45 protein-coding genes and 2 pseudogenes (1 of these 47 running past the window's edge) are annotated in these 57,671 nt (G+C 62.7%); 18 read left to right on the top strand and 29 right to left on the bottom strand.

Annotation, left to right across the window (positions count from 1 at the left end; translation table 11 throughout):
* From SxD43FB_RS13905 to SxD43FB_RS13885, 5 genes and pseudogenes are all read left to right on the top strand, one after another.
* Positions 1 to 212, top strand: the end of a protein-coding gene (locus tag SxD43FB_RS13905) for a hypothetical protein (RefSeq protein WP_217988798.1). It extends 499 nt beyond the left edge of the window; 212 of the gene's 711 nt are visible here — the last part of the coding sequence; its start codon lies beyond the left edge, outside the window; the stop codon is at positions 210 to 212.
* Positions 213 to 377: 165 nt separating this feature from the next.
* Positions 378 to 1,283, top strand: coding sequence for a universal stress protein (locus SxD43FB_RS13900; protein WP_343228848.1), 906 nt, complete (start codon positions 378 to 380; stop codon positions 1,281 to 1,283).
* A gap of 292 nt (positions 1,284 to 1,575) precedes the next feature.
* Positions 1,576 to 2,154 carry a hypothetical protein gene (locus SxD43FB_RS13895; RefSeq protein ID WP_176482784.1) on the top strand — a complete coding sequence of 193 codons (579 nt, stop codon included), beginning with the start codon at positions 1,576 to 1,578 and terminating at the stop codon, positions 2,152 to 2,154.
* Positions 2,155 to 2,217: 63 nt separating this feature from the next.
* A pseudogene (locus SxD43FB_RS13890) lies at positions 2,218 to 2,559 on the top strand (aminotransferase class I/II-fold pyridoxal phosphate-dependent enzyme); the annotation flags it as partial.
* A 108-nt stretch (positions 2,560 to 2,667) separates the two neighbouring features.
* Positions 2,668 to 3,318, top strand: coding sequence for an NAD(P)H-dependent oxidoreductase (locus SxD43FB_RS13885; RefSeq protein ID WP_096062690.1), 651 nt, complete (start codon positions 2,668 to 2,670; stop codon positions 3,316 to 3,318).
* A gap of 31 nt (positions 3,319 to 3,349) precedes the next feature.
* On the opposite strand, the gene SxD43FB_RS13880 is transcribed toward SxD43FB_RS13885, so the two are convergent.
* The 9 genes from SxD43FB_RS13880 to ccoN form a co-directional block, all read right to left on the bottom strand.
* The gene (locus SxD43FB_RS13880) at positions 3,350 to 3,793 is read right to left on the bottom strand and encodes an Rrf2 family transcriptional regulator (RefSeq protein WP_096062689.1); all 444 of its coding nucleotides are present in this window, start codon (positions 3,791 to 3,793) and stop codon (positions 3,350 to 3,352) included.
* Positions 3,794 to 4,143: 350 nt separating this feature from the next.
* Positions 4,144 to 4,293 carry a cbb3-type cytochrome oxidase assembly protein CcoS gene (gene ccoS, locus SxD43FB_RS13875; protein ID WP_096062688.1) on the bottom strand — a complete coding sequence of 50 codons (150 nt, stop codon included), beginning with the start codon at positions 4,291 to 4,293 and terminating at the stop codon, positions 4,144 to 4,146.
* Positions 4,290 to 6,527, bottom strand: a complete 2,238-nt coding sequence (locus SxD43FB_RS13870; protein ID WP_176482783.1) for a cation-translocating P-type ATPase — start codon at positions 6,525 to 6,527, stop codon at positions 4,290 to 4,292. The genes ccoS and SxD43FB_RS13870 overlap by 4 nt, the downstream gene beginning before the upstream one ends.
* The gene (locus tag SxD43FB_RS13865; RefSeq protein ID WP_255245728.1) at positions 6,493 to 7,278 is read right to left on the bottom strand and encodes a DUF2189 domain-containing protein; all 786 of its coding nucleotides are present in this window, start codon (positions 7,276 to 7,278) and stop codon (positions 6,493 to 6,495) included. Before SxD43FB_RS13865 ends, SxD43FB_RS13870 begins: the two co-directional genes overlap by 35 nt.
* 15 nt (positions 7,279 to 7,293) lie before the next feature.
* Positions 7,294 to 7,482 (bottom strand): hypothetical protein, encoded by a 189-nt coding sequence (locus tag SxD43FB_RS13860; protein WP_096062687.1) that lies wholly within the window; start codon positions 7,480 to 7,482, stop codon positions 7,294 to 7,296.
* Positions 7,479 to 8,357 (bottom strand): cytochrome-c oxidase, cbb3-type subunit III, encoded by an 879-nt coding sequence (gene ccoP, locus SxD43FB_RS13855; RefSeq protein ID WP_096062686.1) that lies wholly within the window; start codon positions 8,355 to 8,357, stop codon positions 7,479 to 7,481. Before ccoP ends, SxD43FB_RS13860 begins: the two co-directional genes overlap by 4 nt.
* Complete coding sequence (locus tag SxD43FB_RS13850) at positions 8,348 to 8,518, bottom strand: cbb3-type cytochrome c oxidase subunit 3 (RefSeq protein ID WP_096062685.1); 171 nt, start codon at positions 8,516 to 8,518, stop codon at positions 8,348 to 8,350. The genes ccoP and SxD43FB_RS13850 overlap by 10 nt, the downstream gene beginning before the upstream one ends.
* Positions 8,519 to 8,525: 7 nt before the next feature.
* Positions 8,526 to 9,251 carry a cytochrome-c oxidase, cbb3-type subunit II gene (gene ccoO, locus SxD43FB_RS13845; protein WP_096062684.1) on the bottom strand — a complete coding sequence of 242 codons (726 nt, stop codon included), beginning with the start codon at positions 9,249 to 9,251 and terminating at the stop codon, positions 8,526 to 8,528.
* A gap of 6 nt (positions 9,252 to 9,257) precedes the next feature.
* Positions 9,258 to 10,865, bottom strand: coding sequence for a cytochrome-c oxidase, cbb3-type subunit I (gene ccoN, locus SxD43FB_RS13840; protein ID WP_096062683.1), 1,608 nt, complete (start codon positions 10,863 to 10,865; stop codon positions 9,258 to 9,260).
* 432 nt (positions 10,866 to 11,297) lie between these two features.
* On the opposite strand from ccoN, the gene SxD43FB_RS13835 reads away from it, so the two are divergent.
* From SxD43FB_RS13835 to SxD43FB_RS13820, 4 genes are read left to right on the top strand one after another with little or no spacing between them, the layout of a single operon-like run.
* Entirely contained in the window at positions 11,298 to 13,988 is a 2,691-nt protein-coding gene (locus SxD43FB_RS13835) for an HAD-IC family P-type ATPase (protein WP_096062682.1), read from the top strand.
* A 13-nt stretch (positions 13,989 to 14,001) separates the two neighbouring features.
* The gene (locus tag SxD43FB_RS13830) at positions 14,002 to 14,901 is read left to right on the top strand and encodes a universal stress protein (protein WP_096062681.1); all 900 of its coding nucleotides are present in this window, start codon (positions 14,002 to 14,004) and stop codon (positions 14,899 to 14,901) included.
* A gap of 6 nt (positions 14,902 to 14,907) precedes the next feature.
* Positions 14,908 to 15,876 carry a calcium/sodium antiporter gene (locus SxD43FB_RS13825; RefSeq protein WP_096062680.1) on the top strand — a complete coding sequence of 323 codons (969 nt, stop codon included), beginning with the start codon at positions 14,908 to 14,910 and terminating at the stop codon, positions 15,874 to 15,876.
* Between the two features lie 53 nt (positions 15,877 to 15,929).
* A complete protein-coding gene (locus SxD43FB_RS13820; RefSeq protein ID WP_176482781.1) occupies positions 15,930 to 16,757 on the top strand; it encodes a universal stress protein in 828 nt (275 codons plus the stop codon).
* A 203-nt stretch (positions 16,758 to 16,960) separates the two neighbouring features.
* Here the strand turns inward: SxD43FB_RS13820 and SxD43FB_RS13815 are convergent, their stop codons facing one another.
* On the bottom strand, positions 16,961 to 17,203 hold the full coding sequence (locus tag SxD43FB_RS13815) for a DUF465 domain-containing protein (RefSeq protein WP_096062678.1): 243 nt from the start codon (positions 17,201 to 17,203) through the stop codon (positions 16,961 to 16,963).
* A 123-nt stretch (positions 17,204 to 17,326) separates the two neighbouring features.
* Positions 17,327 to 18,970 carry an MBL fold metallo-hydrolase gene (locus SxD43FB_RS13810; protein ID WP_255245727.1) on the bottom strand — a complete coding sequence of 548 codons (1,644 nt, stop codon included), beginning with the start codon at positions 18,968 to 18,970 and terminating at the stop codon, positions 17,327 to 17,329.
* A gap of 171 nt (positions 18,971 to 19,141) precedes the next feature.
* On the opposite strand from SxD43FB_RS13810, the gene SxD43FB_RS13805 reads away from it, so the two are divergent.
* Positions 19,142 to 20,065, top strand: coding sequence for a 1-phosphofructokinase family hexose kinase (locus SxD43FB_RS13805; RefSeq protein ID WP_096062676.1), 924 nt, complete (start codon positions 19,142 to 19,144; stop codon positions 20,063 to 20,065).
* Between the two features lie 17 nt (positions 20,066 to 20,082).
* Here SxD43FB_RS13805 and SxD43FB_RS24815 read toward each other — a convergent pair whose 3' ends face one another.
* Both SxD43FB_RS24815 and SxD43FB_RS13800 read right to left on the bottom strand, forming a co-directional pair.
* The gene (locus SxD43FB_RS24815; RefSeq protein WP_255245726.1) at positions 20,083 to 20,211 is read right to left on the bottom strand and encodes a hypothetical protein; all 129 of its coding nucleotides are present in this window, start codon (positions 20,209 to 20,211) and stop codon (positions 20,083 to 20,085) included.
* 31 nt (positions 20,212 to 20,242) lie between these two features.
* Positions 20,243 to 20,692, bottom strand: coding sequence for a universal stress protein (locus SxD43FB_RS13800; protein WP_096062675.1), 450 nt, complete (start codon positions 20,690 to 20,692; stop codon positions 20,243 to 20,245).
* Positions 20,693 to 21,275: 583 nt separating this feature from the next.
* Between SxD43FB_RS13800 and SxD43FB_RS13795 the strand changes: the two genes are divergently transcribed.
* A complete protein-coding gene (locus SxD43FB_RS13795; protein ID WP_096062674.1) occupies positions 21,276 to 21,611 on the top strand; it encodes a cupin in 336 nt (111 codons plus the stop codon).
* Here SxD43FB_RS13795 and SxD43FB_RS13790 read toward each other — a convergent pair whose 3' ends face one another.
* From SxD43FB_RS13790 to SxD43FB_RS25930, 10 genes are all read right to left on the bottom strand, one after another.
* Positions 21,612 to 22,808 (bottom strand): NnrS family protein, encoded by a 1,197-nt coding sequence (locus SxD43FB_RS13790; protein ID WP_096062673.1) that lies wholly within the window; start codon positions 22,806 to 22,808, stop codon positions 21,612 to 21,614.
* 12 nt (positions 22,809 to 22,820) lie between these two features.
* Positions 22,821 to 23,837: a site-specific integrase gene (locus SxD43FB_RS13785; RefSeq protein WP_096062672.1), complete on the bottom strand. Its 1,017-nt coding sequence runs from the start codon at positions 23,835 to 23,837 to the stop codon at positions 22,821 to 22,823.
* A 2-nt stretch (positions 23,838 to 23,839) separates the two neighbouring features.
* Positions 23,840 to 24,211 carry a type II toxin-antitoxin system VapC family toxin gene (locus SxD43FB_RS13780; RefSeq protein WP_217988797.1) on the bottom strand — a complete coding sequence of 124 codons (372 nt, stop codon included), beginning with the start codon at positions 24,209 to 24,211 and terminating at the stop codon, positions 23,840 to 23,842.
* A 4-nt stretch (positions 24,212 to 24,215) separates the two neighbouring features.
* Positions 24,216 to 24,464 (bottom strand): AbrB/MazE/SpoVT family DNA-binding domain-containing protein, encoded by a 249-nt coding sequence (locus tag SxD43FB_RS13775; protein ID WP_096062670.1) that lies wholly within the window; start codon positions 24,462 to 24,464, stop codon positions 24,216 to 24,218.
* Positions 24,465 to 24,664: 200 nt separating this feature from the next.
* Positions 24,665 to 27,754, bottom strand: coding sequence for a TrlF family AAA-like ATPase (locus SxD43FB_RS13770; RefSeq protein WP_176482780.1), 3,090 nt, complete (start codon positions 27,752 to 27,754; stop codon positions 24,665 to 24,667).
* 97 nt (positions 27,755 to 27,851) lie between these two features.
* Positions 27,852 to 30,479 (bottom strand): ATP-binding protein, encoded by a 2,628-nt coding sequence (locus SxD43FB_RS13765; RefSeq protein ID WP_096062669.1) that lies wholly within the window; start codon positions 30,477 to 30,479, stop codon positions 27,852 to 27,854.
* Complete coding sequence (locus SxD43FB_RS13760) at positions 30,476 to 31,585, bottom strand: metallophosphoesterase (RefSeq protein ID WP_096062668.1); 1,110 nt, start codon at positions 31,583 to 31,585, stop codon at positions 30,476 to 30,478. The genes SxD43FB_RS13765 and SxD43FB_RS13760 overlap by 4 nt, the downstream gene beginning before the upstream one ends.
* A gap of 78 nt (positions 31,586 to 31,663) precedes the next feature.
* A complete protein-coding gene (locus SxD43FB_RS13755) occupies positions 31,664 to 32,524 on the bottom strand; it encodes a nucleotidyl transferase AbiEii/AbiGii toxin family protein (RefSeq protein WP_096062667.1) in 861 nt (286 codons plus the stop codon).
* Positions 32,517 to 33,203: a hypothetical protein gene (locus SxD43FB_RS13750; protein ID WP_096062666.1), complete on the bottom strand. Its 687-nt coding sequence runs from the start codon at positions 33,201 to 33,203 to the stop codon at positions 32,517 to 32,519. The genes SxD43FB_RS13755 and SxD43FB_RS13750 overlap by 8 nt, the downstream gene beginning before the upstream one ends.
* 138 nt (positions 33,204 to 33,341) lie before the next feature.
* Entirely contained in the window at positions 33,342 to 33,470 is a 129-nt protein-coding gene (locus SxD43FB_RS25930; protein ID WP_255245725.1) for a hypothetical protein, read from the bottom strand.
* 72 nt (positions 33,471 to 33,542) lie between these two features.
* On the opposite strand from SxD43FB_RS25930, the gene SxD43FB_RS13745 reads away from it, so the two are divergent.
* A complete protein-coding gene (locus SxD43FB_RS13745; RefSeq protein WP_096062665.1) occupies positions 33,543 to 33,725 on the top strand; it encodes a hypothetical protein in 183 nt (60 codons plus the stop codon).
* A gap of 859 nt (positions 33,726 to 34,584) precedes the next feature.
* On the opposite strand, the gene SxD43FB_RS13735 is transcribed toward SxD43FB_RS13745, so the two are convergent.
* Entirely contained in the window at positions 34,585 to 35,136 is a 552-nt protein-coding gene (locus tag SxD43FB_RS13735) for a cytochrome b (RefSeq protein ID WP_096062664.1), read from the bottom strand.
* Between the two features lie 408 nt (positions 35,137 to 35,544).
* Between SxD43FB_RS13735 and ppsA the strand changes: the two genes are divergently transcribed.
* The 5 genes from ppsA (at position 35,545) to SxD43FB_RS13710 (ending at position 49,257) form a co-directional block, all read left to right on the top strand.
* Positions 35,545 to 37,929 carry a phosphoenolpyruvate synthase gene (ppsA, locus tag SxD43FB_RS13730; protein ID WP_096062663.1) on the top strand — a complete coding sequence of 795 codons (2,385 nt, stop codon included), beginning with the start codon at positions 35,545 to 35,547 and terminating at the stop codon, positions 37,927 to 37,929.
* A gap of 257 nt (positions 37,930 to 38,186) precedes the next feature.
* Positions 38,187 to 39,200, top strand: coding sequence for a universal stress protein (locus SxD43FB_RS25925; protein ID WP_096062753.1), 1,014 nt, complete (start codon positions 38,187 to 38,189; stop codon positions 39,198 to 39,200).
* A 2-nt stretch (positions 39,201 to 39,202) separates the two neighbouring features.
* Positions 39,203 to 47,632 (top strand): glucoamylase family protein, encoded by an 8,430-nt coding sequence (locus tag SxD43FB_RS13720; protein ID WP_096062662.1) that lies wholly within the window; start codon positions 39,203 to 39,205, stop codon positions 47,630 to 47,632.
* A gap of 117 nt (positions 47,633 to 47,749) precedes the next feature.
* On the top strand, positions 47,750 to 48,004 hold the full coding sequence (locus SxD43FB_RS13715) for a hypothetical protein (RefSeq protein WP_096062661.1): 255 nt from the start codon (positions 47,750 to 47,752) through the stop codon (positions 48,002 to 48,004).
* Between the two features lie 134 nt (positions 48,005 to 48,138).
* A complete protein-coding gene (locus tag SxD43FB_RS13710; protein WP_255245724.1) occupies positions 48,139 to 49,257 on the top strand; it encodes a L,D-transpeptidase in 1,119 nt (372 codons plus the stop codon).
* 96 nt (positions 49,258 to 49,353) lie between these two features.
* Here the strand turns inward: SxD43FB_RS13710 and SxD43FB_RS13705 are convergent, their stop codons facing one another.
* The gene (locus tag SxD43FB_RS13705; protein WP_096062751.1) at positions 49,354 to 50,190 is read right to left on the bottom strand and encodes a universal stress protein; all 837 of its coding nucleotides are present in this window, start codon (positions 50,188 to 50,190) and stop codon (positions 49,354 to 49,356) included.
* A 958-nt stretch (positions 50,191 to 51,148) separates the two neighbouring features.
* On the opposite strand from SxD43FB_RS13705, the gene SxD43FB_RS13700 reads away from it, so the two are divergent.
* Positions 51,149 to 51,358, top strand: a complete 210-nt coding sequence (locus SxD43FB_RS13700) for a hypothetical protein (RefSeq protein ID WP_096062750.1) — start codon at positions 51,149 to 51,151, stop codon at positions 51,356 to 51,358.
* 1 nt (position 51,359) lies between these two features.
* On the opposite strand, the gene SxD43FB_RS13695 is transcribed toward SxD43FB_RS13700, so the two are convergent.
* The 4 genes and pseudogenes from SxD43FB_RS13695 to SxD43FB_RS13680 all read right to left on the bottom strand — a co-directional run.
* Complete coding sequence (locus SxD43FB_RS13695; RefSeq protein WP_096062660.1) at positions 51,360 to 54,164, bottom strand: conjugal transfer protein TraG N-terminal domain-containing protein; 2,805 nt, start codon at positions 54,162 to 54,164, stop codon at positions 51,360 to 51,362.
* Between the two features lie 16 nt (positions 54,165 to 54,180).
* Entirely contained in the window at positions 54,181 to 55,581 is a 1,401-nt protein-coding gene (locus SxD43FB_RS13690) for a conjugal transfer protein TraH (RefSeq protein WP_096062659.1), read from the bottom strand.
* Between the two features lie 65 nt (positions 55,582 to 55,646).
* A complete protein-coding gene (locus SxD43FB_RS13685) occupies positions 55,647 to 56,414 on the bottom strand; it encodes a conjugal transfer protein TraF (RefSeq protein ID WP_096062749.1) in 768 nt (255 codons plus the stop codon).
* A gap of 214 nt (positions 56,415 to 56,628) precedes the next feature.
* Positions 56,629 to 57,546 (bottom strand): annotated as a pseudogene (locus SxD43FB_RS13680) (conjugal transfer protein TraN); the annotation flags it as partial.
* Positions 57,547 to 57,671 lie beyond the last annotated feature (125 nt).

Below are 57,671 nucleotides of genomic sequence, written 5' to 3'. Positions count from 1 at the left end.
ACATGCAAAAGCCCATGCTCGGCGATCCATCCGGATTGACCGACACCATGTGGGATCTGATCGTCAACCTGATCGGTGCCGCTATCGTCAGCCTCGCAGGGTGGCGCTATATGAGCCAGGAGCCGAAAGGCTACGTCGACAGCTGGGCAAGGCGCTTCATAGAGCGCAACCCACAGCTCTTTGAACCGAACAAGAGACGCGGTGATGACTAGTGGCCTGGGACTGCCCGGCCCTAGCCGTGAGAAGCCCTGGGTTTACCGCCGACTCCTCGAAAGCCAGACCGAGACCGACGCTCGCTCCGCCGTCCGTGTGCCTGTCATCGGCAACGGAAGCGAACGGATTGCCGCCGCGCGCTTCAAACCATCGCGGGGAGCCCAATGTTGGTGGATCGTCTTGGTCTGGCCGCAACCGCGGCTATAATGACCTGCATGACCGTGCCCCAAACCATATTGTTTCCGACCGATTTTAGCGGTCGTTGCGACCGGCCGCGTGACCGTGCCATTCAGTTGGCGCGCGTCTGGGGCGCGAAGCTTATCCTTCTTCATGTTTTAGGGGATGACGCTGCAACGACAGTTGACGTCCAGGAAGACATCGCGCGGGCTGAGACGCGGCTACGCGCAGAGGTACAGGACGACGCCATAGCGGTCTCTACTCGTCTCGCTTTCGGAGACGTGGCGCAGGCGATCATCGAAACCTCCGCCGAGTTCGGGGTCGACCTTATCGTCGCCGGCATCTCGCGTCATGACGAGATTGGCGACTTCATCGTCGGGACGACTGTGGAGCGCCTCGCACAACGGGGCGGTCTGCCTGTGCTCATCGTCAAGGAACGGGCTCAACAGCAGTATCGCCAGCTCATGGTAGCGACGGATTTTTCAGCATGCTCGGCGACGGCACTGCGTCTCGCCGTTGCGATCTTCCCAGCGGCCGACCTAACACTTCTACACGCCTATCACGTGCGATTGGAAACGCTGCGGGGCCGCGAAGGACACGCGGGAGATCGACAGGCAGACATCGCGCGGGATTTGGAAGCCTTCCTGGAAGAAGTCGACCTGCCCGCCGGTGTTCGCGACCGGCTCGACATCAACGTCGACTATGGCGAAATCTGCGCCGTCGCGCGCGACCATGTGCGATCAAACAATACCGATTTGGCGGTCGTTGGAACGCATGGGCGATCCGGCCTGATCGCGGCGATGCTGGGCAGCACGGCGCGCGCCCTTCTTGCCTGTCTCGATTGTGACGTCCTGCTCGTCCCCCAGGACAAAGACTCCGCCGACCGCACATGACGCGGTCTGAGCAGAGATGCTCCTGACAGGCCACGGAAGAGCGAGCGATGACTCGTGTTTTCATCATTCCGGGCTGCTTTCGCCTCTCTTCATCCGGCCTGGGGGTCTAGCCGCAGGAAGGAAACGGGCTCTTCGCTGGCGCGCCGATTGGGGCGGAGAGCGTGCCGCCGCCATGCACCCTAAACGAGCGCCTATGACACTTTGCCCGAGGATAAAGTGTCATAGCTGACAAATGTCATCCGGACTGGAATGGAGGGATTCACTTTTCGTTCTACCTGTGCATGATTCTTCCATGCTCCAGACCAGCCTCAAAGCCGATCTTGATGCCGGGCCGCTTGATATGCCCGGTCTCGTAGAACTGCTCGCGCAATGCTCGACGCGGCCTCGCTACGCCTACATGATCCTCGACCTAATTGCGAAGGCCGCGGGTCCCAATGGCAGCGCAGGCCCCCTGGTCATTCACGACGGTTCCGCGATCCCGATCCGGGAATGGCTTTGTGACGCGCTCGCCCCGATGGGAAGCGGCTACCCTCGCAGGATGGCGCTTGCCGTCCGGGTCCGCGAGGAAATGGCCGACGCGGGGATATTGCCGGCAGACCCCCAGGAGGCGGCGCGGGAGATCGACAGCGAGGTCCGCGCCCGGGTTCGTGCCTCGGGCAAGACCAATGTCAGCCGCGCGGTGTCCGACCTCGTCCGCGCCGGCATGCTCCACCGTCATTATCAGGGCTACTGCGTCGATCATCACAATCGAGGTGGTCAACGCCAGGCCGTCTACACGCTATCGCCGATCGCACGAAAGCTGCTTCAGGCCGGTCGATCCTTGCCAGCCGCCGTCAAGCTACCGCAGCAAGGCGCGCTGGCCTTCGGCTGATTGATCCTACGGGCGGCCAGGGCCTGCGACTGGGCGGGTCACGCCGGCCGAGGGCTCGGGATGCGCCTGCCGGTTATCGAGAGAACACTCGCCAAGGCGATCGGCGTCATGGGCAGCGATATCGCCGCCGATCAGCGGATCGTTGACGTGATCCGCAGCTATGCACCGGGTTTTATCTTCACGACGTCATTGTCTCCGGTGCCGGTGAAGGCAAAACGCATCGGCGATGCCCTGCTGGCCGAATATGGGGTCCATGTGCAGCCGATCAATTATCCCACCGCCCAGCATGGCACCGAGCGCCTGCGCTTCACTCAGGGTGCTGCGCACACGCGCGAGATGATGCGCGAACTTACCGGCCCCTTGGTCGAGATCTGGAATCGGTTGGATATGCATTTGGCAGCCTGATCTGAAGTATCCCCTGCGGTCGCTCTCTCGCAACGCAATGTAAGCATTTTGAGAACCCATTGCCTCGCCGGGAGTTTGATCCTCAATACGATCTGTTGGAGCCGAACGATGGGTTCTCCTCTGCCCGTCCACCATCTTGTGGTTCTCTCGCACCCACAGCCGGACAGCTTCTGCGGCGCGATCGCCCGCTGCTGGCAGGAGCGCGCCCAGCATCACCATCAAAGCTGCGATTTGCGTGATCTTTACCGTGAGAATTTTGACCCGGTGTTGCGGGCCAATGAGCAGCCGGGAAAGGAGGGCTATACCCCCCTGCCTCAGAACATCGCGGAGCGGGAGCGTCTTGAGCAACTGGACGTTCTCACCTTCGTTTATCCGGTATGGTTCGGCACGCCCCCGGCGATGCTCAAAGGTTACCTTGAGCGTGTCGTTGGGAGCGGGATCGGCTTTGGACCCGAGGCTGACGATCCGAAGCCGTTGGCAAATGTCCGCCTGGTGCAGATCTCCACGTCCTCTTCAAGCACGCCCTGGCTGAATGAGAAGGGGGTGCCGAGCGCACTTCACACTCTCTTCGACACCTACATTGCGGAGGTATTCGGGGCGCACGCCACCTATCGTCTTCATCTCGACGCGATCACCCAGAACATGGGCGAGCAACGAGCTGCCGCCCGCTTCCGCGAAGTCCAGGATTTCGCGGACCGGGTCTGCGCTGAAGCAAACGCGGATCGATGGGATCGTGTAAGAGCGAAGTCGGAAAGCTGACCGCTCGAGATCGGGTGACTGATGGATACCTTCAGTGCATCCCGATACCGAGCGGGGACTCGCGATTGATCAACCGCCGCATTGTATCCTTGTCGGTCAGCAGGTCGGCGATCGAATAAGAGTCGAATACAGCCATCATCGCCTGCATTCCCCGGGCAAGGACGCCCGTCAAGCCACACGCCGGCGACAGCGCGCAACCAGAGCAATCCGCAAGCTGGAATCCTTCCTCGGTCCTGCGGACGACCTCGCCGACGGTGATAGCATCCGCCGGCCGGGCAAGGCGCATGCCGCCTGCGCGGCCTCGCACGGTCTCAATAAAGCCATCATGCGCCAGTGCGTTCACGACCTTCATCAGGTGGTTGTGGGACACGTCATAAGTGCGCGAAATCTCTCCGATCGAACATAGGCGATCGTCGTTGAGCGCCAGGTGGATCAAGACCCTGAGCGAATAATCCGTGTAGCGGGTGAGCCGCACACATCTCTCCTGAGAGGAACATCAATAACGTCTATACCGGTATGCCGAAGACATGTTAAGTGCTCGATCCTGCCCCGGTGGACCGAGCGCCACGCCGGTGAGATTGCGCGCTAGCCGGGCCGTCCGTCTATTCGAGGTGATGTGTAGATCCGCGCAGTCCAAAGGATCCAGGGAAGGAAGGAAGGAAGGAAGGAAGGAAGGAAGGCAATAAGCCATCCGGCTGTTCCACCGCTCGCCATCCAAGCCAATCGTCCATCAACTCGGCTGCAATCCGCACGATGCACACGAGCTGGACTGCGACGAACACATGGTTCGCGCGCCTCCTTCGCGTTGCTATCCGCATGTCGCAGTCAAAGCGGCCGATCCTCATCGTTCAGGATGCGCTCCGCTGCGCCGGCGACGTCTTCATATTGCCCGCTCTTGAGCGCCCAAAAGAACAGGGCGAGGCCCAGCGCGCCGAGAGCGAGCGAGATCGGGATCAAGTACCAAAGGACGTTCATATGCTGTCGCCCGTTCGCCCCCCGCGTGCCAGGCGCGGGTTGAGGCGCAAGGCATTCGCGACGACGAGGATTGACGATCCTGACATCGCCAGGGCGGCGACCAGCGGCGTGACATAGCCGGCGATGGCGGCCGGCAGCGCGACGACATTGTAGAGAGCTGCAAATGCGAAATTCTGGCGGATCAACAGGTCTGCTTTCCGCGCGATCCCGATGGTGAAGGGGACGCTTTCGAGATCGGACCGGAGAAAGACGAAGTCGGCGGCCTGCCTGCCGACATCGGCCGCGCTTCCGGGAGCGATCGAGACATGGGCGGCGACCAGTGCAGGCGCATCGTTCAGGCCGTCACCGACCATCAAGGCCTTATGTCCGGTCTTGGCCAGCGTTTGCAAGTGAGCGGTTTTCTCATGAGGCAGGAGGCCTGCCTGGACCCGCTCGATCCCGAGCTCTTCTGCAACCGGCATCACGGCGGCCGGCGTGTCGCCCGACATGATCTCGAGGGCGTAACCACCGCTGCGAAGCGCGGAGATCGTCGCAGCTGCGCCGGCGCGTAGCTCGTCCTCGAATGCGAAGGATTGCGCGAGCTTGCCGTTGCAGGCCAGCACGGTGCCGGCACAGCTCTGGACGGTAGTCTGGCCGAGCGCCCATTCACCGCGTCCCAACCGCCAGACATCCTCGCCGATCCGGGCTTCAAGCCCGAGCCCGGCATGTTCGGCGACGGCATCGAACGCAATGTCGGCAGGGGTGGCTGCCGCGGCCAGCGCCTTTGCGTAAGGATGATGGGAGTGCGCGCCGATTTGCGCCGCGATTGCGAGATGGGCGTCATCGACGGTACTATCCCGGCGAAGGCCGGGACGCCCAAGAGTCAGCGTTCCCGTCTTGTCGAATATCACCGTATCGATCTCGACCAGGCGTTCCATCGCCGAGCCATCCTTCACCATGATGCCATGCTCGAACAGCGCGCGCGCAGCCACGACCTGGACCATCGGGACCGCCAGCCCCAGGGCGCAGGGGCATGTGATGATCAGGACCGCAACCGCGATGGTCACCGCGTGATGCCAATCGCCCGCCGCCAGCATCCATCCCAGGAAGCTGAGAAGCGCCGCGCTGTGGACCACGGGTGCGTAGAGGCGCGCCGCACGGTCCGCGACACGGCGGAAATGGGAGCGGCCGCCTTCTGCCGCCTCCATGAGCCGCACCATCTCGGCGAGGAAGCTGTCCCTCGATGCAGCGGCGGCGCGAATTGTGAGCGGCCCGGTCAGGTTGAGCGTTCCCGCGCGCAGGCTGGCGCCAGGAGTGACGGGTTGCGGCACGCTCTCGCCTGTCGCCAGCGATGCATCGATGTCGGATCGGCCTTCGAGCACGACGGCATCGACGGGGATGCGGTCGCCGGCCCGAAGGAGGATCGTCATACCCGGTTCAAGCTCTGCCGTCGGCAGATAGGTTCGCCTGCCGTCAGGGGTTACAACGGTGGCCCCGTAGGCCGCGAGGCGGCCTAGCCCTTTTACCGCGGTTCGCGTCTTCTCGCGCATCACATAGTCGAGGGTTCGCCCGATGAGCAGGAAGAAGAGCAACGACACGGCCGCATCGAAATAGGCATGGGGCTGGCTCAAGATCGTGTCGTAGAGGCTCATTGCAAAGGCGAGCAGCACGCCGATCGATATCGGCACGTCCATGTTTGTCTGCCCATGGCGCAGCGCCTGCCATGCCGATTTGAAGAACACTCGTCCCGAATAGGCGAGCGTCGGCAGCGCAATCGCTGCGGACAGCCAGTGGAACAGATCCCGGGTCTCGCCCGCAGCTCCCGACCAGACCGATATCGAGAGCCCCATGATGTTCATCGCGGCGAAGCCCGCAACTGCTAGCGCCCGGATCAGGGCCGCGAGTTGCGGATCCTTCGCGTCGTCGTGCGTCTCGTAAAGAAAGCCGTCATAGCCGAGCCTGGTGAGCGCTTCTCCGAGCGGGGGCGGCCCCTCATTCTCGCGCCAGTCTACCGCAACCCGCTTGGTCGAGAGGTTGACGCGCGCGCGCGTGACGCCCGGAAGCACCCCCAGCGCCTCCTCGATCTTCCGAATGCAACCACCGCAGCTGATGCCGGGAACCGACAGATCCGTCTGCCGCAGGCCGGTATCGATCTCCCGGCTTGCGAGGATGAGCTCATCGGCCGACAACCGGGTGAGGGCGGACGCTCCGGTCACGACGTCACCGGACAGCGCGATACGCGTGCCAGGTGGCATGGCCCAGCCACGGGAAGACGATGATCAGTCCGACAAAGCCTGTCGCGGCCGATATCAGGAACAAGGCAAGCACGAGGGTGCCCCAGATCAGCATGACAGGTAGATTGTTCCAGACCAGCGCCCAGCTTGTGCCCATGGCGGTCAAGGCGTCCACCCGCTTGTCGAGCATCATGGGAATGGAGAAGGCAGAGATCGCGAAGGAGAATGCCGCGAACAGGCCGCCAACCAGCGTTCCCACGACGAGCATGGCGATCCCGGTCGATGAGGTGAACAACATCGGCGCGATGTGATCGATGCCAGGAAATGGCCGGACGCCGAAGAACAGCGCGTAGACGATCACCGCCGCGCGCATCCAGAGCAGCATGACCCCGCACAGGAGAGCGCCTGTGAACAGGACCTGCCCGCCGGCGCGTGCATGAGGTAGCAGCATGTGCCGCAGCGACACCGGTTCGCCGAGTTCAAGCGCCCGGCTCTTGTCATAGAGGCCGATCGCCAGCGCCGGGGCGAAGACCAGGAAACCGGCGATCGCAGGGAACAGGGCATAATCCAAAGCGAGCCAGATCAGCCCGGCAACGATGCCGGCCGAGAGCAGGAAGACGAAGATGCCGTAGAGAAGGCTGGGCCCCGGGCGAGTGACAAGATCGCGCCAGCCCTCCCGCAACCACGCGAACGGGGCACCCGGCGCCAGGTCGCGCGCATAGCGTTGTTCGATCGGGAGCGGTGGAACGATGGGCGGGATCGTGGTCATCATCTTCTCCCGATCAGGTCAGCATGACGATTTGGCTGCACCGAACACGCCTGCCGCATGCTCCGATCCGTCAGACTTCACATGGACGACACATTGGGGCTGCGAGGTCGATGCGACGTAGACCAGATGCGCGTTCGCGAGCAGGATGACGCCCAGCGCCGCAATCGCCAGCGTGATATAGAAACTGCGCGAACGGGGGAGCCTCATGGCTGGGGCCCTTTGTCGAGTAGGTAGACGGTCAGGATCTTGCGATCGACTGGGTTCAGGCGATGCTCCCAGGCGGGCATCTCGCCCTGTCGCCCCTCATGAATCGTCTGGTAGATCGCGCCGATGTCGCCACCATAGACCCAGTTCTGGTCCGTCAGGTTCGGTGCGCCGACTTCTGGATTGCCGCGTCCCTGCTCCCCGTGGCAGATAACGCAGTTCACGGCGAAAACCTCCCGGCCTTGGGCGACAGACACCGCCTTGCCTTTCGCCCAGGCCGGGTCCGACAAGGTCTTCACATAATCGGTGACCGCGAGAACCGCATCATTGTCGAGAATGTCGTCCTTGCCGAACGCCATCATCTGGCCGATGCGGGTGTCCTTGCTCGCCGGACTGTTGATGCCCACGGCAATCGTATGCGCGATCGCATCGGGAGAGCCGCCCCACAGCCAATCCCCGTCGACGAGATTGGGGAAACCGGGATTGCCCGTCGCGTTCATTCCGTGACAAGCCGCGCAATTATCACCGAACAAGCGATGGCCGTCCTCACGCACATGGGCGATCAGCTTTGGATCGGCCTTGATCTGGTCGTAGCTCATAGTCTCGACCTGCCGCATCCAGCCGAGCCTCGCCTCCGCGGCCGCGCTGACCCGCTTGGCGACGATCTCCTTCTGATCGTTATCGAGCAGGCCCCGCGTATAGGTCTTGCCCAGCGGCCATGCCGGCATGAGGATCCAGTAGCCGACCGAAAAGATCACCGTCACGATAAGGGAAAGCCAGACCGCCTTGGGGACCGGGGTGTTGAGTTCCTTGATCCCGTTCCACTCGTGGCCGGTGGTCATGTGCCCGCTATGGGGATCGCGTTCACCTACCGCCACGGCTTGTCCTCGTCTTCGATGATGTCGCGCGCCGCCTTGTCGAACCGCTTCTTGTTGGCGGGCCAGCAGGCGTAGAGCAGTGCGGCGGCCGCCATTGCGAGCAGATAGAAAAGGCCGAAGGACTTGGCGAAGCCGACCAGCATGTGGTGATCGATATTCATGCCAGCCCTACTCCTTCGGCGTCGGCGGCTGATGCGCGGCGTCGCTGAGTTTGCCGAGGATCTGGAGATAGGCGACGAGCGCATCCATTTCCGAGACCGTGCGGCTGTCACCGTCGAAGGACCGGATCTGCGTGGCATCGCCGTAGCGCTCGCCAAGACCCGCGATATCACCCTCGGGCGAAGCCTGCGCCACCGCGTCGGCCGATGCGGTGGCGATCATCTCGTCGCTGTAAGGCACGCCCACCGCGCGAAGTGCGCGCAGATCATCGCCCAGGTGCTTGGTCCGCAACTGGCTTTCACTCAGCCAATTATAGCGCGGCATGATCGACTGGGGGACGACTTCGCGAGGGTTTTTCAAGTGGGCGGTATGCCACTGGTCCGAATATTTGCCCCCGATCCGCGCGAGGTCGGGGCCGGTGCGCTTCGATCCCCACAGCATCGGATGGTCGTATTGGGATTCGACCGCGAGCGAGTAAGGCCCATAGCGCTCGACCTCGTCCTGCAAGGTGCGGATCATCTGCGAATGGCAGGCATAGCAGCCTTCGCGGATGTAGATGTTGCGGCCGGCAAGCTCGAGCGGCGTATAGACGCGCATGTCGGGATCGCTCTCGACCGTATCGTCGATGGTGAACAGCGGCGCGATCTCGATCAGCCCGCCTATGCTCGCGACGATCATGATCGCTACGGCCAGCGCGATGGACTTGCGTTCGATGCGGTAGTGGGTTCCGAACATCGGCGCTTATTCCGCGGGCTGGAGGTTGGCGGGGAGGGGGGCGTCGTCCGAGGGGGCGGGTGCGCCCGACGGCCGGTGGATCGTCATCCAGATATTGTAGCAGCCGACGATCGCTCCGATCAGGAAGAGGAGGCCCCCGATCGCGCGCGCCACGTAATAGGGGTGCATCGCCACCATGCTGTCGAGGAACGAGTAGGTTAGCGTGCCGCTGTCGTTGTAGGTCCGCCACATCAGGCCCTGGATGATGCCTGAGTTCCACATTGCGAAAACGTAGATCAGGGTTCCGGCGAGCGCGAGCCAGAAGTGGACCTCGACAAGCGCGGGGGAATACATGCGCTCGCGCTTCCACAGCCACGGGACGACGGCGTAGATCGACCCGAAGGTGATGAGCGCGACCCAGCCCATCGCGCCGGCATGGACGTGCCCGATCGTCCAGTCGGTATAATGCGACAGCGCGTTGACCGAGCGGATCGCCATGAACGATCCCTCGAATGTCGAGAGGCCGTAGAACACCGCGGCCATCATCATGAAGCGCAGCGTCGCATCGTCGCGGACCTTGTGCCAGGCGCCGTTGAGCGTGAGCAGCGCATTGGCGGCTGCGATCCAGGACGGCACGAGCAGCATGACCGAGAAGGTCATGCCCAGCGTCTGCACCCATTGCGGCAAAGCGGTGTAGTGCAGGTGGTGGGAACCCGCCCACATATAGAAGAAGGTGATCCCCCAGAAGCCGATGATCGACATGCGGTAGGAATAGATCGGCCGCCCAGCGCGCTTGGGCAGATAATAATACAGCATGCCCAGGAAGCCGGCGGTCAGGAAGAAGGCGACGGCGTTATGGCCGTACCACCATTGCGTCATCGCATCCTGCACGCCAGAAAAGGCCGAATAGCTCTTCGCGCCGGCGAATGACGCCGGAACCGCAAGGTTGTTGACGATGTGCAGGATCGCGACGACCAGAATGAACGCGAGATAGTACCAATTGGCGACGTAGATGTGCGGTTCCTTGCGCCGAGCCAGCGTGCGCAGATAGAGCAGAAGGTATGTCACCCAGACGATGACCAGCCAGATATCGGCATACCATTCGGGCTCCGCATATTCCTTCGACTGGGTGATGCCCATGAAATAGCCGGTCACCGCCAGGAGGCAGAACAGGTTGTAGCCGATCAGCACGAACCAGGGACTGAACTGGTCCGGCATGCGCGCGCGGGACGTGCGCTGCATGACGTGAAAGGACGTGGCGATCAGGGCGTTGCCGCCAAAGCCGAAAATAATGCCGGTGGTATGGACGGGGCGCAAGCGTCCGAAGCTTGACCATGCGGCGTCGAAGGTCAGATCCGGGAAGGCGAGAAGCCACGCTACCCAGTCGCCGATGAACATCGCGAACACGGCCCAAGCCATGGCGATGACGATTCCCGCCTTGCTTGGATCGTCATAATAGCTTTCCAGCCGCGTCTCGGACGGTTCGGGCGCGAAATAGCCGTTCAACAGCACGCACAGGAATCCGAGGCTGAACAGCAGCACGATGAAGCCGTGCGTCTGCATCGGGTCCGCGCGCCCGGCTCCTGCCGCCGCCATCGCCAATCCGACGGCGGCGAGCACGACAAGGATTGCCATGCTCCAATGGCGCTCGCTTACAGTGAGTCCTGAAACCACGCTCCGAGTCCCTCCCCCTCAGCAGGTATCATCGGCTAGCATTAAAGAGGTATAATTCATACCTCTTTTTGGATCGCGGAGTGGGGCGCAGGTGACCATGCGCCTGCAAACGGAGCGGTGCCATAAGGTGGTTCATGAGGCGTTACAAAGCACCTTGCTCACTGGGGCCGACATGCATTCGCCCATTCTAAACCCTAACTTATCGGCCGATGGCGGCGGGGTCTCTACGGATATAACCGGATTGCGGTCCATCCGGTCTCTCCAGTTAGTTGGCCACAATTGTCGATCGAGCTGGAGGACGTCGGAACGCCGCTCAGGAACGAAGAGAAGCGGGGTCCGGCCCGTTTCCCTGTGCCCGATTCCCATGGTCCGGACCTACCTGAAGGAGGCTAGATGTCGGCGCCCATCGATTTGGAAGAAGTGCGCTGGCATGCATTGCCCGGCAGCGAGATCGCCACGGTACTTGGCATCGACCTCTCAGGCCTTTCGGGGCAGGAGGTCAATCGTCAGGCGAACCGGTTCGGGCCGAATGCGCTCCCAAGGACCGAGCGCCGCAATCCGCTGCTGCGCTTTCTGGCACAGTTCAATAACACGTTGATCTATGTCCTGCTCGCCGGTGCGCTTGCCGCCGCGCTGCTCGACCATATCATTGATGCTGCCGTCATCGTTGCCGTCGTAATCGTGAACGCGGTCATCGGATATATACAGGAAGGAAAGGCCGAACAGGCGCTGGAAGCCATCCAGCAGCTGATCGCGCCGAAGGCGAGCGTCGTCCGCGACGGGGTGCGGCAAACCATCCCGGTCTCCGAGATCGTGCCCGGCGACCTCGTGCTGATCGAGGCCGGCGACCGCGTCCCGGCCGACCTCAGGCTTCTCCACGCCCGCCGCCTGCTTATCGACGAAGCTCTCCTCACCGGCGAATCCGTAGCCGCCGAGAAGCGTGAAGCGGTGCTCCCCGACGAGACCGAGCTTGCCGAACGGCAGAACATGGCTTTCTCCGGCACCCTGGTCGCGGCAGGCCAGGCGAACGGAATTGCGGTCGCAACGGGTTTGCATACGCAAATCGGGAAGATCAGCTCCCTGATCCAGTCTGTCGAGCAGACCGCGACGCCGCTGCTGAAGCAGATCGACGACTTCGCTCGTCGCTTTACCTGGTTCGTGCTTGCTGCGGGGTTCGCTCTCTTCGCTTTCGCCGTCTTGGCGCGGGGCTATGAATGGATCGACGCGCTGATCGCTGTCGTTGCACTCTCAGTCGGCATCGTGCCCGAAGGACTGCCGGCAGTCATTACCATCACGCTCGCGATCGGGGTCCGCCGGATGGCCTCGCGAAGCGCAGTCATCCGCAAGCTCCCGGCAGTGGAAACCCTCGGCGCGACGTCGGTGATTTGCACCGACAAGACCGGCACGCTCACGCGGAACGAAATGACGGCACGCCGGATCATCACGACGCGGCATACCATGATCGCGAGCGGATCCGGCTATGTCCCCGAGGGCCATATCCAGATCTCCGGACCCGGGGACCAAGCTGAAGCGATGGCGAATTCGATGCCGCTGATCCGCTGCGGATTGCTGTGCAACGATGCCTCGTTACGCAAGGTCGGCGAGGAATGGCGTGTCGAGGGTGACCCGATGGAAGGCGCGCTCTTCGCGCTGGCGATAAAGGCGGCCGTCGATCCGGAACTCGAGCGCGCGGAATGGGAGCGGATCGACGAGATCCCCTTCGACGCCGCGCATCGGTTCATGGCGACGCTGTGCCGCGGCCCCGACGATACGCCCTTTCTGTTCGTGAAGGGCGCACCCGAGGCACTCTTCGCCATGACCGCGCCCGACAACGGCGCCTACTGGGAAAGCGCCATCGCCGCGGCCGGAAGCGAGGGCGAGCGCGTCCTCGCCTTCGGCACCAAGGAAATGCCCGCCGGCGCCGAACGGATTTCATTCGACGACGTCAGGACCGGTGTGCAACTCTTGGGCCTCGTCGGCTTCATCGATCCGCCTCGGGCGGAGGTCAGGGACGCTATCGCCGAATGCCGGTCCGCCGGGATCGGCGTCAAGATGATCACCGGCGATCATGCGGCGACTGCTGTGGCGATCGCACGCCAACTCGAGTTGGCCGATGATCCCCAGGTTATGACAGGTCTGGACCTGGAGAAAATGTCGGACAGCGAACTCGAGAGCGTGGTCGCCGACGTCTCGGTCTTTGCCCGGACCAGTCCCGAACACAAGCTTCGGATCGTTCGCGCCTTGCAGGCACAAGGAATGATCGTCGCGATGACGGGGGACGGCGTGAACGACGCGCCGTCGCTCAAGCAAGCCGACGTCGGCATCGCGATGGGCATCAAAGGTACCGAAGCCTCGAAGGAAGCGGCTTCCATGGTGTTGCTCGACGATAATTTCGCCTCGATCGTCAGTGCCGTGCGCGAAGGCCGCACCGTTTACGACAACATCCGCAAAGTGATTCTGTGGGATATTCCGATGAACGGGGGCGAAACCGTGGCGGTCGTGCTCGCGATTCTCATTGGCTTTGCCCTCCCGATGACCGCGACGCAGATCCTCTGGATCAATCTTGTCCTCGCCGGCACATTGGGCCTTGTCCTCGCGTTTGAGCCCACCGAACAAGGGGTGATGAACCGTGTGCCCCGGAGGCGGACGGCACCGCTTCTGTCACCCTTCCTGTTGTGGCGTGTCATTCTCGTCTCTGGACTTCTGGCTGCCAGCGGTCTGGGAATCTTCTTCTACGCGTTGGAGCAGGGCCGGGGAATCGAGGTCGCGCGAACCATGGTGGTCAACATGTTCATCGTTGGAGAGATTTTCTATCTCTTCAGCGTTCGCTATCTGCACATGACCTCCTTCAACTGGCGAGGCGTGCTCGGCACGCGCGCCCTCCTGATCGCGCTCGCCTTGTTGCTCCCGGCTCAGGCGCTCTTCACCTATGCCCCGTTCATGAACACGATCTTCGATACCCGCCCGCTCGGCTTCGCGGATCTCGTTCTGCTGATCGCTGTCGGCTTCTTCCTCATGCTCCTACTCGAGGTCGAGAAGGTGCTCATGCGGCGACTGGGCTGGTTCAAGGAACTTAACGTCTAGGAGGACTCGTCTTATGACACAGCAATCTTTCCCGAAGCATATCGCTCTGGCGACGGACCTCAGCCATCGTTGTGATCGTGCTCTCGACCGCGCGCTGCTCGTCGCGCAGGCATGGCAAGCTGGGCTGACTGTCATCCACGCGCTTGCCCCGCCCGAGGATGTTACCCTGTTCGGGAGCCTGCGCGACGTACCGTCCTGGCACCGCCCGCCCGACCCGGTGCGAAAGGCCCGCGACCGGATCTATCGGGATCTGGTTCGCGAGGATCCGAGCGTCGACATCGCCGTCCATGTCGAAACGGGCTCGCCCGCGCCCGTTGTCCTGGAGGCGGCCCGAAAATCCCATGCCGAACTGATCGTGACCGGTGTCGCCCGCGATGAGCTGCTGGCGCGTATGTTCCTTGGCGACACCGTCGACCGACTGATCCGCAAGTCAACCGTTCCGGTCCTCATCGTTCGCGACCGCGCGTTCGAGCCCTATCACCACATGCTCGTCGCGACGGATTTTTCGGAGTCCTCACGCGTCGCACTCGAGACGGCCGTCAAGTTCTTCCCAGGCGCGGGCATCTCGCTCTTCCACGCCTATGACGTGCCCTTTGCGGGCTATCTTGGCCGCGCGGAAGTCGAGAAGCAGTTCGAGGATTACGGCAGGGACGCAGCCGACAAGTTCCTGGCCGAAGCCGGGCTCGCACCTGACGCCGCGCGCAAGGTCAGCCGCATGATCGAGCATGGGATGCCGGAGGGGCTTTTGCGGGATTATGCCGAGAATTCGCGGCGCCATCTCACCGTGGTGGGAACCCATGGCGGCGGCATGGTCTATGAAACCCTGATCGGAAGCACGGCGCGCAAGATCATCGATGCCGTGCCCGGCGACGTCCTCCTCGTACCCGATCCGGCCAAGCGCAAGGCGGACTAAACGCGGATGGCGCTTGCGATTGTCTGGATCTGCATCGGGCTTACCGCATTGATCGCCGGTGCCGAACTGCTCGTAAGAGGCGGCTCGGCACTGGCGGCGCGCCTTGGCATCTCACCCTTGCTGATTGGCCTCACCGTGGTCGCACTCGGAACGAGCACGCCGGAGTTGGCCGTAGGCATCGACGCCGCCGTTCAGGGGAACGGTTCCTTGGCGGTCGGCAACATAGCCGGCACCAATACCGTCAACATCCTGCTTATTCTGGGCCTCAGCGCCGCATTGCAGCCGCTCGCCATTCAAATGCAGACCCTGCGACTGGAACTGCCGGTCATCGTTTTCGCCTCGGCGACGTTGCTCGGGTTTGCATGGGACGGCGTACTCTCGCGGCTCGAAGGGCTTGTTCTCCTGACCATGGGAGTCATCTTCACGCTCGCCGTCATCCGCATCGCCCGGCGGGAGACGATGAAGGTCAAGCTGGAATTCGCTCGCGAGTTCGGGCCACGGCGCCTTGCAAAGCGCCAGACCGTCACAGAGATGCTGATGCTGGCCGTGGGCCTCATCGTGATTGTGGTCGGAGCAGACTGGCTGGTGGATGGAGCGGTCGCGCTGGCCCGCCTCTGGCACGTGTCGGACGCCTTCATCGGCTTGACGATCGTCGCCATCGGCACCTCCGCGCCGGAGCTCGTGACTACGGTCATTTCCACCATCCGCGGGGACCGCGACATCGCGATTGGCAATCTGATCGGCAGCAGCGTCTACAATATCCTCGTGATCCTGGGCGTGACATGCCTGTTCCCGGCAAACGGCATCGACGTCAGCACTCATCTCATCTGGATTGATATCCCGGTCATGCTGGGCGTCGCGTTGCTCTGCGTTCCGGTTTTCGTAAGCGGGCGCCAGATTTCGCGGGTTGAGGGCGGCCTCTTCGTGAGCGCCTACGTGGCGTACCTCAGCTACCTCATCATACAGCGCACATAACACCGCCCCACCCCGCGAGTGGGGATTTGGATCAACCGAGAATGGAGGGAAACATGCTGAAAGACCTGATTGCAATCGTGGACAATGGAGACACTGCCCGCAGCTTCATCAAGAACGCTATCGCGTTCGCCGCCGCGCAGGATGCACATCTCGCGATATCGCTAATGATGGATATCTTCGAGAACGCCGCTGTTCTGCCTCCCTTTGACTATTATCCGGTGATCCTCGACCGAATCGACGACGAGGAAAAGCGGCGGTCGGGGGCGGTCAGAGCTGCTCTGGAAGGCGCTCCGATCGCGGTGGAGCTTCGCTCCGTGTCCGATTCTCTCGGCTATCTTGGCGGCGCGTCGCGTGTCGAAGGGCGCTATGCCGATCTGCTGCTGATCGGTGGCGCGTCGGCATTTGAAAACCAGAAGCTGCGCCGGCGAAGCCTGCAGGCTGCAATTACCGCCTCCGGGGGACCGGTCCTTGTGCTTCCCGACACAGCAAAGCTCGAGCGCGTGAGGCACGCCGTCCTGGGTTGGGACGCATCCAGCGAAGCCCGCAGGGCCGCCCGGGACCTCATCGACGTGGCGGAGCCTGCCGCTACCATTGATGTCGTCTGCGTTGATCCGGAACCGAGCCACGAAGGGCATGGACCCGCGCCAGGCTGCGATATTGCGCGTCACCTTGCTCGCCATGGCTTCAAGGTTGACGTTCATGTCATCAGCTCGTCCGGAAAGCGGGTCTCGGCGGCGCTGGAGACCTTCGCGCATGATACAGGCGCAGATTTGCTCGCTATTGGCGCCTTCGCCCATTCGCGGGTGCGTGACATCCTCCTCGGCGGCGTTACGCGTGACCTCATCGATGAAGTTACGCTGCCGGTTTTGATGTCGCGCTAAAGGGCAGGGGGCTATCGGGCCGCCTGCCAAACGAGCGGCTGCACACCATGCAGCGGCCGCTTCCCAGGCCAGGGAGAGAGAAGCTTTTGCAGATTGGTGGGACGGGCACCAGCGTCCGTCCCACCAATCTCTTTGAGGTGTCTATCAGCTGCCGCCCCGGTTCGGCGAAGGCTGGACGCATTGGATCCAGCCCTGAATGCCGATCAGGCGCTCTGCGCAAGTGTTTCCGCGATCCGATCCTTGATCGTCATTCGCCGCTTGCGCAATTCCGTCTCGCGGTCCTGTGCGGTCGGCCGGACGTTGGTCTCGGCCAGATGAATCTCGTCATTCACCTCATCATATTGGGCTAATAGCTGCGCAAAGCCGGGATCAGAGACCTTCAAGGCGTGGATCTTTTCCATCTGATTTGGAAACTCGTCGCTCAATGTATGCGGGGTGTTCGACATGTCTTACTCCGTCGGTGTCTACGTTGCCGGTGATAGAAGACGCGCCAGCGTGCGCCCATAAGTAGGTTCCCTAATCCTCCCGAAGCGCGTGCCGGCTGCCCCGAGCAGCGCCGCCGGGACAATCTAGCCGTTCTGAGCCTTCCGCTTGTCGCGATGGCTTTGATAGGAGCGGAGAACCTCCGACATCCGCGCGAGCGCTTCGCGCCGCGCCGACGCGCTCTGAATTCCCTGGAGTTCCTTCTTCAGGCGGATCGAGAAATCCGCGTAGTCATTCTGCCAGTCACGTCCGATCGCGCCCTGCAATTCGGGGCTGCCTGTTTTGAGACGCCGCGCTGGCGCGCGCGCGGGAAGCGAATAGGTTTCGCCCAGCTGCGGCGCGATGATCGATGTCGCCGCCTCATCCGCCTGCATCAGCCGTCGGAAGGTTTCGATAGATCCGGACTCGCCGTGGCTCAGGAAAAGACTGCCCTCGATCGGCTGCCGCGCCTTGATCCATAGCTGAAGATCCTGCTGGTCGGCATGCGCCGAGTAGGTGTCGATCCGGCGGATCTGGGCCCGGACGGCAACGTCCTGCCCCCAGATCCGCACGCGGTTGGCGCCATCGAGAATTGTCCGTCCCAGCGACCCGGCCGCCTGGAAGCCGACGAACAATATCGTCGACTCCCGCCGCCCCAGGTTATGCCGCAGGTGGTGGCGGATGCGCCCGGCCTCGCACATTCCCGAAGCCGCCATGATGATTGCGCCGGACAGGCTGTTCAGCCGCATCGATTCCATGCTGTTCAGGACATAGTGGAAGGATGGATGGTGGAAGATCTCGCCCGAGCCCATGTCCTCGAGCTCGCTGGCATGCTTCGCGAACACCTCGGTCGCCCGCGTCGCCAGCGGAGAGTCGATGAACACCTGCGGATGCGCCAGGCGCCCGGTATTGATGAGCGTGGCGATGTCGAGCAGAAGCTCCTGTGTCCGCTCCAGGGCGAATACCGGGATGACGAGATTGCCGCCGCGCGTCAGCGCAGCCTTGATCTCGGCTTCCAGGAGGGTGCGCCGCTGCTCGAGCGTCAGGTCCTCGCGGACCCGGTCGCCGTAAGTGCTTTCGCAAATCACATGATCGAGCCCCGATGGCCCCTCGGGATCGGCGTGGAAGGCCTTGTGATCCGGGCCAAGATCGCCGGAAAAGAGCAGGCGCGTTTCGCCTACTTGCAGCTCGACGGAGGTTGAGCCGAGGATGTGGCCAGCATTCCACAACCGGGCCGTGAACCCCCGCGCGGGCTGGAACCACTGGTTCATCGCGATCGTCTCGATCTGATCATAGGCTGCTTTGGAATCGGCCTCGGTGTAGATCGGCTCGATCGGATCCTCGTCCTTGCGGTCTTTGCGGCGGTTCCGGCGTTCCGCTTCGCTCTCCTGGATGCGTCCAGCATCGGGCAGCATGTGGTAGAGAAGATCGCGCGTTTGCGTCGTCGCGTAGATCGGCCCCCGAAAGCCCTCGGCGACGAGTTTTGGCAGCAGACCGCTGTGGTCGATATGCGCATGCGTGAGGACGACCGCGGCGACCTTGCGCGCATCGAACGAAAAAGGCTCGCGATTGAGCGTTTCGAGTGTTCGGGGTCCCTGGAACAGGCCGCAGTCGATGAGGATCGTACGGTCTTCAAATTCCAGTTCCATGCACGACCCCGTGACTGTCCCCGCGGCGCCGTGGAAGGTGATCTTGGGCTCGTTACTCGTCACTGCGCATGCTCCAGCCTGTTGGTCCTGTTTCGTTGACATCCTTAGTCGCGCCCTGCGCCTCTGCTATGAGAGATTATCCTTAGTGGGCGCGCAGGACTGCTTTCGCGCGAAGGTGAGCGGATGCGCTCCCCATGTCGGTCAGGCAGGGGCCTGACCGACATGGGGAAATTGCGGATAGACCGACGGGCCGCTGCACCCTTCAATAGCTGCATGATGAGCATCGCCACCCTGACGCTGAACCCGACGATCGACGTCGCCTATGAAGTCGATCATGTCTTCCACACGCGCAAGATGCGGACCAAGTCTGAATTTTACGAGCCGGGCGGCGGAGGCATCAACGTCGCCCGTGTCTTCGTCCGGCTCGGCGGTAATGCCCGGAGCTACTATCTCTCTGGCGGCGCGACCGGCCATGCGCTGGACGGCCTCCTCGACCTCCACCAAATCGTGCGCAATCGCATTCCGATCAAGGGCCATACCCGGGTCGCGGCCGCGGTGCTCGAACGCGAAAGCGGCAAGGAGTATCGGTTCGTTCCTCCGGGGCCCTTCATCGAACCGGGCGAATGGCAGCAATGTCTCAAGCAGTTGGAAGACGCTCAGTGCGACTATATGGTCGCGAGCGGCTCGCTTCCGCCCGGCGTCCCCGACGATTTCTATGGCCACCTCGTCGCTCTGATGGCCCGACGCAACATTCCGGTTGTCCTCGATAGTTCAGGCCCGGGACTGCGGGGCGGCCTTGCCGAAGGCGGCGTCTTTCTGGTCAAGCCCAGCATCGGTGAATTGCGGCAGTTGACCGGGCGTGATCTCCTGGACCCGGACTCCGTGGCCCGTGCGGCCATGGAAATCGTCGACAAAGGGCAGGCCGCGCATGTCGCGGTAACGATGGGACACGAAGGCGCGCTCCTCGCGTCAGCGGGTGGGCAACTTCACCTTCCCGCAGTTGAGATCGAGGCCAAGAGCGCCGTCGGCGCGGGCGACAGCTTCCTGTCTGCCATGGTTTTCGCCATTTCGCTCGGATGGGACATCAGCGATGCCTTCCGCTTCGGTATCGCCGCCGGTGCCGCCGCGGTGATGAGCCCGGGCCATGACCTCGCCAGACCCGACGACATCCGTCAGCTATACGAGCGCGTGGCCTAGATCCTCTAGGTTCCGCCTCAAGCAGCGTACCATTCGTTGCCCTTGCCCCCCACCAGCCATTTGCGGGTGAGATAGCCAGCCAGGAACGGAATGCCGAGGTAGATCAGCACGGCTTCAGCGTGCGCAGCCCGTAGAGGTGCCCGCATCGGGCGCCACCAAGCGGGCTGGCAAAGCTCCTCAACGCACGACGAGCACCGGGATTTCGCTGTGGGTCAGTACCTCTGACGTCTTGCTCCCGAGCATCAGACGTCCCAGCCCCCTCCGTCCGTGCGAAGCCATGACGATGAGACCACAATTGCGCTCTTGCGCCGCAGCAATGATCGCTTCGGCAACCAGAGCATCGGGAACATGGAGGGTCTCGGCGGATAGGTCAGCACGTTCGGCGGCCTGCCTAGCGCTGGCGAGAATCCCGTCGGCCACCTTTTTCTGACCCTCGGAATATTCAGCCATCGCCGTATCGCTCCAGGAAAAGTCGTAGCCGACCCCGCTCGAGTAGACCGGGAATCGCTCGGTCACGGTAATTAGGGTGACTGCGCTCCCCAGGGCCTTTGCCAGGGCAAGACCATGGTCGACGCCTTTCTGGCCGAGTTCCGATCCATCGGTTGAGATCAGTATGCGATTGTACATGAGCGCTCCTCTTCCACTAAATCACGCCGCGAGAGGGATAAGGTCCCCCACATACGGCCTTCGCGTCAAGCGGCTCCGGCATCGCTGCTGCTTTCGGCTTTCCAGGCCGTGGCGTGCCTCTTCATGATCCAATTCCCAATCCGCAATGCTACGTAGCGACGCCGGGCAGCTCAGTTCTCATAAGGGGGCTGGGCGCGGCTGCGGAGATGCCGCATGGCAGGAGCGCAGAGAGAACGGGCCAATCTGAACACGCTGGTGGGCGGCGGCTGGCGGCCGTAGTTCTTCGGTTTATTTCTGGTCGTCGCGCTGATTGGCTGTCCGTCGTCTAATGGGGTGGACGCCCCCCGGCGGCATCTATGTGCCAAGGTAGGTGTTGGAAACACCTATGAGAAGGAGGCGTCCACCCCATCAGACGACGGACACTTGGAATATTTCGCCATAATAGCCTCGTTCGGTAGAGTAACGAGCGCTTTGGCGTATCCGTTCCAGGCCCCGAGTGCTTACAGTGCGTGCAGGCGTCTTCCACGTCGTTCGCGCGTTGCCGGATATGAATGGCATAAGAATATCTTGAAGGGATCTGATAATGGCGCTCCAGCATGCAAAGCCCGGCGAAGTGATTCATTTTCCATCGCTGGCGCGAGAACGAGGCGCCACCGGGACGGCCGCGCTGGTCAAATCGGATCGGTTCGAGGCCATCCACCTCGTCGTTCCCGCAGGATCGACCATACCGCCGCATCATGTTTCCGGTTATCTGACGCTGCATTGTCTGGAAGGGCGGGTCACGCTGGGCCCATCGGACATCGAACTCGGCGCGGGAGACTGGGTCTATCTGGAGCGCGGCGATCAGCATTCCGTTCAGGGCGTCGAAGATGCGCGGCTGCTGCTCACGATCTTGTTCGACACGCCGCCGGCGCAGTGATCAGGCTTGGCCCTTGGCGGGGCGTCGCAACGCCATCCGGCCATATACCAGCACGAACAACAGGAAAGCGCCGCCCCACAGGCCGCCGGCGAGACGAATGCTCAACATATAATCCAACGGCAGCAGCGGAGCGGCGACCCGCAACAGCGCGCCCAGATTGACCAGCACATAGATTGCGATCGTCGCGCCATCCGCTTCCAGTGGGCGGCCGGTATGACCACGTGTCGCCCGCGTCATCACCGCCAGCGTCATCGCCGCCATCACACCGGCCCCCAGCGCGTGCATCGCGCTCGATACCGGCACGATCGGCCATAGGGTGGCGGCGCCGAGCAGCAGTAAACCCGCCGGTAGCCAAGCGTAGGCGACGTGCAGGACGAAGACCAACGGGTCCGCCACCGCGCGCAGCCCGGCCCAACGGGTCAACCGCACGGCATGCAATGCGCCGGCGCACAGCAGCAGCCAGGCCACCGGATGTGCCGCCAGTGCGAACACCCAGCCGGCCAGCGCGATCGCCGTGACCGCAAGCACCGCGTGATCGAACCGGTTGGCCATCGTCGGCAACCCGTCCGTGCGGCCATGCTTGGTCAGCCAGTTGTGGGTGAAGGCCGGGATGATCCGCCCGCCGATGATCGCGATCAGCATGAGGACCAGCGCGAAACCGGCCCGCATGCCGATAGCCGGGTCAGCCGTCATCCCCATCGCCGCGGCATGATCCAGCCCGCAGGCGGCGGCGAACAGGAGCAGGACGATCAGGATCGGCTTGTTGCGGTTGCCGGCCGCGAATATCTGCCGCGCAGCATAGCCGAGCAGCGCGAGCAGGAAGCCGACGTCAAGCGCGGCGCCGAAGAGCGGTGGCACGATGGCGGAGAACAGCACCGCCAGCCGGGCAGCGACCCACAGACCGACAAATGCCGCCACGGGCCAGCCGGTCACAGCCGGCCGCCCGGTCCAGTTGGGGATTGCGGCACTCAGGAACCCGGCGATGACCGCGCCGAGATAGCCGAACAGCATTTCATGCTGGTGCCAGGCGAGGGGTTCCATCGCGGTCGGCAGGGTCCACGCCCCGTCCAGGGCACCGACCCAAAGCGCCACGACGACCAGCGCCCAGAGCGCTCCGCCGGTGAAAAGCAGCCGGAAGCTGCCCTGGAGTGCGGTCGGCGTTTCGGCGACGCGATCCCGTTCGGCGTTCTCGGTCATGCGTGTCACCCTCTAGAGAAACTTCTCGCCGGCATGGTCGCGGAACATCTCGAAGTCGCGCACATAGTCGGAGAGGACCTGCACGGACTTGTGCCGGCTGACGTCGCGCATCTTGAAGATGCTCGCGCCCTGGCGCGCGGCCTCGGTGAGGAAGCCGGAGCGCAGCGAATGGCCTGCATAGTCGGCGGGGTCGAACCCGGCCGCCGCCGCACAGCGCTGCACCAGACGTGCGACAGCGCGGTCTGACATGGGATTGGCGGTCAGCCCCCCACTGCGAGTGAGGCGCCGGAATAGCGGTCCTTCCTCGAAGCTGATGCGCGGGTCATTGAGACGGTGCGCCGCCTCCAGCGCGGCGTTCGTCCACTCCAGCAGCAGCGCCTTGGGCCGGATACGCCGGCCTTCGGGGATCGCGATAGTCGCGCCTTCGCCAGCCTGATCGGTTTTCGAATGGCCGATCAACAGGCGCAGGCCCTCGGATGTCAGTTCGACGTGGTTGGTCTGCAGCGCGACCAGTTCGGACCGCCGCAGCGCCGCGGCCATGCCGATCGCGAGCACCGCGCGGTCCCGGGTCGCGCGCAGATCATCGCCCTCGATGGTCCGGAGCATGTCGCGCAGCATGTCGGCGTCAGCCGGGCGCTTGCGTTCCGGACGCTCGTGCTTTTTCTCGTTGCGAATGCCTTCCAGCACCAGCTTGATCGCCGCGCCACCCGTCCGTTCCTGCGGTGGATCGAACCCGGCCTGGCGGTGATGATAGCCGATGGCGGCGAGCCTGCGGCCGATGGTCGGCTTCTTCAGACCGCTGTCGGCCTGCGACGACAGGAAAATCGCGACCGCCGCAGGGGTGGTGGGCAGGCTCTCGATGCCCCGCTCGTCGCACCAAAGCGTGAAAATTTCCCAGTCCGAAGCGTAGGCCCGCCGGGTCGCCGGCGACCTTGATGCCTTGGCATACTCGGCCGCGCGCGCGACTTCCGCTTGCAGCCTGTCCGGCAACGCGCCTTGCTCCAGCGGGATGGGGAGGTTGCCGGCCATGATCAGCGCGCGAGTTCGATGCGGATGCCGATATCGAGCGCGTCCCACGCGCGGTCGGTGGTCAGCGCGGTGGCCCCTAGCGACTGCGCCAGGGCGAGGCATGCCCGGTCACCGAGCGACAGGCCCGCGTGGCGTGTGGTGCCACGCAGCTTCCCGGCGAGGATCGCACACACTTCGTCAAACGGACGCACATCGAGGTCGAGCAGCGAGAGGGCTTCGTCGATCTCGGCGTCGGTGAAACCGCGGTCCTGGAGCTTGGTCACGACCTCGGCCAGGTTAACCGTGCTGATACAGGCCGTGCGCAGATGCGCCTCGACGTGAACCGAACCGGGTTCCTCCTGGAGGACCGTCAGCACCGCCGAGGCATCGAGCACATAGTCACTCACTGGCGGCGGCCGCCCGGCGATCGGCCATCAATTCCTCGGTCAGACTGACGCCATCAGGCACATGCTCGCGCACCATCGCCCGCACGCGCGCGAGCGCGGCCTTGAACGAGCGCACGCGCAACTCGCCATCAACGACTTCCAGGCGAACATCGTCGCCATCGGCGAGGCCGAGTGCCTTGCGGACGTCGGCGGGGATCTGCAATCTGCCGCCCGAAACGATGCGGCTTTTGTAGGCGGTCATGGCGACCTCCAAGGTTAGTGTCGATAGATCTATACCACGGCAGAGACGACCTCGCTATACACTCCGGGCATCATCTGTATCTTATGTCCGAGAATCACACTTATCGGACACAACCGACACCAAGCGGCCTGTCCGGGAAGGACCCTGGTCGCGCGTTGGGGTCCCCAAGATCCTTTGCCCAGCGATCGGTTCCTGAGCCGTTACAGATATTTATTCCCGCGATTATCAAAGGCGGGCTTGGTGCCTTCGAGGACATTCACGACAGCTTGGTTCAGCGCCGGGTTTTCGATCGATCCAGCGAGATATGTTATATTACATAGAGCTTTTCGGTCAAATTCAGCGAAGATGATCTGTTCAGCATCGCACACGACAGCCAAATTCGGGTTGTGCGTCACCATAATAATCTGCCTGTTCTCTTTTGCGGCATTGAGAACAGGCACGAGCAGACTAACTATGGTTTCGTTATCGAGATTCTCCTCAGGCTGATCGAGGATTATGGGATTTCGCTTTTTGTCTACAAGAAGGTAGAAAATCAGGAGCAGGGCGCCGCGTTGCCCCGGGGAAAGCTGCTCGATCGGGGTGTCCTGAAACAACAGCGTATACTTAGGCTCTAAATATTCAAAACCATAAATGAAATCATATACTTCTGTTGGTGTACGGTCCTTCCGCATTAGCCCGTTGAGGTCGGCTTGGTCCGGTGCCCGCTGGCGTGCGGCATCATGCAAAAGCTTGTGAAGATCGTTAGAGAGCGCCAAGGCGCCTACGCCGCTGTCCAGATCATGGGCTTCGACACGCACCTTAATCGCGGCCCTGCTATCATCTTCGCCTCGTAGCTCTCCGATACTCTGTTTGACGAGCGAAAACAGCTTTTCCGAAACTAGATCGTGATAGGCTGCGAGATGGGACCTAAACTGAAGGCGATATTCATCGCGTATCAGACTGTTTTCTGAGATAACCTTCTGCAGGGGTTCGAATAGCTTAGAGCGTTGGTCCCTTTGCAAGGTAAGGACATGGAAGATCTGAGCGGCCAGCTCATTTCGCTGCGCGCGGCGTTCCTCGAGCAAACCTGGAAGTTTATCGAGTTGCGACAGTCGGGTCTCCAGCCCAAGTTTACTGTCTGGGACATCAGCCGCGCCTTGGATTTCACCGACGGACGACTGCCAAGCCTTCATTGCGTTGAGGTGGTCCTGATAGAGACGCTGCGGTCCATTGAGCGCCTCAGTGGCCTGTTCGATTCGGCCGGAATAGTCGGCCCTCTCCTTTTTGATCGCCTCATTCCGCGCCGCTAGGGCCGCGATATTTCTCTCGGCTTCGGAATCTACCTCGCGCACCTTTTCTTCTTTGATCTCGAAGGTCAGGATATCCGGTAGCTGCAAACCAAGCAGTTCCAACTGACCGGCGATCTCAGCGCCTGCCGAAGTGATCTGCTCACGAATAAGAGCAAAACGCTCGATAACATCGCGCACCGCTTTCCGTTGCGCGGACAACCGCGTCAACGATTCACCTATGCCCTTCTCTTCATCGGCGAGTTGGGCGATCGCTGCAGAGATTTCAGACAGGGCCGCGGCCGCGGTCTCCTGCTCAGGCGTAAGAGTTTCGGCAGGAGCCGCGAGTTCAGACGGTTTTGTGAGCTCCAGCTCGGCCAGTTGAACGGATTTCAAATGGATTTGCTCTTCGATGTTCTTGCGAATTGAAGGATGCAGCTGGTCCTCCGTTCCCGCGATGAGCCGGTTTAGGGTCACTAAATTCTTTCGGGCCTCATCGAGCCGTGCGCGCAGAGTGCTCTCCTGCGCCTCAATCAACTGATCGAAATCGAGTGCGCCAAGGCGGTCTTCAGCGGGTATGTGAGAAAAGATGACGGATCGGAGCTCACGTTCAAAATTCTCCGATTTTCCGGTCACATGCTCGTTGCACAGTGCTTCGAAGCGTCCCTGGGGCACATAGCGCACCAGTTCCACTCGATCAGCGGCTGGGTTGGCTGCAAGGTTGGCCAGGCTTGGCTCCCCGGCCAGCCAATCCAGCCGGCCATGAAATTGCCGTGCCGGCTCGCCGGCTTTGCCGCGGAACCGATCCGCCTTTAGAAACGAGAAATGGGCGTGCTCTTGTGAGTTGCCGACGAGCGCGAGAACATCCGCCAAGGCACTCTTTCCGCTGCCCTTGTTGCCAATGATCGCCACGAGATCGGCGTTGAACGGTATTGCGCAGCCGTCAAACCAGGTCTCGGCTAGCGAACTACCATCGACCTTCGAGAGCGATACGGAGTCGATATAGAAGGTCTTGTTTGCGGAAATCCGCTGCAGCTTGGGTGGCGTCAGGCCTATGTGGCACCGTTTTAGGGGTTCTTTGATAGCTTGCTGCAGACCACGCCACGTCGGGTCGGCTTTAATCCAGGTAATTCTCTGAGATGGAAAATCGCCGTACCCACGGGCGTTATTGTCGCCGGCAATCCCGCGGAACTGGTGCGCGTCACTGCCCGACACCGGAAGCCGAGGAACGCCGCCGATCGACTCTTGGAAGGCGTCGAAGAAGCTATCGTTCTCCGAGCATCTGCGGCCAACGAAGGCATTCCAAAGGCCTTCCTTTCTAGTCTCAAAGATTGGCGAGTTATCAAAAAGCCCGATCGCGTAGGCGTAGTGCTCCTGATGCTTGACGGAAGCGAGACCATCGTTTGTCTCGAACGGCATAAACCCGAGCGCCATGCCGTCGGGCACTGCCCGAACGGCCGCTTTGTAGCTGTCGACATTGAGTTCCGCTATAATGCAACCGGCGCGGAGCGCTGTTTCCGCGTCAGCCATGACCTCCGCTTTTTCAAAGCTATGCGTTTTAAGCTTATCTGCGTTGGCCGCGCGGGCGTAGGCGATGAGCGCGTGGGGGGAGAGCGGTTGTCCGGTGATCTCCAGCTTGAGCGCCGAGAGAAAGTCTCTGAGATGCTGGTCAGGTATCTCGTCTGAAAAAAGGACGTGCGCGTTCAAGCGCCCTTGGATTGGCGCAGCAAGTCGTAGCTCGATACCGGGGAAAACGGTCTTCTCTAATCGGGGGCCATCCCCCTCACTCAAACGCCGCTTCAGCGCAAACCAACCCTCGAAGCCCCAATAGTCCTGGATAGCGTAAACAGCCGGAGCGGCATCATTGATCGCCCCGATCATTTCATCGATCAACTCGTTGTCTCGGCTCGTGCACCCACTTGCGGAGAAGCGCTCCCCTTTCCAATGAAAGGAAGCCGGGGTGTGAATATGCAGATCCCACTGCCGCCACTCGGATCCGCGTGGAAAATGCTTGATCACGCCCATGCCCTCAAAGCCCCCATTATCTTGTTCTTATCCCGACTGTCCGGGCTACTCTGCTGCCACGCCAACCCGCGCCGCACGCCGGTTTCAGCTAAAAACGTCATCGAGCTATGGACACGCGGTTCGCCGCCACATGCCTGAATGCTCTGTCGCGACAGGTCAGCAAGATCACCTGCATCCGTTCTGCTGTCTCGCTCAAGATTTCGACCATCAAATCAAGCCGGGCGTCATCAGAATAGACGAGCGGGTCGTCGAGGATCAGCGAAACAGGTCGGCCCTGCTCAAGAAGCATGTCCGCAAACGCGATCCGCGTCAAAACCGCCAGCTGCTCCTGCGTGCCCCGCGACAGGTCTCCGCAGCCCTCACTGATCCCGCCGCGGATAACCGCTTCCAATGTCAGATCCTCGGCGAAGGAAAGGTCGCAGCCAGGCAAAAGGCGTTCGATGTGTCGTTTTGCGCGCTTCGCCACGGGTCCGACGAACTTGGCGGACGTCTCGTCGCGTGCCTCGTCAAGAGTTTCGCGCAGCAGCTTCAGCGTTTCGGCTTCCTCGGTGATACGCTGCAGGGCGGCGCGCGCAGCCTCTGCCTCTTCGCAGGCGCCCGCCGCCCGATTAGCGAGACCTTTACCGCCCTCACTTTCGACGGTGCCTTCGAGCCGGGCAATATCCATCTCGAGCTTCGTCCTAGCGACGCCGGCCGCCCGGCTTCTGGCGTCGACAGTCTCGATCTTCCGGGTGATCGCCGCAGGATCATGCGCAGTGGCATCGCGGGTCGCTTCCTCCAGCTTCACCGCGGCCTCAGCCGTCTGTTCGCGAGCACGTGTCAGATCCACGACGAGGGTTGGAAATTCCGACCGGCCCTCAATCGTGTCGATTTGAGCTTTTGCGTTGGCGAGATCGCTTGCCGCGCCCGCCTCGACAGTGGCGAGCGGCGCATCGTCCTCTTCGATCCGCCGGAGGGCGTCGACCGCGCTTTCCTGAGCGCCTTCCGCTTTCGCAAGCGCTGAATCCGCTGCTTCGAGCGCGTTGGTGAGCGCGGCGATGTCCGGGAGATCGGCTTCCTCCACGCCGGGCTCATCGACTAGTTCGAAGATGAAGAGCTTGAGCGCGTCAGCGCCTGCAGCCAGCCCTACATTTTCGTCGGCCGGCGTCGTCGCTTCGATCCGGGCCGCAATCGTTCGAAGTTCGCTTGCAGCATCGCGCGCGGCGTCGTTCCGTGCGCGGGCAGCAGCGAGATCTACGACATCTAGCTCCTCTAGCGTCGATTGCTGCTTCTTCAGTGCCGACGACAGCGCCTCCTCTGCGCTTGCGGCCCCTGCCGGCGGTGTGATGACCAACTCGGCGTCGCCGAGACGAACAACGGTGATGCCAGTCAGGGTTCGCTCGCAAGGACTCGCAGGTTCGCCGTCAATCGATATGCCAGCGGTTTCGCCCGACAGCGTGATGCTTGTGGCGCCGGCGCTTCGCAATGCGCGAGCTTCGGCAACCGCCCTTTCATTCGCTTCGAGCAGGTCCATCGTCTTCGAGGGAGTCAAAGTCGCCGCAAGGGTCTTGGCTTCGCCGTGCAGTCGCTCGAGTTCGACCAGTTCGGCGTGCCGATTGCCCGCTGCAGCCACTGCGGCTCTGCGGCGCGAAGCACGCACGCGGTCCTGTCCCGCGCCGAGGGCCAAACGGGCGTCCTGACGTGACGCTCTCGCGCTGTCGAGTGCGCTGCGCACGTCGGCGAGCCGTTGCTTTGCCGCAGCCAAGCCGTGGCTGAGTTCCGCCCTCTGCGCACGCGCCTGACCCAAAGCGAGGTTGGCCTTGTCTCGATCTTCTGTCGCCTTGCGGTGGCGCTCAGAGAGATCTTCCAGCCCCCGCACCTTAGCGTTGACCGCCTCATGCTCAGCCCGGCGCGTCGCGAGAATCTGCGCGGCCGCGCGGGCAACCTCGAGCGAGGCGACCAAGTCCTTCCGCGTCTGAACATCGGTATCGTCGGCGATTTCCCGCTGGACGACCTTCAACCGCGCGCGAGCCGCCTCCAGATCTGAGAAGGTCCTTTCCAATCCGGCAAGCCGGTCGGCGGCTTCACGCGCCGCGACTTCGGCTATCTCGACACGCTCCCGGGCCTCGTTCTGCCGCCCACGCCTCTGTCCCGTCGGAGACCAGTAGCGCCCGAACTGCTCGTCGATCCGGGTGCGGACGCGGGTATAAGCCGGGCCTCCCATGATCGAGCCGACCTCGGCCTCAAGGGTCGACCTCACCGTGTCGCGGACAATCTGCCCCGGCGCTGAGACGGCGAGCGCCTCGGTCTGCGCTACCCAGAGCAGGCCCAAGGCGCCATAGGAACCGGCATCTCCCTTCTGACTGGTGTCGCGCACGGACCCAAGGAGAGCATGCAGCCGAGCTTCCGCTTCTTCCCCTTGCGCTTTTCCTTGTGGCCCCGTGACTTCGATCGTTGCGCCCTTGAGGAACCGTTTGGTCACCGTCCACGGCGCTCCATCGGCTTCGAACGCAACCTGGATCTCGGGGCCAACCGCTTCCCCATGCGGCGCGAAGGACTGCGCGAGTTGGTTCTTGGTGCCATGGCGAACGAAGAAGGCAGCGCGAAGCGCTTCCAGCAGCGTAGACTTGCCTGTCTCATTCGGCTCGATCACGATGTTCAGGCCGTCGGTCAGGCCTTCGATCACCATCGGCTCTCGAAATTTGCGGAAACCGTCGACAGCGATCCGCCGGAGGCGCAGGCTCATGCCTTCTCCTCCCGGCTATATTCGACGAACAGACGTTCCAGCGCCCGTTTCGCGATCGATGCTTCGGGGCCGCTCGCGTCAATGCGGGTGGAGAGCTTCGCGGCGGCAACGCCGAGCATGCCTTCGACCGCGAGTGCCGCGAGATCATCCTCACTGGGGCGACCGACAAGATCGGCGGCCCGGATATCGAGATAGCGCACGCGGTGGCTGACGTCGTTTTCGAGCCGACCCATCATGCCCACGCGATCCGTGAGGCTGGTGATGCCGGCAAGGGATAGCTCCAGAAGGGTCGCCGGCGGGTCGATCGATCCCAACAATTGGTCGCACTCGGCGTCGAAGCCCGTTTGATCGTTCACGGTCCAGTTTCGTCTGATCCATTGGAAACGGCCCGTCCTGATCGGTGTGACCGTGGGTTCGCGACCCTCCGCGACGTCAACCAGGAGCACGTGCCCCGGTTCGTCGCGCTGGAAGCGATCGGTCTCGGGCGTGCCCGAATACCAGGTGCGCGCATCGACCTTCAGCGCGCCATGCCAGTCTCCGAGCGCGAGATAGTCGAGGGCCGAACGACGAGCCCGGTCGGGCGCGATCTGGTTTTTCGTTTCGCCCTGCGTGCCGAAATCACGGATCGAACCGTGAGCCACGCCGATGCGCAGCCGGGCGCCGGGTGTTTCCATGCCATCGAAGTGGTCGGTCGGATCGTCGAGGTTGTGACGATGCGTCAGCGGTGCGGGCAGCAGCCAGATGCCCGGCTCAATCTCTTGGGGCACCGGGTCCAAGAGGACTGTGATGCCGGTGCCCGCACGTTGACGCACTCGATCCCAGAGGCCGCCGTTGCGAGCGAAATCGTGATTGCCTGGCAGCAGCCACCAGCGGCATGGGTGGCGCTCCATGCGGGAGATCGCCTGGACGATCGTGCGGTCCTCAGGTCCCTCCGTGTCGAAGACATCGCCGGCGACCATCACATGGTCTGCTCCATACTGTGTAGCGGCGGCGCCAATCGCATCGATCGCGTCGAAGCGCGCCTCGGAAAGCGCGGCGCGAACCTCCGGCTCGAAGCGCCCATATGGCTTCCCAAGCTGCCAATCAGCCGTGTGAATGAACTTCAACTATCCGCCCCCCATTTGTCTGCCGAGGCAGAACGGAACCTGTATTCGGCGCAGGGCCGGATATGCCGCGCCGACACATTAACGGCCTGACGTCGCAATAAGCTTATCGAGCTTTGCGAGGAAAAAGCGCTCGCTCCATAGGCCGACCGATTTGAGCTCGGCGGGCCGCAGGAAACGCCCAACGTCGTCGGACGCCTCCTTCCAGTCGATCCGGGCAATCACACCGGAAAGAGCGTCCTTCAGCCACGCCATATCGACGTCGAGCGGCGTGTCGTCCTTCCATGGGCCGGCCTGCACCAGCGCGTTGCGCAGAAGATCGAGATTGGGCGAAACGTCACGCGAAACGTACCAGGAAAAGTCGAACCAGTCGCGACCCTTGAGGAAACCCCGGCATAGCAGCGCATGGGTCTTCAAGGCGAAATTGGACGCCAGGTCCTGGTGGCGCACTTCATAGTCGGCCGGAAAATCGAGATAGGTGGTCCCCTCGCCCGACCCCGTCGGCGGATTAACGTCGATTTCCAGCTTGATCTTGATCGCCTTGGGGCGGCCCGTGCCCACGAAAGACAGATCGAGCTGGCTGGCGATCGAGTCATCCTTGAGGAGCGCTTGGCGAATAGAGGTATCCATTCGGTTCTTAGGCTGCGCCTCAAGCTTCAGTCCGAACTGGGCAAATACCTCGGTCAACAATTTGAGATACGGGGACCAGTCAAAGTCTGGATCAGGAGAGCGCAAGAGGAAGTCGAGATCCTCGGAGAAGCGCGGCAATCCATGCAGAATGCGCAAGCTCGTACCGCCTTGGAAGAGAGCAACATTGAAAAAGTCGGCGCGCCAGAGTGCGTAAAGCGCGACTTCCTGAAGGATCTCTTTGACGGCATTTTCCTCCTCAAGCGCGTTCGCGGCGCCATACTGGCGTAGCTTCTCCTTGATGATATCAATCATGCCGTGATTGTCCGCCCAGAGAGGTTTTTGCCGCCGAGACTGCATCTTCGAACGCGGCGAGGAAGGCATTGACGCCCTTGTGCTTGTAGACAGACTTCAATTCCGTAAAATCTTTTCGTTTCAATGCCCGAAGCATGTCTTCGTCGATGCGCATGCCGCTCGTCAGCCAGTCGAGGCCAGCCCATTGCGCCTTGCGCAAGGCTACAAGATCCATGAGCGCGCGCAGCGGCTGGGCGACGAAGGCTGTAAGCCTATTGAAGGACCCACGCTCGACGCTGGTAAGGAAACGATAGTCCTCGATGGCCACAGGGTGGAATGTGAACGGACCGAAATCAGCGGTGTCGAACTGCAGGGTTTTGCGCCCCGGCGAAACGCTCGCGGTGACGAACACTGCCTCAGGAATCCACCCGTGATGTGCAAGCGCGGTTTCAAATGAGATATAGCTTCCCGGAACGAGGGCCTGGGCCACCGCGAAGGGATGCGCCTGGTCGCTGCGATAGGGCCGTGCAAGTGTATACGTGCCTCGCTTTACCCGAATGAGCGATCCATCCTTGAGGGCGCGATTGACCAGGCCGTAGCGCCGCGCATCTCCACCGCCCAGCGCCTCGCCAAGCTGGCGTTCGCTAAAAATCCGGTCCCCAAGACCGGCCGCTGACACCTGTTGCGCGAGGCTTGACATGAAATTCCTAATACTTCCGAAAAGTGGAAGTTTCAAGAAGTTTCAATGGTGTGCAGTATCACGAACTGTCAGGAATTTTTTAGAATGGAATGTCACGGCTGACCTCCGCCGTATGGGTCAATAAGACCTTGCGGCCCCCTACTCCTGCTCGACGATCCGGAAGCGATCGGCGACGTCGGTCACGCCGGGCGCATCCAACGCCTCGGCGGCCGCTTCGTTGACAGCCGTGCCGGTGCTATTGGCGGAGGATGAGATGGGAGTTTCCATGCCGTATATGCGCGCATTCGGAATGGAATTCGCACCGTTCCCGCCTTGGATGGCAGGTTTGGAGGCGAGGTCATGGAAGTTCGGCTGAGTGCGACGCCCAAAGGCAACGGGTTCCAGGCTACGATCCCATATCCTGATGGCGTGTCGATAAGCTCGACAGAGGCTTTCCCCAGCGCAGATGAGGCAATCCTGATGGCAGCCGCCAAGCTACTTGCCATGCCAGAGAGGCTGAAAGCGGCCGATGACATGGCGTGAATTGGTCGAAAACGTTGCCCCCGCGTTGAAGACGCGATGCCTTCAGTGCCTGCGCATGACCATGAAAACCGGCGGCATGAGCGTATAGACCGCCTCACGCTGGGCGCCCCGATTGTGGTGGTCGACGCGAAAGCCCTGATAGTGCCGCGAAAGCAAACCTGCCCGCACGAGATCTGAAACTGCACGGCTGACCGATGATATGTGACGCAGTGCCTACTTGCTAGGGTCGCCGTTTGACGCATTAGGCCGCCACCTGACGCTCTCAGATGACACCAAGTGCTATGGGCATCCCAGAGCGGCGCTCTGACAGCCCCTGACCTGTCCCATTCGACCGGAGGCCGAACTAGCGAGTGACTCGAACAACAGGCAGTCCGCACCTCCGGTACGCCTGGCTCCATCGGCTCGCTCAACTTGACAGCACCGACCGACATCGACGAGCAAGGAGACCGAGGTCTCTGACATCATCGTCACCCGGCAAGGCGCTGTCGCTCACCACGAAGGTCACGGGCCAGACCGTGACGACGATTGACGACAACGCCTTCCGTTAAACACCGGCGACCACCATCGCCGATATCGTCAAGCTCTCCCCCGGCGTCGTAGTGATCCAGGGCCATGGTCCGCGATGTCGGCATGTCGGTGCGCGGCTCAAACGCCCGCAATAGCTTCGGCGCGCGCAACATTCAGATGTTCGAGGACGACTTCCCCGTCACCCAGTCGGACGGGCTCGCGCGGCGACTGTATGCTGCTGACGCTGGGCGAGCGCAGCATGAGCGGCCTATCCGCCCGGCTGCTGCTGCCCACCGACGCCACCGGCGCGCGCCTCGGCGGAGCCCCCGACGCAGGTGGAACTCGCCGAGGCTCAGCGCCGCCGGAACAGCGGCAACATCCGACTCAGCACCTCGTCCCTGTCGAGGAAATGATGCTTGAGCGCGCCCAGGACATGTAGTCCGAGCACGACGTAGATCGCCTTGACCATCGCTTTGTGCAGGCCGCCGAGCGCCTCGGAAAGATCTTCGTTCTCGCTCAATGGAAGGTTCGGTGCCGGCACCGCGCCGTATAGCGGCACCTCGGGCGCGCCGCCGGCCGATGCGGCAGCCCAGCCGAGCAATGGCACCCCGATCATCAGCATGTAGAAGAGAATGTGCGTGCTGCGGGCAAGGACGCGCTCCCATGTTGCCATCGCGTCGGGAAATGGCGGCCAAGGGTGCGTGATTCTCCAGCCGAGCCGGAACAGGCTCAACACGAGCACGGTGATACCGACCGACTTATGGAGCTGGAAATAGTTGAGCTTGGCGGGTCCATCCGCATCCTCCATCCAGCCGCCGAAGGTGGCATTGGCGAAGATCAGCACAAAGATCGTCCAGTGCAGCATGATCGACACGGTCGAATATCGGCTTCGGGATTCCTGCATGGTATTTCTCCCTTTGTGGTGGGGACAACGTCGGACGCGCGTCCCCCGGATGCGTCAAACGGTTGATCAGAACCAGCCAGCGGTCTGCGCGAGCGGCCATAGGCCAATCAAGAGGAACAGCAGCGCCCCGACCTCAACGACCTGCAAAGGCACTGTGCCCGGCAAGGGTATCGCTCGATGGAGGCTCACCCGATCACGCTTGGTTCGCCGCGCGGGTCTCGGCTGGCTCAGACATCGCGGCAGCAGCCGGGCTCGGCCGCGCTCGTCGGCCACGTGCCTTGTCGATCCGACCGGCGTGCGCCTCATAGGGTCCTTACGTAATGACCGGCGGACCAAAGGACAGCAATGCTCCCGACCGAAGAGTGGTCTTCATGTTGAGACGCCGCCTACCGGAAGCTGGGGAAAGTCATGTCCAAGCCACACATTCTTTGGTTCGAGAATATCGGGATAACCGACCTGCCCGCAGTGGGCGGCAAGAACGCCTCGCTGGGCGAGATGACGGCCGCTCTCAGCCAGAAGGGTGTGAAGGTTCCGTCCGGCTTCGCGACGACCGCCAATGCCTATTGGACTCATGTGTCCGAGAACAAGCTCGAACGGACTGTCGCCGAGCACCTCAATGATTTCCACTCCGGCAAAGCGACGCTCCAGGAAACCGGCAACGCCATCCGCACCCTCTTTCTCGAAAGCAGCTTCCCGACGCAGATCGCAGACGAGATTATCGCAGCTTACGCGCAATTGAGCCGGCGCTTGGGTGTCAATCGCCCAGCCGTCGCCGTCCGCAGCAGCGCCACCGCGGAGGATCTGCCCGATGCAAGCTTCGCTGGCCAGCAGGAGACCTTCCTCAACGTTCGCGGCGACCGCGAACTCCTCGACGCCTGCAGGCGCTGTTACGCTTCGCTCTTTACCGATCGCGCGATCAGCTATCGGGAGGCCAAAGACTTCGATCATCTCGATGTCGCCTTGTCGATCGGTATCCAGCAGATGGTGCGTTCGGACCTTTCCGGCTCCGGCGTGATGTTCTCGGTGGATACTGAGACCGGCTTTCCCAATGCCATCGTCGTCAGCGCGGCCTGGGGACTTGGCGAGACCGTCGTTCAAGGCACGGTCAATCCCGACAAGTACGTGGTCTTCAAGCCGCTTCTCGCACAGCCGGGAGCCGAGCCCATCATTGACAAGGAGTTGGGCAGCAAGGCCTTCCGCATGGTCTACGGTGAGGGCGGGAGCCACCGGACAAGGATCGTCGAAACGACTGCGCAGGAGCGCGGGGCCTTCGTCCTCGACGATGCCGACATCATCCAGCTCGCTCGCTGGGCGGTCGCCATCGAGGACCATTACCGGCGCCCGATGGACATGGAGTGGGCGAAGGATGGCGAGACCGGCGAACTCTATATCGTTCAGGCGCGACCGGAGACCGTCCAGGCCCAATCGAGCACCACATCCTTCCGGCACTATACGCTCAAGTCGAAAGGCAAGGGTCTGGCGACCGGTGCCGCCATCGGCACGGCCATTGCGACCGGCAAAGCCTGCGTGATCCGGACCGCTGCCGATATCACGCAATTTCGGGACGGCTCAATCCTCGTCACCGAGACGACCGACCCGGACTGGGTGCCCGTCATGAAGCGCGCGGCAGGCATCGTGACCGATCATGGCGGCACGACCAGCCACGCCGCCATCGTCAGCCGCGAACTCGGCGTGCCCGCGATCGTCGGCACCGGCAACGCCACGGAACTGATCGCCGAGGACCAGGAGATCACGATCAGCTGCGCGGACGGCGACATCGGCACGATCTACGATGGCAAGCTCGACTTTTCGGTGACCGAAGTCGACATCGGCTCCCTGCCCGCCACCAGCACCGACATGATGGTCAACATCGCAAATCCGGCTGCGGCCTTCCAGTGGTGGCGGCTGCCGGCGCGCGGCGTCGGCCTCGCCCGGATGGAGTTTATCATCAACGCGCACATCAAAGTGCATCCGATGGCGCTTGTCCACCCGGAGCGCACGACGCCCGAAACCCAACGCCAGATCCGAGACCTCACGCGCGGTTATCCGCGGCCGTCCGACTATTTCGTCGACGTTCTCGCGCGCGGCATCGCGAAGCTGGCAAGCCCCTATTATCCGCACCCTGCCATCGTGCGCCTCAGCGACTTCAAGACGAACGAATATGCTCATCTCGTGGGCGGCGATGTCTTCGAGCCCGACGAGGAAAACCCGATGCTCGGCTTCCGCGGCGCCTCCCGCTACTATGACGAACGCTACCGCGAAGGCTTCGCTCTGGAATGCCGCGCGCTCAAGCGGGTCCGCGAGACATTGGGCTTCTCGAATGTCATCGTCATGGTGCCGTTCTGCCGCACGCCGACCGAAGCGGATCGCGTGATCGAAGCAATGGCCGCCAACGGCCTGCGCCGCGGCGACAATGAGCTCCAAGTCTATATGATGTGCGAGATACCGTCGAATGTGATCCTGGCTGAACAGTTCGCCACGCGCTTCGACGGCTTCTCCATCGGCTCCAACGACCTCACCCAGCTGGTGCTCGGCGTCGACCGCGATTCAGGCCTTCTCGCCAGCCTCTTCGACGAACGCGACGAGGCCGTCACCCGGATGATCGCGGAAGCCATCCGCAAGGCCCATGTCGCCGGGATCAAGATCGGGATATGCGGACAGGCCCCGAGCAATCACCCGGATTTCGCGGCCTTCCTCGTTTCCGAGGGGATCGATTCCATTTCCCTCAATCCCGACAGCTTCGTTCGCACACTCAAGGCGGTCGCGGATGCGGAGGCAGGCAAGCCGCATTGAGGAACCTGCGGTCAGGACGGACCAGCCCATTTCGCGCCAGCCAGCCACTTTCGGCCGCCTGGCGCGTTGCCAGACAGAGACGCGTATCCGCCGGCATTCGTAAAAGCCCTAATGTCCCATGCCGCGGAGCCCCGATAGCGTCACGCGGACTGGCCCGAATCGGGGGGAGAAGGCCAGGCCCGATGACGCGTCGATAATACCTGTCGAAATCAATGCCGCCGGCGACTGGGGAACCGACGGCAACTGGAGGTCGTCCCATGTCTGCCATTTCTGCGTTTCCATCCCTCTTACAGGCCCCCCCGACACCGAAGGGGTCTGGCATCGTCGCCTGCATCGACTGCACCGATCGCAACGCGTGGATCTATCCGCACGCTCTCGCGCTCGCGACGACGCTCGATGTCCCGATAACCCTGCTGCAGGTGCTGGACGGTGACACCTCGCCCGACACACGCCCAGACCCGATCGAATGCAACCTGCGACGGCGCGAGGCCTTGCGTGCCCTCGATCGGTGCGCCGCCGCGGTGCAGGCACCCTCGACCCAAACCACGATCGAACTGGCCGAAGGCCCCACAGCCGACGAAATCTGTCGCTTCGTGCGAGACTGCGACGACGGAACGGTCGTGCTGGGAAGGCGCGGAAGACAGGAGAGTGGTCGGACCGGCATGGGGGGGACCGTTCACAAGGTGCTGTCGCAAGCGCCTGGCCCCGTCCTGCTCGTGCCCGTGGAAGCCGCTGTTCCTGCACGCGCCTATCGACGGATCGTCGTTCCGCTTGACGGTTCTCGCTGGGCCGAAAGCGTCCTGCCCCTCGCCGTGCGTCTCACAAGAGCCGCTAACGCCGAGCTGCTTCTCGTCCATGTCGTCCCAACCCCTGAAATGATCGAGGCGCGGCCCCTCGAAGTTGAGGACAAGAGGCTTCGGCAAAGCCTCATCGAACGCAACGAACAAGCCGCTCGAAGTTATCTGGACCGCATCAAATCCAATCTTTCGACGTCCGGCCTGCGCGTGCGCACGATCTCGATCCGCGGAGATGATGTGCGTGAGGCGCTCAGCGACCTGATCCAACGCAAGGGGGCGGATCTCGCCGTGCTGTCCGCGCGAGGCCATAGCCATCAGCATGTCTCCGACGTTCCCTACGGGACGGTCGCGTCCTACCTGATGGCACACTGCAACGTGCCAATGCTTGTGACGCCCTCGACAAGCCGCACGGCGCAAACGTCGATTCCGACTGGAAACAATCGCCTCCGGTTACCCCTCGCCACCCAGGCCTGATCATGGCCGATCTTGAGGAGAGTGACCCCATCACCGGGGCGGCCGACGAGACTACGATCCGCCATAAGCTTACAGGACTGATCAGCAAGTCGGTGCCGCTCCCTGCCTGGACGCATCTCGACGCGATGAAGGGCTGGCTGACCCAGGCTCGCCAGGAGGCCGCCCATGCCGACCAACACGGCGGCACCGCAGCCGAGTGGCTGCTCGACAACGACTATCAGATCCAGCGTGCAATCCTGCAGATTCGCGAGAACCTTCCCAGGGAGTTCTATGCAAAGCTCCCTGGCCTTGCCGAGGGCGGCCTTGGCCGGCCGCGCATCCATCAGCTCGCGCATGCGCTCCTGCAGGCATCCAACCTGCAGATCTCACTGAACACCACGGTCCAATTTGTTGAGCGGTATCAGAAACAGATGCCGCTCAGCATCGCCGAAATCTGGGCATTCCCGACGATGCTGCGCATCGTCTGCCTGGAGCTGCTCGTCACGGGCTTTACGCGCCTCTTCCCCCGTGTCGATCCGCCTTTCCAGGTGGACGAGACTCCCGACGCATCGATGGCGGCGATCGACGACACCGAATGCGTCGCACGCGCGATCGCCAACCTCGCGGTGATCGCGACGATCCAGTGGAACGATTTCTTCGATCGAACGAGCCAGGTCGAGGCGATCCTCAAACGTGACCCGGCCGGCGTCTACCCGCGCATGGATTTCGATACTCGCGACCGATATCGTCACGCGGTCGAACAGCTTGCCGGGCAGTCGAAATTGCCTGAATGGGAGGTCGCCCAAAGAGCGCTACGCCAATGCCATAGCAGCGACGAAACACCCTCGGGCCATGTGGGCTATTGGCTGATCGACGCCGGGCGGCCGTTTTTTGCAGACGCCCTCGATCCTCGCCCCTGGACGTTCGGGTCGGGGCTGCGGCGCGTGCTGCGCTACCCGGGCATCCTTTACACAGCCGCCCTGCTCCTTGCAGGGCTCGCAGCCTTCGCCCTTCCCGCCTTATATCTGGCCTCGACCGGGGCGCCTCCCGGATCTTGGTTGCTCGGCATCGCGCTCACGCTGCTGCCCGCCTCCATCATCAGCATAACCTTCGTCAACTGGATCGTGACGCAGATCACGCCGCCTCGCGTTCTTCCCAAGCTGGCGTTCAAGAAAGGCATCCCCAAGGACTGCGCAACCGCCGTCGTGATGCCCGTCCTGGTGGCACGAGTGTCGGACGTCGCCCCACTTCTTCAACGCCTGGAGGCGCATCGCCTTGCCAATCCCGATACGGCGCTCGCGTTCGTCCTCCTCAGCGACCTCGCCGACGCCCCGACCGCAACGCTTCCCACCGACGCCGATATCGAGCGCGCGCTGCTCACGGGCATCGAGGAATTGAACGCGCGCTATGGGGCCGCGAAGGGCCATGGTCCCTTTCACCTGCTGCATCGCCCACGGCTCTTCAACGAAGCGCAGGGCTGCTGGATGGGCTGGGAACGGAAACGCGGAAAGCTGGAGCAGTTCAACGCCTATGTCCTGCGCGGAGATACGGCACCGTTCAGCGTAACGGCCGGACGGACGGAGGTGCTGCGGCGATGCCGTTTCGTGATGACCGCAGACGCGGATACCAGGCTCCCACCCGGCGTTGTCCGGCGTCTGGTGGGCACGCTGGCCCACCCGCTCAACCGAGCCCATTTCGCCCCCGAAACCGGCGGTGTGGAGCGAGGCTATACGATCCTTCAGCCTCGCGTCGAACTCGCGCCCGAGGCGACCGGCCAATCCCCGTTCGCACGCTTCTACGGCGGGGATACGACGATCGACATCTATTCGCGCGCTGTTTCCGACGTCTACCAGGATCTGCTCGGCACCGGCGTGTTCGTCGGCAAGGGCCTCTACGACGTGGCTGCGTTCGAACGTAGTCTCGAAGGCCGCATCCCTGAGAATGCACTGCTCAGCCACGACCTGTTCGAAGGGCTGCACGGACGCGCGGCGTTGGTGAGCGACGTCATCGTCTATGAGGGGTTCCCGGCCGGCTATCTCGACTTCGCCTCGCGCTGGCACAGATGGGTGCGCGGAGACTGGCAAATCCTGCCCTGGCTGTTCCCCTTCGTCCCAGGGCGCGACGGACGCTGGTTGCGCAACCGGCTCGGCTGGTTCGATCGCCTGAAGATCTTCGACAACCTGCGGCGCAGTGTGGTGCCCGCCAGTATCCTCGCTCTGCTCCTGAGCGGATGGTTCCTGCTCCACGGTCAGCCCTGGGTCTGGACCCTGCTCGCGATCGTCGCGCCCGGAGCCTATCTTTTCACCGACCTTGTGACAGGCTTCTCTCAGGGCCGTCGGCGCGGGGTCATGCAGCGAGTCCTGCGGCGCCTGACCGATCACCTCGGGCGCTGGATCCTCGCCATCGCCTTTCTCGTCAGCGACGCCGTCATCGCGCTGCACGCAATCGCGGTCACGATCTGGCGGCTTCGGTCGGGTCGCCGCCGGCTCGAATGGACCTCCGCCGCTCATATCGCCACGCGAAACGCGGCACGCCATCCACGCCTCGCGGCCTGGCGGGACATGGCGAGCTCTCCCCTGCTCGCGCTTCTGATAGCTGGCGCCCTCTTCGCGGCCGCGCCCGGCTCGTTGCCCGTCGCTGCGCCGCTGCTGTTGCTCTGGTTCTTCGCGCCTGAGATCGCGGTCTGGATCAGCCGGCCGCTTCAGCCGCCCCAGGAGACACTTACCGAAGCCGACAGGACGTTCCTCAGGCTCATGGCCCGGCGCGCCTGGCTCTTTTTCGAGACGTTCGTGCGACCCGAGGACAACTGGCTACCGCCCGACAATTATCAGGAGCCACCTGACGAGGACACCGCTCACCGCACGTCGCCCACCAACATCGGGATGATGCTGGTGTCGGTCCTCACCGCGTGGCGGCTTGGACATATCGGCCTCAATGAGGTCGCGACCCGCCTCCGCGATACTCTCGACACACTCGACCGCCTTGAGCGCTATCGCGGCCATATTCTCAACTGGTACGAGACCAGAACGCTCGCCGCCCTCGAGCCACGCTACGTTTCGACGGTCGATAGCGGCAATCTCGCCGTTAGCCTGATCACTGTCGCCCAAGCGCTTCGTGATGCGCGAAACGCGCCGTCCGTCAGCGTCGATCTCTGGCGAGGACTGGAGGACAATATCGATTTACTCGCCCAGGCGGTCGGGTCGATCGACCTCGAAGCGGCATCAACGGCAGGCGCGATCATTGCGACGATGCGCGAGACCGCCGACCGGGTTTCGGACGATGAACCCGAATGGATCTGGGGGATCGACGACCTCATCTCGGCCGACCTGCCAAGACTGCGCGAGCAGATCGGCTTGATGGCTGCCAGTGTCGTCGAGGCCGACATCGGCACCCTGCGCGACATTCAGGCCTGGCTCGAGCGCCTCGATCATCATTTGTCCAGCATGCGACGTGACTTGCGGACTTTCTCGCCATGGCAGGAGATTCTCGCCAACCATCCTTCGGACTGCGCGGAAATCGCCGGCAAGGTCACCGACCTCATGGCAGGCGGCTCGATTTCGACAACGGGTGCGCGCGCCGCGCAAGCCATCAGCATTCTCGACGCCTTCAAGGAAACCTCGGCACCAGACACAAGCCGTCAATGGGTGGACGACGTCCTAGCAGCCATCGAGGAAGGTCAGGCAGCCTCGCGTGAGCTCCACGATCGCCTCGATGGCCTTGCCCGTCGCGCCAACTCTGGTGCGCATGCCATGGACTTCTCACTCTTGCTCGATGCAAGCAGCAGGCTCTTTCATATCGGCTATAACGTCAGCGCCGATCGCATAGACCCGCATCACTACGACCTGCTTGCCAGCGAGGCCCGCCTCGCCAGCTTTTTCGCCATCGCGAAAGGCGATGTCGACCCTTCGCACTGGTTCCACCTCGGCCGCCCCATTACCAAACAGGACGCGGGCCTGGCGCTGGTGTCATGGAACGGCTCGATGTTCGAATATCTCATGCCGAACATCTTCCTGCACAGCGATCCCGGCACCCTACTTGGAATGAGCGACCGGACAGCCATCAGCATCCAGGTCGCCTTCGGCAAATCGCACAATATACCGTGGGGCATTTCCGAATCGTCCTTTGCCTCAATGGGCCAGGATCGCGTCTATCGTTACCATGCGTTCGGCGTCCCCGCCCTCGGGCTGCAACGGGGTCTCGGTCGTGACCTCGTCGTGAGCCCTTATGCGACGGCGCTCGCCCTGACGATCCGGCCAGCACTGGCGACAAGTAACCTCAGGCTGCTCGCGAAGCTTCAGCTGATTGGCCGATACGGCTTCTACGAGGCCGCCGATTTCACGCCGGAGCGGGTGCCGACAGACGAGCGCTTCGCCATCGTCCGCTCCTACATGGCACATCACCATGGCATGAGCCTCGCGGCGCTTGGCAACGCCTTGTGCGACAACATGCTTGTGCGCTGGTTCCACGCGGACCCCTACATCCGCACGGTCGATCTCCTTCTCAACGAACGCATCCCATGGGAGCTCCCGCCCGAAATAGCGCGGGTCGAGGTGCGCGAACCGCAAGCCGAACCCGAAGGAGCGATCCCAGGACTGCACAACTGGTCACCCGACAGGCGACATGGAGAACATGCCTGGCAAATCCTCGGCAACGGCCGGCTTTCGACCCGGATCCGCACCGACGGTGCCGGCGGTCTGAGCTGGAACGAGCACGCGCTCACCCGCATCGATCCCGCCAACGGCGATGCGGGGTTCTGGATCTATCTGCGCGATCTCGAAGAGGGCGATCTCTGGTCCGCGACGGGCGGCCCCTTCCCTCAATCCGATGAGCCCCCAGAGGTGGTCTTCCACGCCCATCAAGTCGAATTCCATCAGCGCGCGCATGGCCTGTCGGTCACGACGATGATCAATGTCGCCAATAGTGACGACCTCGAGATCAGACGTGTCACCCTCGTCAACGAGGAGGACCGTCCCCGCACGATCGAGGTGACGGGCTACGCACAGGTTGTGCTGGCCCCGGCCCAGGATGCGGCGCGGCACCCGGCTTTCAGCAAGCTGTTCGTGGGCGCGGAAGCCCTGCCCGGAGGCGACGGGCTGCTGTTTACCCGGCGACCGCGCAATCCCGCCGAGCGACCTCCCGTCTTGCTGAGCCGCGTGATCGGAGATGAGGAAGGGATCACTCTGCTCGGGCTTGAAGCCGATCGCAGGGCCTTCATCGGTCGCCACGGTCGCGTCACGCATCCCGCCTCGATGGGCGAAGAACTGCTCGCCGGCGCGCTGGGGTGGACGCTCGACCCTATCTGCGCAATCAGGGCCAAGGTCGTCTTGCCGCCCCACGGTCGCCGCGAACTCGCCTTCGTCACGATTGCGGCGGGATCCCGGCAATCGGCGCTCGACATTGCCGACCGCTATACAACCCTGCCCTCGCTCGATTGGGCCGTCAGCGCCGCCGTGACCGCCGCCGCGCGCGAGATGCACGGTCTGGGGCTGCAGCCTCATCTGGTACCCCAGGCGCAAGCGCTGCTGTCCCATGTCCTCACCGCCCGGACAAATCCCGCACCGGCAGGTCCTCGGCCATTCCGGCGGGGTGACCTTTGGGCGCTTGGCATTTCGGGCGATCATCCCATCCTGGTGCTGCGCGCCGGAACCGCAGAACAGACCGGCCTGCTCCGCTTCCTTCTCGCGGCACACAGACTTGGACACCGGCGCGGCATGATCGTCGACCTTGTCATCGCGCACGAGGGAACCGCCGGCTATATCGAGCCGGTGCGCGAGCGCCTCCTGGAAATTCTCAGAGATGCAGGCGCACAGGATCGCCTCGGCACACATGGCGGCATCCACCTTGTCGGCATCGGCTCTTCCGACGTCGAGCGCACAGCCCTTCTGGAGCAGGCTGCCCGGCTGATCCTGGAAGAAGATGCCGGCACACTTGCCGACCAGCTCGCGCGGCGCGACCAACCGCCTCACCCCGGGCCGCCGTTCACCTCAGTCGAAGCGAACGCGCCTCCAACCCCGACCGCGTCGGTGCGCCGGCCAGCTGATCTGCAGTTCGACAACGGCTGGGGCGGCTTTGCTCCCGGCACCGGCGATTATGTGGTTTATCTGGAGCCAAGCGCTCCCACGCCGGCTCCCTGGTCCAACGTCCTGGCAAACGACGCTTTCGGCACGATTGTCACCGAAGCGGGGCTCGGCTTCACGTGGGCGATCAACAGCGGCGAAAACAGGCTTACACCCTGGTTCAACGACCCCATCGAGGATCCCCAGGGCGAACGACTCTATCTCCGAGACGAGGAGAATGCCCGGCTCTGGACCCCCACGCCGTTGCCGGCGGGCGGGAACTCGGCATGCCGTATTCACCACAGCCCCGAACAGACCGTCTGGCACCGCCACAGCGAAGGCTTGGAACAAGAGCTGTCGGTCTTCGTGCCTGTCGCCGATCCGGTCAAACTGGTCCGCCTGCGCGTGCGCAATCAGACGGCCCGTTCCCGTCGGATTACCGCAACCTACTACACCGAATGGTTGCTCGGCGCCGTGCAGGGAGAACAAGCCCCCTTGCGCACATCGCGCTATGATCCAGCCAGTCATGCAATTCTGGGCCGCAATCCCTGGACAGATGATTTCGGCGATCGCGTTGCCTTCCTCGCCACGACGCACACCGTCCATAGCCTGACCACCTCGCGCCGCGATTTCCACGGAATTCAGGCCGATCCGGCTCGGCCGGTCGGGCTGCTCAACTGGGATCTGGGCAACAGGCAGGACTCTGCCGGCGACGATTGCTGCGCCGCGCTCCAGGTCCATCTCGAAATTCCCCCTGAGGGGACGGCCGAAGTCTGCTTCGTAATCGGCCAAGGCGATGATCTTGAGCACGCCCGCAAACTGGTCCGGCACTGGCAAGATCCGTCCATCATCGAGGCTGCGGCACGGACTTGTGCAACGGTCTGGGCTGACAGGCTGGAAAAGGTCCAGGTGAAGACGCCCGATCCGGCCTTCGACCTGATGGTCAACCGCTGGCTGCCGCACCAATCGTTAAGCGCCCGCGTGCGCGCGCGCGCCGGCTTCTATCAGGCCAGCGGCGCATTCGGCTTCCGCGATCAGCTCCAGGATGTCCTCGCGCAGATCCACGTCGATCCGGACGCGACGCGACAACATATCCTCGCCGCTGCCGCGCATCAGTTCGAAGAGGGCGACGTGCTCCACTGGTGGCACCCGCCTTCCGACCGCGGTGTCCGGACCCGCTGTTCGGACGACCTCGTCTGGCTACCTTATGCAGTCGCGCACTATGTCGAAGCGACCGGCGACAGAGCGATCCTCGACGAACAGATCCCCTTTCTGCGGGCGCCGCCTCTCGCGGCCGACGAAGCCGATCGCTACGCTCAATTCGAAGTCAGCGACTACACGCAGCCGCTGTTCGTCCACTGCGACCGCGCGCTTACCCATGCCTATCGTTTCGGTTCCCACGGGCTTCCGCTGATCGGTACCGGGGACTGGAATGACGGCATGGATCGTGTCGGCAACCGCGGCCGCGGCGAAAGCATATGGCTCGCCTGGTTCATCATCGCGACCATCCGAAATTTCACGCGCCACTGTGTCGATGAGGATCAGAACGAGTTTCGCGACCGCTGGCACGGGCGCGCCGAATCCCTCGCCGCTGCGGTCGAGCAGTCCGGCTGGGACGGCGAATGGTATCTGCGGGCATTCGGTGACGATGGCAGGCCGTGGGGCACATCCGAAGAACAGGAGTGTCGCATCGATTCCATCGCCCAATCCTGGTCCGTTCTTTCGGGGGCTGGAGATCCCGAGCGAGCCAGGACGGCGCTCGCGTCCGCCAGGCGCTATCTGGTCCGCGAAGGCGATAACCTCGTGCGCTTGCTCGACCCGCCCTTCGACCGCACGCCGCGCGAGCCGGGCTATATCAAGGCCTATCCGCCCGGTATCCGCGAGAATGGCGGCCAATATACCCATGCTGCAACCTGGCTTGCGATCGCCTTCGCCCGCACGCGCGATGGCGATGGGGCCAAATCGCTGTTCGATCGCATCAACCCGATCCGGCATGCCTCAACCCGCGATAGCGCCGAACACTATCGGACCGAACCTTATGTGGTCGCAGCCGACATTGCCGGCGTCGCCCCCCATCTCGGTCGCGGCGGGTGGACCTGGTACACAGGCGCCGCCGCCTGGGCATGGCGACTGGCCGTCGAGGAGATTTTGGGTGTTCGCCTGATAGGTGGCGAACTGCAGATCCGCCCTGCATTGCCGAGGGACTGGGACAAGGTCGAATTGACGTTCCGGAACCCAGGCGGGGCACTCCAGATAACGCTTCGAACGGATTCGTCGCTCGACAGCGAAGATCAGGAGATCACCGTCGACGGCTCGGCTTGGGATGCACCCGGAATTCCCTTCCCCGACGACGGCTCGACACGGCTCGTGCTTGTGCGGGTTCCACCGCGGGCCTGAATCAAATCGATCGATCCGGCAATTTACGGATTTCCGAGGATCGCCTGAGATGCTTGGTGTGCGCATCAACAACCGACTGCGTCACATGCAGCAACTGGGGAAATAGGAGAAAGGGTTATGACGAAGCCGACGCCATCGAGCAGATCCAGTTCAAAATGGTTCTGGATTCTCACGCTCCTCGCGCTCTTCATCCTGGCGATCGCCTGGTTCGCGAACCCGCTCGGCAAGGTCGAGCAGGCCCCGCCGCCCGAAACGGCCGCCCAGTCTACCGAGTGGGCTCCCGCCCCCGACGGACCCGCCGTCGATGTAAAACTGCCGGAAACGCCCATGAAGAACCCTATAGTCAATCAGACCGAAGGCACGGGCAACTGAGCGCACTGCCCGAGATTGACGGGTGGAAAGACGCGGATCAACACATCCTTGGCCGCGCCCTTCAACGGGTTGCCACGGCGCCCCGACCGGCTGAAGACCAGTGCTGCATCCCACCGACCTCGATGAGACGACGAATGAAAACAAACGCCGATGTCGCCCCCGACAAGCACACTGCGTCCATCGTTTCTGCGCTGGAGGGTCGCGATCCGTTGACTGACTCAGGAGGGCCGGCGGCAGGCCTCACGCGTCGCATGCTTCTTGCCGCATCGACGGCTCTCGTCGCGGGCCTCGGAACAGGCCCCCTGTTTGCACAAGCGGCATCCGACGAGGGCTCGATCGCGGCGACTGTCGAAAAGCTGGAACCCGGCCAGTATCTTTGGGCGCCCGAAGCGGCACCCAAGGGCCCCGTCATTGTGGTCGTCAGCCTCGCGAAACAGCGCGCCTATGTCTATCGCAACGGCGTGCTGATCGGTATTTCAACCGCCTCCACAGGGACCACCGGCCACGAGACCCCGACCGGAATCTTCACGATCCTGCAGAAGAAGGTCGATCACAAATCCAATCTCTACAATGACGCCCCGATGCCCTACATGCAGCGCCTTACCTGGAGCGGCATCGCCATGCACGCTGGCAACCTTCCAGGATACCCCGCCTCGCATGGCTGCATCCGTTTGCCATTGGCCTTCGCTGAACGCCTCTATGCCGTCACGCAAATCGGGTTGACGGTCATTATAACCGAATCCGCCGCCGTCCCCCGATTCGCCCCGACGCCGGGGATCCTCGAAGACCGGCCGAACCCCTCCTTCGAAGCGGCTTTCGCCCCCTCATGGCAACCGGGAAAGTCGCCCACCGGTCCGGTATCCATCATCATCAGCGCCTCTGACCAGCGCGCCGTCGTTCTCCGCAATGGCATAGAAATTGGCACCGCGCCGGTTTCCATTCGCGGCGAGGTCTCCGGACTCCAGGCGTTCACCCTGGGATCGATCGACGAGCGCGGAACCCACTGGATGTTCCTGCCGATGCTCGGCAACACCCGTGCGGGAGAAGTATCGTTGCAGGACCGCGAACGATTGCGCCTGCCTGAGGATTTCCGGCGCGACCTGCTGACCGTGCTCAAGCCAGGCAGCACGCTGATCGTGACTGCGGACACATTGCAGAGCGCGAGCACCGGCGCGCCCATGACGGTCATCACCGGTGAAGATTCGGAGTCAGATTCGCAGACCTCAGACGAAGCAGTTCCGCGCGACCCTTAACGCCGAACAGTGAGAGGCGAGCAGCGGATGTAATGCGCCGCAGGGCATTCCTTCGCCGTAGTGCTCCAAACGATGTCGTCCTGCCGCTTCCGGCGCTCAGTGCGACAGCAGGATCGGCAGTTTGGGACCGGCGAGAACCGAGCGCGTCACCCCGCCCAGTACGAATTCTCGCGCCCGAGACTGCCCAAAGGCCCCCATCACCAGCAGCTCCCGGCCATCCTGCTCGCAATAGCTCTGGAGTGTCAGCGCCACATCGCGCCCCTCGAGAGCGATCTCGACCACCTCCGCATCGATGCCGTGCAGCTTCAGGTTGCGAACGGCATCGGCGGGCGCGGCTGTCTTCGACAGATCCTTTTCGCCCGTAATTTGCACGAGGGTTACCGAGCTGGCCTCGCGCGCCAGAGGCAGCGCCGCAGACAATGCCCGCGCCGCCACGCTGCTGCCGTCCCAGGCGATAGCGATCCTGTCGAACTTCAATTCGGGAACGGCAAGTTCAGGTAGCAGGAGCACCGGGCGGCCCGTTTCGAAGACAAGCCCCTCGGCGACCGAGACCGTCTCGGCATGGCCGTAGAACGGGACGACCGTCAGGTCGTGCGTTCTGGCCCTCACGGCCAGTTGCCAATGAGTGACCATGCCCGGGCAATCAACGGTGAACGTTTCACCCAGCTGCTCAGCCGGGACCATGGCGGTAAACGATCCGAGAAGTGCCGCGGCGTTCGCGGCGCTCTTCTTGTTCTCGCCCGCGATAACACCATCCATATTGAGCAGCTTGTTGGCCAGCCAGTTCGAAAGCGGGGGGATATGAACCTGGCACACGCCCAGCGACACCTTGGCCCCGATCCGCGCCGCCAGTTCGGTCGCCCTGCCGATCGCCCAGTTCGGTGTCGGCTCCGGATGCGTATTGGCCTGCAAAAGAATATCACGCACGGTCATCATTTTCCTCCAGCTATGCCCTATCCTTGGCATAGGCAGCGCCGCCTGCTGATCCGTAGATTCACGGAGCCGAAAGAAGTGCTGAGCTCCGCCAGCAGAACAGGCGGCGTCACCGACCAGGGCGGCGAAGAACCAAGTTGCACGAGCGCATGCAATCGCATGCATGTCCATGACAAGCGCCATGTCCGCCTTCTGCCTCGCGCACGGCCAGGAGACGTCCCTCATTGATTGTCCGGTAGTCGCCGCCCTGCCACAACGCTACGTAATGTTCCCAATTCCGTGGGAAAACGCCAGCGTCGGATATGAAGTAGCCCCCGGGCGTCAGTCTCGCCGGGTATTTGTGGACCCATTGCCGCGACTTTGCGCGACGGCACCATGTCCGCCGCTTCTTTCCTGTCAGCTCGAACCTCGACCGCGATGTGCTCCGCGCGCTTTGAACATCTCCAGGTTACGCTCGACGCGTTTGGAGCGGCATCTCTATCGAGCGCGGCCGCGCATTTACCGGTGAAGGGGCAACCAGGCTTACGCTGTCGATTACAACTGCGCAGGGACATCTAAGGCTTGTCCATCTCGCCATCGATCCGACAGGCAACACCGTCTTGCCCAGCGAACATGCCGCGCAAGCCAGCTTCCTCGTCACGAACGAGAGCTGGCAGGACGGGCGTTTTGTTGCCTGGCTCGAGAAGACTGTTCGGAACTGATCGCAGCCGACCTGCCGCGCCATTGCTGCGCGGAAGGAGCAAACGAATTACGACGCGCATCCATAGTGGGTTCGCGGGCAGTTTATCGTTTTTCTGTAACTTCCCTAATTTCGCTTGATCCTCAAGCCGTCGGTCTTGGATTCCCCTCGCGCCGCAGATTGGCTTGCCGCACAAAATCCTCAGTCCACCGCGATCATGTAGCGTCAAGAATTGCAAAAACTCCCAAGAAATGGAATATGGATGGATGGGAGCAATTCATGCGCCTCGTGAAATTTGACACCGACACGTATCTGCGAACGAAGGATTTATCTGGTGGTCCCCTTTATGGGATCGTTGAAGAAGATATTTCTGAAATACAGATCGTCACGGACAAAAGTGGAAATCCGACTCGGGGAGGCGTAATTGGCTACGCGCTAGCGTACATCCTGATGGCGGGATTTGTCGGCGCGCTATTCATTTTCCTGTAGCTTACTCGCGAAGCTCGGGATCCTGGAAAAAGCCCCGATCATGGTCGCGGCTTACTTCCCTCTGCACATCCACCGAACCTTGCACGCGCTGGGCCCGCATCGCCTCCGCAGCGGAACGCGTGCCGCCCAGTTCGCCGCGGCCGGCGGAGACTATCTCCGCCGCCGCCGAGGAGTTGCCGCCTCCAGGACCCCCAGGCAGCCCCCCGACGCCGCGAGGGCGATAAGAGCCGCGTACGTCCGCAGCGCTATCAACGCCCGGCCGATGTACGCTCACCAGGTTGGGATCGTGAAGATCGCCACCGATCTCCGACCGGATCGCGTCTTCCTTCTCCTGCATCCAGCGCGAGATCATTTCCTGCCGTACCGACCTCTGCTGCTGGGAGAGATCGGTGGCCCAAAGCTCGGGCGCATCGAGCCCCGGATTGTGGACCTGCTGCTGACGATACCACTGGGCAAGATCCTGGCTGAGATTTTCGCTCAATTGCATGCCGTGGGTCTCGGCATAGCTGGCGTCTCGCGAAAGTTGCTGGGAGAGCTCCTCGAGCCGCCGCGCAGTCTCCGAATAGGACTTGGCGAGCGCGAGCGAATCTTCGGTGCTCATGGACGACGAGGATGTCGTCGATGCGCGATTGAAAACACCGCTGCGCGAATAGGTCCCGTCCGACGTCGAGGCTCCTGTGCCATTGCTGTGCTCATCGCGTACGCCGCTCGACGAGGCACTCGCGCTATCACTACCGCGCGTTTCATCCGTTGCGTGACGCAGAGCATCGGTTTGAGTTCCGGATTTTGAGACAGATCCACCGACGCCGGGCACTCGGCTCATCCCTCCGCCACGACCAGCTCCTGTTCCACGTCCTCCACCTAGACCGGCCGAGATGTTGCCGCCGACGCTATCGGTAACCTGCGCCTGGCGATCATGGCTTTGCGACACCCGGGTGCTCTGCGAAATCGACGAGCGTTCTTCGGTTCCCTGAGCACTGCTGCCCGTCCGGCGATCGAACTGCTCGACGGATGTGTTGGCCTGCTGTCCACTGCTGGAATCCCAACCAGAGGTCCGCTCGGCCGAAGTGCCGAACATACTGCGGTTGGCATGGGTCGCGGTCAGAACTTCGCTCGCTGCGTTCTCATAGGCCTGGGATTGCCGGTGCGCCTCGCTGGCCATCTCACGCCATTCCGCAACCGATCCGGTCGTCATCGTCGGCGTGAAGCCGAGACGCGAGATTGCACCAGACGTGTCGAACACCTCCTGCCCATTACCGAAGCCCGTCACCATCGCGCCATTATCCTGGCGCCATCCGACGCTTGATCCGCCACCCATGTAGGTCGGAGCAGTCGTCCATTGGTCTGCCTGGCGCATGTTCGATGTCGCGTTCGCCCAGCTGACATTGCCATAGGAGTAATTTCCAGTGGTCTGCTCCAGCGCGGCCGCCTCAGCCGCATTCTGCGCCGGCGCCAGCATCGACATGGAATGCCCGGCGATCGACATCGCTCCGCGCGCGAGTCCCGCAGCAAGGAAGGGCACGCTCATGAGCATGAACCCCGCTATCGTCGCCGTTTCCCCGTTCACGGCACCAATCCCCGCATAGCTCGCCAGCGTGACCCCGCCGCCGGCAACTCCCGTCGCGGCCGACGTCGCACGGGTCATACAGATCATGTGGAGGATGACGTAGAGCGGGCCCCACGCCGCGAGGTAGAAGAACCCCATCGTGTAGCCCTTGAGCGAGCTCAGGCCCGTTTGCGGCATCAGGAACAGCGGGAAGATCACCGGGAACATCGCAAAGAAGACCACTGTCAGCACGATATTCAGGATCGGCACCCAGGCCATCGCCTGCTGCGCGATGGAATTGTAGGTGTTGCGCGCCTGCATGTCCGCGCGGGTCTGCGCGAAAGTGTCGATCGCGGCCGCGCCGGCGCCGCCTGCCATGCTGTTGCGCGCCTGCATGAACGCGTTGATCGCCGTATTCTGCCGCATCACCTCCGCGTAGCTGCCGCTTGCGCCGGTGAAGGCCGCGCTGACGATCGGCACGTCATGCTTGAGCTTGTCGGCCGCCAGCGCATTGCTCAGCTTGGGGTAGGCCTCCTTTCCCCAGAGCGGCGTGTTGGCTTCGATCATCGGCGCCCATTGCGCATCGAGCGCCTGATAGGCCTGTCTGCAGGTGATGATGTAGCTGCCCACCGTCCCGTCGCCCTGGCGCTCGAGCCACTGCTGCGAACGAGCCTCCGCCCCCGGTCCGATCGCGGCCCACAGGTCGGTGGCCTTGGCCAGGTTGGTCAGCGACTTCTGGTAGAGCATGACATCGCCGAACAGGCAGTTCTTGAAATGATTCTCGAGATTCGTCGAGAACTCCGCGTCACGGATGACGAAATTGCGCGTGGCATCGAACAGCCGCGCGCCGTAGACTATGCCGTTGCTCGAATAGTTGAGCTCGCTCGGCATGACGAAGACCGTCTCGGCGGTCCGGGTGAGCCAGTCGCCGATCTGGGTCGTGAAGCTCGCGAGAATGCCCAGCCCCATGGGCACGTTGTCGACGGTCGCGGGAGCAAGGCTCGGGTTGAGCCGGTCGGTTACCTTGATGTCAACCGTGGGGACCATCAGGCAGAGGTAGATCGCGGTCGCCTGCAGGAACCAGTTCATCCACGCCTTATAGTTGAGGGTGAACGCCACCACGAGCAGGGAGTAGATAAGGCCCATGACCATGACGACGCGGATGAGCGAGCGATAGCCCCCTCCCCCCGACCAGGCCGCAACCGCGTTGAAGATGTTTACGAGATACTCGCCGCCGCCAACCGTAAAAACCTCAAGCATCGCCCTGCCCCCACGCCTAGTTCAGCCCTTGAGCGTTGAGCCCGCGCGAGAAGTTGAGCGCAGCCGCCATGCCCGGCGTCATCGAGTTCTGCAGCGTCGATTCCAGCATGACGCTGCGGTTGATGATCTGCATCGTGACCTGCAGCTTGTTGTTCAGCCTGACGTCGCGCTGACTAAACTTCGCGCGTGTTGCCGCGATCTGCTGTTTCCACTGCGTCGCCGTCTCCTGATCGAAGGTCTGGTAGTGGACTTTCGCCTGCTCGACCCGGTCCAGCATGTTGTCGAGCATGGCTGAGAGCAGATCGACGGCGACGATCTCGGAGAGCGTCTCGATCTCACCCTGCGTCAGCGCGTAGTGCGCATAGGCCTGCACCGCGAGGATCTTGTAGATCGGCACAGTCGCAAGGTTGAGCAGCTGCTTCTCGGCTGCATCAAGCGGTGTGTCCGACCGGATCTTGTCGCTCATCGAGCGGATCATCGTGGCGATCCGCGGCCGCAACGCCGTGGAGGCCGGCACGCTCAGCGTCTGTTCACCGACATCGTAGCAGTTCTCGTCGTTGCAACGCAGAATCTTGACCGGCGGGGCGTCGGCAGTGCCGTCGAGAAGCGCGGTTACCACCGCTTCCTCGGCCGGGCCGAACATCACGACTTTTCCGCCCACGCTGGGATCGGTCGATGGCGTCGTCACCACCGTGCCGACAAGCGTCATGACATATTCCGAGAAAGTCTGATCGAAGGCGCCGAACTTGGCGGACTTCCTCAGCGCCTCCCAGGTGTAATTGTGCGGCTCGCCCACCAGCTGGTCCTTCATCGACGCATCGGTATTGCCCGCAATCGTCGAATCCCGCCGGTTGCCGTTGTTGCAGCCCTGACGCGCTGCGGCCCAGTCGGAGAAGACGCCCTGGCTGTTGCCGACCGCTTCGCAGATCGTCGCCCGCGTCGTTTCCATTTGCGGCCATATCCCGCCGACCAGCGCCTGGGCAGTCTCGCAGCTCGAGATGTTCATCTGGTTGAGGAGCTGCGCCTTCTGGCTGAACTCGTCCATCACCTTGCCGATCTCGGGCGAGACGGAATCGATCGCCAGCTTGAAGGCAAAGCCGAGCGCATTGTTGGCCGTCGCCTTCAGCATCGCGATGATCTCGGACGCATTGATGAAGGAGAAGCTACCGCTGAACAGGTCGATGCCGCCACAGCCCGCTCGGGCGCTGGGGAGCTGGAGATTGAAGGGCTGGACGCTCTTTTGCGGAAATCGCGTCCAGACATTGCCGAGCGAATAGTAGCCGGCGGACTGCCCCTGGAAGGCCGAGGGGCCCGTCACATTGGCGGCGCCACCGGCCTCCGAGAAGAAATTGTTCATCTCGGAGGCGACATCGGCGTGCGCCGTGCCGGTGACGGCGAGATTGGCGGCTGCGATCATCCCGGCCCAGCCTGCCGTGTCCCGAAGGATCCGGCGCCACACGTTCTTACGGCAATGCTGTCCCATCAGTAGTCACTCCCCACCCTGGTGTTGGTCAGCGCGAAGATGCGATCCATGATCTCGTCCGCGCTCAGTATCCCGTAGCCGACGGGAATCGTCCGCTTCGTCGTGGTGTCGAACAACACCAGCGCCGGCGTCTCGTTGCCCGGAATCCCCATACGCGCCCGCTGTCCGGCATCGACAACATAGTTCGGGAAATCGCGGCTCGGCCCGCCGTCCATCGAGACAGCCATCACCGCCATGCGGTGGCTGTCCGCGACCGACCGCAGGATCGGCGAGAACAGCTCGCAAGCGCCGCAGCTCTGCGCGAAGAAGTAAAAGAGGCCGTAACGCTGGCCCAGATTGGTGAGGACCGCGTCGCGATCCGCCTTGCGGTTGTCGAGCCAGGCGCGCTTACCAACGGTGGAGACCGGACGCTGCAGCGTGTAGTCCAGATCGGGGTTCTGCCACAGCGCCCGCTGCCAGGTGTCCGAGAAGGTCGACGCGCGATCGAGCTGCTCGCGCTGAAACCTGACATAGGCGATCACATTCTCCTCGGTAGGATCGAGGATGGCGCGCGCCTTCAATTCGTCGAGTTGGTCGGTAATAGCGCTCATGCGATCGACGGCGCTCTGCTGAGACGGCGACGGCTGTTCCTCCTGCGCTTTCGGCCTGGGCTTCGTGCAATAGAACCACTGCCCGAGCTTGCGCTCGCCGCAGTAGAAATCATCCGCGCCGCCGGAGCGCTCGACTCCATCCTCAGAGGCGCGGGTGGTCTGCGCAGCAGCCGGCATTCCAAGGCCAAGCAAGGTGAAGATCGCGGCGGAGAGAATGAGCAAACGAGCCATGATCGAACCACCTTCCCGGGACCCCTTCCGCGATTCCGGGGAGAAGCGCGGAAGGGGATGGGAGGCAAGGGGTGGCGTGCTCCGGGTAGTGCCGGGCTCGCCGGAAAGGGGGCGAAGGGGGGATGGCTCGTTGAAGCCGTGGCGCGCGCCGGCGCGGGGATCATTTGCCGTGCAGGTCATAATAGTCCTGAATCTTCTGTTGGATCTGGGTCATCGTCTCGACCTCGTCGGGAAGGCGCGCCGCATCCACGAACTCCGCGTAGACCTCGGTGAAGTCCATGATCGACAGGTCGAGGCGGGCGAATTCGTCGATGGTGAAGCCCAGGCACTGCTCGCGCTTCGGCGCCCCCCAGGGCCTGCCGAGCTGGATGCGGCCCTGCTCCTGGAGAATGCGGCTGAGCTTGCTCTCGAAGCAGCAATAGGCCGTGCGTTTGGTCTTGCAGATGCCAAGGAAGCTCGAGGAGCAATAGGTCCCGACCTTGTGGCAGAAACCCATGCGGTCCCTGATGTCGAGTTTCATCTCGTCCTGCGAACAGGCGAAGAGCGCGAGGAATGGCGTCGCCAGCGCCGCAATTGCGGCCGGGCCGCCCGCCAGCGCCGCCGCCCCGGCGCCGAGCGTCAGAACACCCGAAACCTTGCCCGCGCAGCAGTTGATAAGGCCGAAAACGGGCTTGTGGCACGTCTCCCTGTCCCCGCTGAACACGGTGAAATTATTCTCGTCAAACTCCTTGCCCGCCTGGTCGATCGAATGGAGCGCGACGAGCGCATCTTTGAACTCGGTCGAAGCTTCGCGGACGATCGGCTCGCAGTCTCCATTGATACAGTAGACGTCGTTCCCGCAGATATATTGGGGGGTGTCGGTGACCGTCCCGCCCGGCGTCCGGCAACGATAGATGCGCTCCTCAACCAGGCAGGAGCCATCCGGATCATCGTCGAGACATTCGGTCCGCGTGAAAGTGCAGCTGCCATTGGCCTCGAGCGTGCCGCAGTCGTTGTGACCGCTCGAGATCCGGTTGCACTCGTAGGTGCGCTCCCACGCCCAGCAGGGCTGTGTCACCGGCACGCCGTTGACGATGTGAAGCGCCCCGGGTTTTCAGGAGGCAGTTTTCATTTGGCTATGCAGCCATATCGAGGTTCTCGAGGGCTGCATAGTAATTGTCTTCGGCCTCAGCGGGCGGGATGTGCCCGATAGGGCCGAAGAGC

It is taken from the genome of Sphingobium sp. D43FB, assembly GCF_002312805.1.
In the GTDB taxonomy this organism is placed as follows: domain Bacteria; phylum Pseudomonadota; class Alphaproteobacteria; order Sphingomonadales; family Sphingomonadaceae; genus Sphingobium.
This window is presented reverse-complemented; position numbering and strand designations above follow the sequence as displayed.

Bases quoted from the DNA above. Each gene is read 5' to 3' on its own strand.
- ppsA (WP_096062663.1), top strand. From the start codon at position 35,545: ATGTCCAAGCCACACATTCTTTGGTTCGAGAATATCGGGATAACCGAC.
- SxD43FB_RS13810 (WP_255245727.1), bottom strand. From the start codon at position 18,970: ATGTCAACGAAACAGGACCAACAGGCTGGAGCATGCGCAGTGACGAGT.
- SxD43FB_RS13715 (WP_096062661.1), top strand. From the start codon at position 47,750: ATGACGAAGCCGACGCCATCGAGCAGATCCAGTTCAAAATGGTTCTGG.
- SxD43FB_RS13795 (WP_096062674.1), top strand. From the start codon at position 21,276: ATGGCGCTCCAGCATGCAAAGCCCGGCGAAGTGATTCATTTTCCATCG.
- SxD43FB_RS13800 (WP_096062675.1), bottom strand. From the start codon at position 20,692: ATGTACAATCGCATACTGATCTCAACCGATGGATCGGAACTCGGCCAG.
- SxD43FB_RS13755 (WP_096062667.1), bottom strand. From the start codon at position 32,524: ATGATTGATATCATCAAGGAGAAGCTACGCCAGTATGGCGCCGCGAAC.
- SxD43FB_RS13830 (WP_096062681.1), top strand. From the start codon at position 14,002: ATGACACAGCAATCTTTCCCGAAGCATATCGCTCTGGCGACGGACCTC.
- SxD43FB_RS13870 (WP_176482783.1), bottom strand. From the start codon at position 6,527: ATGCCACCTGGCACGCGTATCGCGCTGTCCGGTGACGTCGTGACCGGA.
- SxD43FB_RS13700 (WP_096062750.1), top strand. From the start codon at position 51,149: ATGCGCCTCGTGAAATTTGACACCGACACGTATCTGCGAACGAAGGAT.
- SxD43FB_RS13685 (WP_096062749.1), bottom strand. From the start codon at position 56,414: ATGCCGGCTGCTGCGCAGACCACCCGCGCCTCTGAGGATGGAGTCGAG.
- SxD43FB_RS13790 (WP_096062673.1), bottom strand. From the start codon at position 22,808: ATGACCGAGAACGCCGAACGGGATCGCGTCGCCGAAACGCCGACCGCA.
- SxD43FB_RS13720 (WP_096062662.1), top strand. From the start codon at position 39,203: ATGGCCGATCTTGAGGAGAGTGACCCCATCACCGGGGCGGCCGACGAG.
- SxD43FB_RS13885 (WP_096062690.1), top strand. From the start codon at position 2,668: ATGGGTTCTCCTCTGCCCGTCCACCATCTTGTGGTTCTCTCGCACCCA.
- SxD43FB_RS13815 (WP_096062678.1), bottom strand. From the start codon at position 17,203: ATGTCGAACACCCCGCATACATTGAGCGACGAGTTTCCAAATCAGATG.
- SxD43FB_RS13825 (WP_096062680.1), top strand. From the start codon at position 14,908: ATGGCGCTTGCGATTGTCTGGATCTGCATCGGGCTTACCGCATTGATC.
- SxD43FB_RS13745 (WP_096062665.1), top strand. From the start codon at position 33,543: ATGGAAGTTCGGCTGAGTGCGACGCCCAAAGGCAACGGGTTCCAGGCT.
- SxD43FB_RS13775 (WP_096062670.1), bottom strand. From the start codon at position 24,464: ATGACCGCCTACAAAAGCCGCATCGTTTCGGGCGGCAGATTGCAGATC.
- SxD43FB_RS13750 (WP_096062666.1), bottom strand. From the start codon at position 33,203: ATGTCAAGCCTCGCGCAACAGGTGTCAGCGGCCGGTCTTGGGGACCGG.
- SxD43FB_RS13805 (WP_096062676.1), top strand. From the start codon at position 19,142: ATGATGAGCATCGCCACCCTGACGCTGAACCCGACGATCGACGTCGCC.
- SxD43FB_RS25925 (WP_096062753.1), top strand. From the start codon at position 38,187: ATGTCTGCCATTTCTGCGTTTCCATCCCTCTTACAGGCCCCCCCGACA.
- ccoN (WP_096062683.1), bottom strand. From the start codon at position 10,865: ATGGCAATCCTTGTCGTGCTCGCCGCCGTCGGATTGGCGATGGCGGCG.
- SxD43FB_RS24815 (WP_255245726.1), bottom strand. From the start codon at position 20,211: ATGCGGGCACCTCTACGGGCTGCGCACGCTGAAGCCGTGCTGATCTAC.
- SxD43FB_RS25930 (WP_255245725.1), bottom strand. From the start codon at position 33,470: ATGGAAACTCCCATCTCATCCTCCGCCAATAGCACCGGCACGGCTGTC.
- SxD43FB_RS13690 (WP_096062659.1), bottom strand. From the start codon at position 55,581: ATGATCGCAGCCGCCAATCTCGCCGTCACCGGCACGGCGCACGCCGAT.
- SxD43FB_RS13835 (WP_096062682.1), top strand. From the start codon at position 11,298: ATGTCGGCGCCCATCGATTTGGAAGAAGTGCGCTGGCATGCATTGCCC.
- ccoO (WP_096062684.1), bottom strand. From the start codon at position 9,251: ATGTTCGGAACCCACTACCGCATCGAACGCAAGTCCATCGCGCTGGCC.
- SxD43FB_RS13900 (WP_343228848.1), top strand. From the start codon at position 378: ATGTTGGTGGATCGTCTTGGTCTGGCCGCAACCGCGGCTATAATGACC.
- SxD43FB_RS13785 (WP_096062672.1), bottom strand. From the start codon at position 23,837: ATGGCCGGCAACCTCCCCATCCCGCTGGAGCAAGGCGCGTTGCCGGAC.
- SxD43FB_RS13860 (WP_096062687.1), bottom strand. From the start codon at position 7,482: ATGAGGCTCCCCCGTTCGCGCAGTTTCTATATCACGCTGGCGATTGCG.
- SxD43FB_RS13820 (WP_176482781.1), top strand. From the start codon at position 15,930: ATGCTGAAAGACCTGATTGCAATCGTGGACAATGGAGACACTGCCCGC.
- SxD43FB_RS13865 (WP_255245728.1), bottom strand. From the start codon at position 7,278: ATGATGACCACGATCCCGCCCATCGTTCCACCGCTCCCGATCGAACAA.
- ccoS (WP_096062688.1), bottom strand. From the start codon at position 4,293: ATGAACGTCCTTTGGTACTTGATCCCGATCTCGCTCGCTCTCGGCGCG.
- SxD43FB_RS13735 (WP_096062664.1), bottom strand. From the start codon at position 35,136: ATGCAGGAATCCCGAAGCCGATATTCGACCGTGTCGATCATGCTGCAC.
- SxD43FB_RS13850 (WP_096062685.1), bottom strand. From the start codon at position 8,518: ATGAATATCGATCACCACATGCTGGTCGGCTTCGCCAAGTCCTTCGGC.
- SxD43FB_RS13695 (WP_096062660.1), bottom strand. From the start codon at position 54,164: ATGCTTGAGGTTTTTACGGTTGGCGGCGGCGAGTATCTCGTAAACATC.
- SxD43FB_RS13770 (WP_176482780.1), bottom strand. From the start codon at position 27,754: ATGGGCGTGATCAAGCATTTTCCACGCGGATCCGAGTGGCGGCAGTGG.
- SxD43FB_RS13895 (WP_176482784.1), top strand. From the start codon at position 1,576: ATGCTCCAGACCAGCCTCAAAGCCGATCTTGATGCCGGGCCGCTTGAT.
- SxD43FB_RS13705 (WP_096062751.1), bottom strand. From the start codon at position 50,190: ATGACCGTGCGTGATATTCTTTTGCAGGCCAATACGCATCCGGAGCCG.
- SxD43FB_RS13765 (WP_096062669.1), bottom strand. From the start codon at position 30,479: ATGAGCCTGCGCCTCCGGCGGATCGCTGTCGACGGTTTCCGCAAATTT.
- SxD43FB_RS13710 (WP_255245724.1), top strand. From the start codon at position 48,139: ATGAAAACAAACGCCGATGTCGCCCCCGACAAGCACACTGCGTCCATC.